Source organism: Corynebacterium tuberculostearicum (assembly GCF_032821615.1).
Taxonomy (GTDB): Bacteria; Actinomycetota; Actinomycetes; order Mycobacteriales; family Mycobacteriaceae; genus Corynebacterium; species Corynebacterium tuberculostearicum_H.
Map to the genome: position 1 here is coordinate 1 of NZ_JAVBIF010000015.1, position 46,821 is coordinate 46,821.

The 46,821-nt window shown below is 59.6% G+C and carries 39 protein-coding genes and 2 pseudogenes; 15 read left to right on the forward strand and 26 right to left on the reverse strand.

Translation table 11 applies throughout. From position 1 onward, the window contains the following. Positions 1–197: 197 nt before the first annotated feature. The 4 genes and pseudogenes from RAE09_RS09630 to RAE09_RS09645 form a co-directional block, all read right to left on the reverse strand. Positions 198–704 (reverse strand): annotated as a pseudogene (locus RAE09_RS09630) (YceI family protein); the annotation flags it as partial. Further along, a complete protein-coding gene (gene murJ, locus RAE09_RS09635) occupies positions 701–4,129 on the reverse strand; it encodes a murein biosynthesis integral membrane protein MurJ (protein ID WP_316981561.1) in 3,429 nt (1,142 codons plus the stop codon). The gene murJ and the pseudogene RAE09_RS09630, both read right to left, overlap by 4 nt. A gap of 18 nt (positions 4,130–4,147) precedes the next feature. Beyond that, the gene (locus RAE09_RS09640; protein ID WP_316981562.1) at positions 4,148–6,343 is read right to left on the reverse strand and encodes a DUF6049 family protein; all 2,196 of its coding nucleotides are present in this window, start codon (positions 6,341–6,343) and stop codon (positions 4,148–4,150) included. Beyond that, positions 6,343–6,846, reverse strand: a pseudogene (locus RAE09_RS09645) (NUDIX hydrolase); the annotation flags it as partial. The gene RAE09_RS09640 and the pseudogene RAE09_RS09645, both read right to left, overlap by 1 nt. Before the next feature lie 178 nt (positions 6,847–7,024). Here RAE09_RS09645 and RAE09_RS09650 point away from each other — a divergent pair. From RAE09_RS09650 to RAE09_RS09665, 4 genes are read left to right on the forward strand one after another with little or no spacing between them, the layout of a single operon-like run. Then, positions 7,025–8,461, forward strand: coding sequence for a CCA tRNA nucleotidyltransferase (locus RAE09_RS09650; RefSeq protein WP_005326917.1), 1,437 nt, complete (start codon positions 7,025–7,027; stop codon positions 8,459–8,461). Next, the gene (locus RAE09_RS09655) at positions 8,461–9,057 is read left to right on the forward strand and encodes a YqgE/AlgH family protein (protein ID WP_150850467.1); all 597 of its coding nucleotides are present in this window, start codon (positions 8,461–8,463) and stop codon (positions 9,055–9,057) included. The genes RAE09_RS09650 and RAE09_RS09655 overlap by 1 nt, the downstream gene beginning before the upstream one ends. Positions 9,058–9,096: 39 nt before the next feature. Further along, entirely contained in the window at positions 9,097–9,825 is a 729-nt protein-coding gene (locus RAE09_RS09660; RefSeq protein ID WP_316981563.1) for an AzlC family ABC transporter permease, read from the forward strand. Continuing rightward, positions 9,826–10,158: a branched-chain amino acid transporter permease gene (locus tag RAE09_RS09665; RefSeq protein WP_316981564.1), complete on the forward strand. Its 333-nt coding sequence runs from the start codon at positions 9,826–9,828 to the stop codon at positions 10,156–10,158. Positions 10,159–10,170: 12 nt separating this feature from the next. On the opposite strand, the gene RAE09_RS09670 is transcribed toward RAE09_RS09665, so the two are convergent. The 5 genes from RAE09_RS09670 to RAE09_RS09690 form a co-directional block, all read right to left on the reverse strand. Next, the gene (locus RAE09_RS09670) at positions 10,171–10,479 is read right to left on the reverse strand and encodes a hypothetical protein (RefSeq protein WP_316981565.1); all 309 of its coding nucleotides are present in this window, start codon (positions 10,477–10,479) and stop codon (positions 10,171–10,173) included. Positions 10,480–10,494: 15 nt separating this feature from the next. Next, entirely contained in the window at positions 10,495–11,460 is a 966-nt protein-coding gene (locus RAE09_RS09675; RefSeq protein WP_316981566.1) for a bile acid:sodium symporter family protein, read from the reverse strand. A 101-nt stretch (positions 11,461–11,561) separates the two neighbouring features. Next, a complete protein-coding gene (locus tag RAE09_RS09680) occupies positions 11,562–11,927 on the reverse strand; it encodes a Rieske (2Fe-2S) protein (protein ID WP_316981567.1) in 366 nt (121 codons plus the stop codon). Between the two features lie 85 nt (positions 11,928–12,012). Next, positions 12,013–12,234 carry a hypothetical protein gene (locus tag RAE09_RS09685; protein ID WP_316981568.1) on the reverse strand — a complete coding sequence of 74 codons (222 nt, stop codon included), beginning with the start codon at positions 12,232–12,234 and terminating at the stop codon, positions 12,013–12,015. 339 nt (positions 12,235–12,573) lie between these two features. Next, complete coding sequence (locus tag RAE09_RS09690) at positions 12,574–13,044, reverse strand: SdpI family protein (protein WP_005326927.1); 471 nt, start codon at positions 13,042–13,044, stop codon at positions 12,574–12,576. Positions 13,045–13,235: 191 nt separating this feature from the next. Between RAE09_RS09690 and RAE09_RS09695 the strand changes: the two genes are divergently transcribed. Further along, positions 13,236–14,447 carry a dicarboxylate/amino acid:cation symporter gene (locus tag RAE09_RS09695; RefSeq protein WP_005326930.1) on the forward strand — a complete coding sequence of 404 codons (1,212 nt, stop codon included), beginning with the start codon at positions 13,236–13,238 and terminating at the stop codon, positions 14,445–14,447. A 65-nt stretch (positions 14,448–14,512) separates the two neighbouring features. Here the strand turns inward: RAE09_RS09695 and trpA are convergent, their stop codons facing one another. From trpA to RAE09_RS09725, 6 genes are read right to left on the reverse strand one after another with little or no spacing between them, the layout of a single operon-like run. Beyond that, positions 14,513–15,379 carry a tryptophan synthase subunit alpha gene (gene trpA, locus RAE09_RS09700; protein ID WP_005326932.1) on the reverse strand — a complete coding sequence of 289 codons (867 nt, stop codon included), beginning with the start codon at positions 15,377–15,379 and terminating at the stop codon, positions 14,513–14,515. Beyond that, a complete protein-coding gene (trpB, locus tag RAE09_RS09705; protein WP_316981569.1) occupies positions 15,379–16,584 on the reverse strand; it encodes a tryptophan synthase subunit beta in 1,206 nt (401 codons plus the stop codon). The genes trpA and trpB overlap by 1 nt, the downstream gene beginning before the upstream one ends. A gap of 13 nt (positions 16,585–16,597) precedes the next feature. Further along, the gene (trpCF, locus tag RAE09_RS09710; protein ID WP_316981570.1) at positions 16,598–18,004 is read right to left on the reverse strand and encodes a bifunctional indole-3-glycerol-phosphate synthase TrpC/phosphoribosylanthranilate isomerase TrpF; all 1,407 of its coding nucleotides are present in this window, start codon (positions 18,002–18,004) and stop codon (positions 16,598–16,600) included. Beyond that, positions 18,004–19,038: an anthranilate phosphoribosyltransferase gene (gene trpD / locus RAE09_RS09715; protein ID WP_316981571.1), complete on the reverse strand. Its 1,035-nt coding sequence runs from the start codon at positions 19,036–19,038 to the stop codon at positions 18,004–18,006. Before trpD ends, trpCF begins: the two co-directional genes overlap by 1 nt. Positions 19,039–19,040: 2 nt before the next feature. Continuing rightward, positions 19,041–19,688 carry an anthranilate synthase component II gene (locus tag RAE09_RS09720; protein ID WP_316981572.1) on the reverse strand — a complete coding sequence of 216 codons (648 nt, stop codon included), beginning with the start codon at positions 19,686–19,688 and terminating at the stop codon, positions 19,041–19,043. Then, positions 19,685–21,202 (reverse strand): anthranilate synthase component 1, encoded by a 1,518-nt coding sequence (locus tag RAE09_RS09725; protein WP_250412813.1) that lies wholly within the window; start codon positions 21,200–21,202, stop codon positions 19,685–19,687. Before RAE09_RS09725 ends, RAE09_RS09720 begins: the two co-directional genes overlap by 4 nt. 322 nt (positions 21,203–21,524) lie before the next feature. Between RAE09_RS09725 and RAE09_RS09730 the strand changes: the two genes are divergently transcribed. Beyond that, complete coding sequence (locus RAE09_RS09730) at positions 21,525–23,006, forward strand: NAD-dependent succinate-semialdehyde dehydrogenase (protein ID WP_394372006.1); 1,482 nt, start codon at positions 21,525–21,527, stop codon at positions 23,004–23,006. Between the two features lie 272 nt (positions 23,007–23,278). After that, on the forward strand, positions 23,279–24,499 hold the full coding sequence (locus tag RAE09_RS09735) for an MFS transporter (protein ID WP_316981574.1): 1,221 nt from the start codon (positions 23,279–23,281) through the stop codon (positions 24,497–24,499). A 292-nt stretch (positions 24,500–24,791) separates the two neighbouring features. Here RAE09_RS09735 and RAE09_RS09740 read toward each other — a convergent pair whose 3' ends face one another. Together RAE09_RS09740 and RAE09_RS09745 are read right to left on the reverse strand one after the other, a co-directional pair. Further along, on the reverse strand, positions 24,792–25,424 hold the full coding sequence (locus tag RAE09_RS09740) for an MOSC domain-containing protein (RefSeq protein WP_316981575.1): 633 nt from the start codon (positions 25,422–25,424) through the stop codon (positions 24,792–24,794). A gap of 10 nt (positions 25,425–25,434) precedes the next feature. Further along, positions 25,435–28,008 carry a hypothetical protein gene (locus RAE09_RS09745; protein ID WP_316981576.1) on the reverse strand — a complete coding sequence of 858 codons (2,574 nt, stop codon included), beginning with the start codon at positions 28,006–28,008 and terminating at the stop codon, positions 25,435–25,437. 173 nt (positions 28,009–28,181) lie between these two features. Between RAE09_RS09745 and leuS the strand changes: the two genes are divergently transcribed. Beyond that, a complete protein-coding gene (leuS, locus tag RAE09_RS09750; RefSeq protein ID WP_316981577.1) occupies positions 28,182–31,028 on the forward strand; it encodes a leucine--tRNA ligase in 2,847 nt (948 codons plus the stop codon). On the opposite strand, the gene RAE09_RS09755 is transcribed toward leuS, so the two are convergent. Next, a complete protein-coding gene (locus tag RAE09_RS09755) occupies positions 31,029–31,670 on the reverse strand; it encodes a hypothetical protein (protein ID WP_316981578.1) in 642 nt (213 codons plus the stop codon). Positions 31,671–32,003: 333 nt separating this feature from the next. Between RAE09_RS09755 and RAE09_RS09760 the strand changes: the two genes are divergently transcribed. Next, positions 32,004–32,462, forward strand: coding sequence for a MarR family winged helix-turn-helix transcriptional regulator (locus tag RAE09_RS09760; protein ID WP_316981579.1), 459 nt, complete (start codon positions 32,004–32,006; stop codon positions 32,460–32,462). Positions 32,463–32,540: 78 nt separating this feature from the next. Here the strand turns inward: RAE09_RS09760 and RAE09_RS09765 are convergent, their stop codons facing one another. Further along, complete coding sequence (locus RAE09_RS09765) at positions 32,541–33,515, reverse strand: MDR family oxidoreductase (protein WP_005325912.1); 975 nt, start codon at positions 33,513–33,515, stop codon at positions 32,541–32,543. A 78-nt stretch (positions 33,516–33,593) separates the two neighbouring features. On the opposite strand from RAE09_RS09765, the gene RAE09_RS09770 reads away from it, so the two are divergent. Continuing rightward, positions 33,594–34,184, forward strand: a complete 591-nt coding sequence (locus RAE09_RS09770; RefSeq protein ID WP_244261943.1) for a VanZ family protein — start codon at positions 33,594–33,596, stop codon at positions 34,182–34,184. Positions 34,185–34,208: 24 nt separating this feature from the next. Here RAE09_RS09770 and RAE09_RS09775 read toward each other — a convergent pair whose 3' ends face one another. Then, on the reverse strand, positions 34,209–35,258 hold the full coding sequence (locus RAE09_RS09775; protein ID WP_005325914.1) for an ABC transporter permease: 1,050 nt from the start codon (positions 35,256–35,258) through the stop codon (positions 34,209–34,211). Positions 35,259–35,392: 134 nt separating this feature from the next. Between RAE09_RS09775 and RAE09_RS09780 the strand changes: the two genes are divergently transcribed. Further along, positions 35,393–35,983 (forward strand): TetR/AcrR family transcriptional regulator, encoded by a 591-nt coding sequence (locus tag RAE09_RS09780; protein ID WP_316981580.1) that lies wholly within the window; start codon positions 35,393–35,395, stop codon positions 35,981–35,983. Here RAE09_RS09780 and RAE09_RS09785 read toward each other — a convergent pair. The 4 genes from RAE09_RS09785 to RAE09_RS09800 form a co-directional block, all read right to left on the reverse strand. Next, entirely contained in the window at positions 35,980–36,732 is a 753-nt protein-coding gene (locus RAE09_RS09785; RefSeq protein WP_316981581.1) for a DUF364 domain-containing protein, read from the reverse strand. The genes RAE09_RS09780 and RAE09_RS09785 overlap by 4 nt on opposite strands. Before the next feature lie 82 nt (positions 36,733–36,814). Then, positions 36,815–37,789 (reverse strand): NAD(P)-binding domain-containing protein, encoded by a 975-nt coding sequence (locus tag RAE09_RS09790; protein WP_316981582.1) that lies wholly within the window; start codon positions 37,787–37,789, stop codon positions 36,815–36,817. After that, positions 37,789–38,406, reverse strand: coding sequence for a response regulator transcription factor (locus RAE09_RS09795; RefSeq protein ID WP_250412805.1), 618 nt, complete (start codon positions 38,404–38,406; stop codon positions 37,789–37,791). Before RAE09_RS09795 ends, RAE09_RS09790 begins: the two co-directional genes overlap by 1 nt. Next, the gene (locus tag RAE09_RS09800; RefSeq protein WP_316981583.1) at positions 38,399–39,499 is read right to left on the reverse strand and encodes a sensor histidine kinase; all 1,101 of its coding nucleotides are present in this window, start codon (positions 39,497–39,499) and stop codon (positions 38,399–38,401) included. Before RAE09_RS09800 ends, RAE09_RS09795 begins: the two co-directional genes overlap by 8 nt. Positions 39,500–39,652: 153 nt before the next feature. On the opposite strand from RAE09_RS09800, the gene RAE09_RS09805 reads away from it, so the two are divergent. Continuing rightward, positions 39,653–40,636 (forward strand): ABC transporter permease, encoded by a 984-nt coding sequence (locus tag RAE09_RS09805; protein ID WP_316981584.1) that lies wholly within the window; start codon positions 39,653–39,655, stop codon positions 40,634–40,636. 1 nt (position 40,637) lies between these two features. Then, positions 40,638–41,279 carry an ABC transporter ATP-binding protein gene (locus RAE09_RS09810; RefSeq protein ID WP_316981585.1) on the forward strand — a complete coding sequence of 214 codons (642 nt, stop codon included), beginning with the start codon at positions 40,638–40,640 and terminating at the stop codon, positions 41,277–41,279. Between the two features lie 6 nt (positions 41,280–41,285). Here the strand turns inward: RAE09_RS09810 and RAE09_RS09815 are convergent, their stop codons facing one another. After that, entirely contained in the window at positions 41,286–42,863 is a 1,578-nt protein-coding gene (locus RAE09_RS09815; RefSeq protein WP_316981586.1) for a bifunctional ADP-dependent NAD(P)H-hydrate dehydratase/NAD(P)H-hydrate epimerase, read from the reverse strand. A gap of 18 nt (positions 42,864–42,881) precedes the next feature. Continuing rightward, on the reverse strand, positions 42,882–43,697 hold the full coding sequence (locus RAE09_RS09820) for an Fpg/Nei family DNA glycosylase (RefSeq protein WP_316981587.1): 816 nt from the start codon (positions 43,695–43,697) through the stop codon (positions 42,882–42,884). Between the two features lie 127 nt (positions 43,698–43,824). Here RAE09_RS09820 and RAE09_RS09825 point away from each other — a divergent pair, with 127 nt between their 5' ends. Together RAE09_RS09825 and trhO are read left to right on the forward strand one after the other, a co-directional pair. After that, positions 43,825–45,321 (forward strand): DUF1846 domain-containing protein, encoded by a 1,497-nt coding sequence (locus tag RAE09_RS09825; RefSeq protein WP_316981588.1) that lies wholly within the window; start codon positions 43,825–43,827, stop codon positions 45,319–45,321. 112 nt (positions 45,322–45,433) lie between these two features. Then, positions 45,434–46,375 (forward strand): oxygen-dependent tRNA uridine(34) hydroxylase TrhO, encoded by a 942-nt coding sequence (gene trhO, locus RAE09_RS09830; RefSeq protein ID WP_086588352.1) that lies wholly within the window; start codon positions 45,434–45,436, stop codon positions 46,373–46,375. The last annotated feature ends 446 nt before the right edge of the window (positions 46,376–46,821 follow it).

Consider the following 46,821-nt stretch of genomic DNA (forward strand, 5'->3'; position numbering starts at 1 on the left):
TCCGGACGCGGTGATCGTCAACCGGGTCTTCGAGACGGCCTGAGAACGCCGGCACGCAGCGGCCATCAGGAAATGAGAAACTGGGTCGTCTCGGCTCTCCGCCCAACTTTGCAACAGCACCAAGAAAAAGCCCACAGCCAAAGGTGGCTGCGGGCTTGGGGAAGCTCAATGCTTCTAGTGTGTCTGGGGTTATGGGTCTACTGCTTGATAGCAGAAACCTCGAGCTCAATCTTGATCTCCTCGGAGACCAGCACGCCGCCGGTCTTCAGCGGAGCGTTGAAGTCGATGCCGAAGTCCTTGCGGTTGATCTTGGTGGTTGCCTCGAAGCCCAAGCGGGTATTGCCAAAGGGGTCCTCAGCGGTAGCAACGTCTTCAACGTCGAGGTCAACGGACTTGGTGGTGTCCTTAATGGTGAGGTCACCGGTGACGGTGCCGTTGCCATTCTCATCAACGTTGAGGTTGGTGGCCTTGAAGGTGATTTCCGGGTACTGCTCTACTGCGAAGAAGTCCTCGTTCTTTACGTGTGCATCGCGGTCATCGTTGCCGGTGGTGATGGAAGCGGTGCGGATAGTGGCCTTAGCAGCGGACTCAGCGATGTTCTCGGCCACGGTAATGGTGCCTTCGAAGTCTGCGAAGTTACCGCGAACCTTGGTGACCATTGCATGCTTGGCGACGAATCCGATAGCGGTGTGGGTTGTGCCTAGGGCTGCCCGACGAGACCAATGTCTGCGATGGTTGCCTTATCGGACTTGGGCAGCTCGGTGATCATGAGGAGGAGGCCGTCGAATTGCTCGGTGGTTTCCTCCAGCTCGATATCTTCCTTGCCGCTTTCGAACTTGCCCCTGGCCAGTTGGTGCAGGGAGCCAGCTTGTGGGTTTTCCGGATTGAAGCTGTCCTGATTTACGCCATAGACGGCGTACTTCGCCCCAGTGGAGTTGGACTGCACCACCGGCAGGACCGCAAGGTGCGTTGGCGTATCCAAGGTGACGAGGACGCCGGTGTCCTCCTCTTCGGTGGACCAAGTGGAGGCCGTTTTGCCGTCGATAAGCGCTGCATAGTCCTCGTTATCAGGGACGGTAACCGCAGAGGAAGGCTGGAGACGCACCGGCGGGGTATCCGGAATGTCCGTGCTGCCGTGGATGGTCTCGCTGACCGGGTTGGATGCCTCCACATTGCTGAGCAAGGACATGATCCAGGTGGTGAGCGCGGCCATTGCTACGACGAAGATGGTGGCGAAGATGCCGATGACGATGACGCCGGAACCGGAATAACCGCGGCCGCCAAAGCCGGGTTCTTGCGCCGGGTCATCCTCTTGGTCCGGTTCTACCTGTGCCTTCACCGGCAGGGCTTCAGGTGCTTCTTCTGGTTCCTCCGGTGCGAAGTCGCGCAGGCGCTGGGCGATGCCGGCCAAGGTCAGGGCCTTTGCCTCTTGCAGCTCCTCCATCTTTTCCTCGCGGCTGTCTTCGTCGGCACTATCGAGCGCGTAGTGCGCATCTTCGACGCGCTGGGCGGCCTCATCCGCAGGAAGGTTGGCGTCCTCAGAAATATCGCGCAGCTTCTTTGGCGAAGGCTCCGTGGACTCTACGAGCAGCTCCAGGGCGGAGCTTAGAGCCTCGCGGTCGGTAGCGGCGGAGGTGCCGTCCAGCACGGCGGGGAAGGCAACCTTGACCACTCCATCGGTAGAAACGCGGAAACGGTCGCGGTGCTCCACGCCGAGGGTGAGGCCGGCGTCATGGACAGCGGCGGCGTCAGCAAAAAGCGGCGCAGTAGCTCGTGCGACGGAATGGGGATCGAGGTTATCGGCCTCCGCTACCTGCTTGAGGGAGGTGCCCTCAAACCAATCCGCAACCACCAGGCAGCCGGTGCGGTAGGACAGAACTTGGATATTATCCGCCACGGTATCGAGCTCCAGCTCGGCAAGGCGGCGGGTATTGCGCGAAATCTCCGCGGAGCGACGGGCTGCAACTCCCGGCGTCGCCGGCGCAATTGGCGCCAGGCTATTGGTATCGACGAACGTCAAGGCGACCAGGCGACCGGTGGACTGTTCGCGCGCCTGCCAGAATTGTGCACCAGTGACCGCACCGTGATCTTGGAGCAGGCGGAAGCGACCATCCGATACCGGGGCACCCGGCACGAGGCGTGGTCCGCGGACGATACCGGCGGACATCGGCGGCGGCACCAGGGTGGCGTTGAAGGCGTCCTGGGAGAATACCGGCCGGATTTCCGGCACGTCGGGCTCTTCCAACTCGATGGCCTTGGAAGAATCGACCTTGATGAAGCGGGACATGCCCGGGATGCGCTGCAGGGCGCGGGCCAGGTTTTGGACCTCTGGCAAGGAGGACTTGGACAGCACCAGGCCGGTGGCGATGAGGAAGATGATGCCGAGCACCGCGACCTTGATCAGCGAGACGATGGACGGCAGATTCTCCGGGAGGAGGAAATTCACGCCCCAGTACAGCACCCAGGAGACGACCAAGCCCACTAGGCCGGAGCCGGAAGCCCACAGCACGGTCTGGGTAACGGCCTTGCCGCCGAGGCTGCCGAGCTTGCGTTTGAGCAGGAAGCCGCCAATGACCGCACCGGAGACGAAGCCAAAGCCATTGGCCGTACCGAGCAGAATCACCACGCGGTCCGGGTTGGAGGTCATCAATGGCGCCAAGAGCGTGAGGACGATCTTGGTCAGCGTGATGCCGGCGATGATGAAGGTAGGCGTCCAGGCTTCCTCGCGGGCATAGAATACGCGCAGGTGCAGCAGCACCAAGGCATACGGGATGAGTGTGAAGGCGGAGAAGCTGATGGTCAGGCCGAGCTGCTCGGCGCTCTCGGCGCCGTAGGCACCGTACTGGAAGAGGGCGCGGGCGATAGGAACGCCGAAGCCGGTCATGAAGATGACGATGGGGATAAGCGCGATGAAGGTCAGCTTGGAGCCCAAGGTGAGATCGCGGACCACGGCATCTACATCGCCGTCGGCGGCGTTGCGGGACAGGCGCGGCATAATCGCCGTCAGGAGCGTCACGCCGATAACGCCATAAGGCACCTGCAGCATGAGCCAGGCATTCTGATAGACCAGCGGTGCGCCCGCATCCGCGTATGCGGCCACGCGGGAGGTGACCACGTAGCCCAGCTGGGAGATGGCTACGTAGGTAATGATGGCCAGTGCCATGCCGCCGAATTGCTTGATGCGCGCATCCAAGCCCCACTTGGGGCGCAGGTTAATGCCGGCCTTCTTCAGGTATGGCAATAGGATGAGGCACTGCACCATCACCGCCGTGGTGGTGCCCAGGCCCAAGAGCATGACGTGCGGATCGGCCACCGGCGTGGGCTCATGCGGGTCTAGCTGGCCGGGCAGGAAGCGATAAGCCAGCAGCACACCAATGGAGATGAAGTTATTGATCACCGGCGCCCAGGCGCCCGGACCAAAGATATTCTTGGTATTGAGGACGGCCTGGAAAAGGGCGAAGAGGCCGTAGAAAAGAATCTGCGGCAGCAGCAAGAAGGCCAAGGAAGTTGCCTGCACGGCATTGGCCTTGGAATCCTCCGGCAGCATCATCCTGGTTAAGAAGGGCGCGAGCACCACGGAGGCGATGGTGACTATGCCCAGGATGGAAAAGGCCAGGGTAAATAGCCGCCGGACAAAGGTCTCGCCGCGGTCCGTGTCTTCCTTTTCGGCGCGCACGAGGACGGGGACGACCAGAGAGGTCAACACCGCACCCAAAACGATCTCGGTGACGAGGTTGGGGATCTGGTTGGCGCTACTAAACGCAGTTCCCACCGTGGCGCCGAGCGTGGCGCCGATGAGCATCTGGCGCAAGAAGCCGGTGATGCGGGACAGCAGCGTCGCGATGGCCATCGTGCCTGTTGCGCGGATGACATCCTGATTGGATGATTCATTGTCCGCGTTGCGTCCAGTGAGCGCGGACTTATCCTCCTCAGGAGGAACGGTGGTGTCCTTCACCGCTGGGGTGGGGCGCTTTTCTGGTACCGGAGCGGGAGGAGAGGCCTGGACGATGCGGCCGCGGGCACCCGCCGGGGCGGGGTGCTCTGCCGGCACGGCGGCATCCTTCGGGTCAACTACACCCGCAGGTGACTTCTCCACGTGTTCGGCCTCGCGGCCAGTCTTATCAGTCATAGAGGATACAACTTCAACTTACTTTTTAAGCCTTTGTGATTTTTTGCGCCGATGGCGGCCTAGCCGGAAGAGCGTGGCTAAGACCAGCGCAAGGGCGCCGGCTATGCCGACGCCATACACGCTTACGATACCGGCACGCGTTTGCACAGCGATATTGATGGGCTCGGAGATGGTTTGCTTTTCTGGGGTAGCAAGCCATAGGCCAATGTCCGTGCGATCGGCGTCCTTAGGCATATCGGCGGTCATGGATACAGTAATAGAGCCCTTGGCCGGAATACGGACGCTCTTGGGTGTGTTGAGGCGCGCGCCATCGGGGGCATCGTATTGCAGCTTGGCCTCCACCGGTAGTGGCAGGCCATTTTCTGCCACGATGAGCAGCGGCGATGACTCGGATACGCGGGTATAGACATTGCCCGGTGGGATAAGAGCCACAGAAGAACGCAGGTCCCGCAGCGTATCGGAATGCACATCCATCGTGTGAGTGAACCGGCGCCGTGCCTCTGCATTGCTTCCCAAGCTATCGCGGTTGGTCAGCGAGAGGGCGGCGAGCAGATCCCGGCGCAAAGGCAGGACGAATTCATAGCGAGTGAGCGCGATATCTGGATCATCGACCATGATATTCATCAGCTCATCGGTATAGCGGGCCTGCTGCTCCACGCGGACGATATCGGATTCGGCAAAGGCGGCGGGATCGCTAAAGGGGCTGCCGGGCAGTGAACCGGGCTCCGCGGTCTCCTGCTTTAGGCTGCCGACGGTGCGCGGATGGGACTTACCGGAAGCGATGAGTGCCTCGGCAGAGTCGAGTGCGTACTCGGCCGCGCTGGGATCCAAGTAATTGGGCAAGCGCGCCACGGTGTCATCGCTCGCGGCCAAGCTCAGTGCGGCGCCGCCGGTGATGGCACGAGAAAGATCGGAATCGAGCGAGTAATCGTAGCGCAGCTCCGGGTTGGAATAGCCCACCGTCTGTGGCTTGGAGCCGGTTTGGGCGAGGAGGGCGCCCAGGGAGGCGTCGAAAGTCACGGCGCGGCCGGGCCACGAAGTATTATCCGCCACCAACGCGGGCAGGGGCAGTTGCTGATCCACATAGCCGGAGCCGACCGCGAGCACGGTGGTGGCCGGCTTGGCACCGAGGATTCGCTCGATGGTGTGATTGCCGCGTTGTAGCCCCTCATAAGTAAGGAAGGGATTATTCGCCTTGGCCACGGAGGAAGCATTGGCGTTCGCCCACGGCATAGACATAAAGCAATCGAGCTCGCGCAGGCGCTTGAGCCAGCGGGCAGCATCCTCTTTCCCCGTGCCGGGTTCGAGGTGCACATCGTCCTCGTTAGTAAACCACGAATCGCGCAGGCGCTTAGGGCGCTCGGCTTGAGGTGGGCGGGCCGAACCTACCTTATAGCCCTCCGCCATGCGGTTGACCGTATCCAAAAGGGCGGGATCGATGGCTACGCAGCCTGCCCCGCGCAGATCATGGTTGGCATACGTGCTGACCAAGCGATCGAGCCGGCCACCCTCCGCCAGCTCACCGGCCAGCTCATCAGAGGAGAGGATAAGGTCCTCTCCCCCAGCGCCGCCTGGTACCGAGTCAATATCGGCGCTGATGGGATAGACCACGGTGAGATCGTGGGGTGTGGGATCCGAGGGGGCATCGCCAAGCGCCTGCTCCTTCCCCTTCACCTGGCCCACAAGGCGTTCCTCCGCAAAGCTGACCGCCTCGCCGCCTACAGTGCCGGTGAGGGTAAAGAGCAGCGGATAGGAGCCGGGCTCTTCGATGGCCAGGGTCTGCTCGCCGTGCAGGGAGGTGGGAACCTGGAAGGTGACCTCCCGGGATTCGCCCGGCTGCAGGGGTGCGGTGGTAGTGCTGGGGCCGTAATACGGGAATTCGCCGGTGGCCAGCTGCGTGCGGGCCTGCGCGGTGTCCTGCACGGCATCGCCGCGGCGGCTCGTGAGTTGGAGATCCTCCATGGTTTCGTCGGTGGGATTGTGCAGCCGGAAGGTCAGTTTCAGGTCCTTGCCCACGGTAAAGGGCTCGGCCGCAAGGAGATCAAGAGTGGCCCGCTCCGGCCCGCGCGCGCCCAACCATGCCTGGATATCCTGCTGCTTTTCGGCGGCCGAGTCCATCTGCGCGGCGGCCTCTGGTAGCGGCAGGCACGCGCCCCACCCCGCTACCGCCATGCAGCCGCCCACGACGGCCCAAGACTTCAGGCGCTGGCGCATTACCGTGGGGTCACTTTCCCCGCCGCGGCTTCCTTTCGTGCGAGATCGGGAAGGAGATCATGCGCGATGCGCGCCAGCTTGCGCTCATCGGCGTAGGCCAAGTGCTCGATGAGTTCAGAGACGGGGATCCACGAGACCTCAGTGACCTCTGGATCCTCATCGTTCATAATGCCGTCTACAAAACGCAGCAAGTGGTGGTGCACGGTCTTATGGATGCGCACCCCATCAGAGACGAACCAGTAATCAATCATGCCGAGGTCCGCAAAAACCTCACCAGAAATGCCGGTTTCTTCCCATACCTCGCGTTCAGCGGTAACCTCCTTGGCCTCGCCATTTTCCACGTGGCCCTTGGGCATGGACCACAGCAGGCGCCCGCGGCGGTCAAGGCGGCCAATGAGCGCCACATAGAGCCGGGAAAGGTCGACATTGCCATTGGCATCGACGCACTCCGCCAAGCCGGAGACAACGAGGCCGCCCGCGGAGGTTTCATCGCGGGTTTCCATGGCCGTGGATTGGCCATTGCCACCGCGGTAGGGCTTGCGCTGCTGAGTGGTGCGGCGCGCGCGATTATCCGGCCGGCGGCGCCGCCTGCGCCGAGACCGGTTGCGGTTGCGGCCGCCTCCCTTGGAGGGGCCCTGTTCTTGGTTAGTCATCCCTGCCAATCGTAGTAGACTCTCACCCGTGAATTTTCAGGACACTCAGCTAATCGGCGTTCTTGCCCGCGCGGAATCCACCGTCTCCTCCCTCAGCAGCCTGCTGGGCGGACTGGTGGAGAAATTTGCCGCGCGGGGCTACTCGCTCTACCTCGTGGGCGGCTCTGTGCGCGATGCGCTTTTGGGTCGCTTGGGAAATGACCTGGACTTTACTACCCCGGCCCGCCCCGAGGTGGTCAAGGAGATCCTCGATGAGTGGGCCGAAACCGTGTGGGATACCGGCATAGACTTCGGTACCGTCTCCGCGGCCTACAAGGGCCAGCAGATTGAGATCACTACCTTCCGTTCCGATTCTTATGACGGCCAGTCCCGCAATCCTGAGGTGGTTTACGGTGACACCTTGGAAGGCGATCTTGTCCGGCGCGACTTCAAGGCCAATGCGATGGCCATTGAGCTGCTTGCCGACGCCTCCTTTAAGTTCCACGATCCCCTCCACGGCCTCCACGACATAGCTGACCGGGTGCTCGATACCCCGGATAAGCCGGAGATCTCCTTCCATGATGATCCGCTCCGCATGCTGCGTGCGGCTCGGTTTGCCTCTCAGCTAGAATTTCGCGTGGCCGATCGCGTCGTGGAGGCCATGCGGGATATGGCTGGCGAGATCCAGCGCATCACCGTCGAGCGCGTGCAGGTGGAGCTGGATAAGCTCATCTGCGGCACGGCCCCGTGGGATGGCATTGATCTACTGGTATCTACGGGAATCGCGGACTATATCTTCCCGGAGATCCCCGCGCTACGCATGACCGCGGACGAACACGCGCAGCACAAGGACGTCTATGCCCACTCGCTCAAGGTGCTAAGCCAGGCCATGGATCAAGAGGAAGATGGTCCTGATCTTGTCCTGCGCTGGGCGGCGCTGCTGCACGATATTGGCAAGCCGGATACCTTTGATAACACCGATGGCAAGGTCTCCTTCCACCACCACGAGGTGGTGGGCGCCAAGCTCGCCCGCAAGCGCCTGCGGAAGTTGAAATACCCCAAGGCCACCACGGAGTCCATCGGCCAGTTGGTTTATTTGCACATGCGCTTCCATGGGTTTGGGGAAAATCAGTGGACTGATTCCGCCGTGCGCCGCTATGTCACCGACGCCGGCGATCTCCTTCCCCGATTGCACAAGCTGGTGCGCGCCGATTGCACCACCCGCAATGCCAAGAAGGCCCGTCGCCTCCAGCGCACCTACGATCAGCTGGAAGAGCGCATCGAAGAGATCGGCCGCAAGGAGGACCTGGCGCGCGTGCGTCCAGACCTCGACGGCAACGAGATCATGGAGATCTTAGGCCTCCAGCCCGGCCCTGAGGTGGGCCAGGCGTGGTCCTATCTCAAGGAGCTGCGCCTCGAGCATGGACCCCTCGAGCGCGAGGACGCGATTGCGAAGTTGCGCGAGTGGTGGGATTCTAAACAGTGATGTTTGCCGATAGATTATTCAACGCCCTCGAGCGCAATGACCCCGCCCCCGGCCAGCTGCTCATCGCCGCTCCGGGCATGCTTTCGCCGGAATTCGCCCGTTCCGTCATTCTCGTCATTGAGCACAATGACATGATGACCTTCGGCGTGGATCTGACCAAGCGCTCCGAGGTGGCGATTTTCAATGTGCTGCCAGAATGGCTTCCCGTTGTGGCCAAGCCGCAGGCGCTGTACATCGGCGGCCCGCTCAATCAGCAATCCGTCGTAGGGCTCGCGCAGACCAACCAGGGCGTCGATCCGGACAAGCACGACCGACTCACCCGCCTCGCCCCGCGCCTTGCGCATGTGGACCTGCGTGCCGACCCAGAAGAGATAGAACCCTTGGTCTCGGGCATGCGCATGTTTGCCGGCTACGCCGAGTGGGGCCCAGGCCAGCTGGAGGAGGAAATCGAGGCCGGCGAATGGTTCGTCTCCCCTGCCCTCGCCCAAGATGTTATTACGCCGGGCCCGGCCGACCTCTGGTCCGATGTTATGAAGCGCCAACCCATGCCATTGCCGCTGTATTCCACCTATCCTGTGAACGTGGAAGACAATTAATTCCTATCGCTCTGCAGGCAGTGGGCTACACTAGCCCGCATGCGTGAGGATATTGCACAAGGCGTGCGGGATACTAGGGTCGCCGCCATCGGCCTCATTCCCCTCGGCCTAGCCTTCGGCCTGCTCATGGTCCAATCCGGCTTCAGTTGGTGGTGGACGCCTATTTTCTCCACCGTCATCTACGCCGGCTCCATGGAGTTCCTCGCCATTTCCATGGTCACCGGCGGCGCCACAGCCGTGGCTTCTCTGGTCACCGGTTTCATGGTGAACTTCCGCCATATTTTCTATGGCCTCACCTTTCCCCGCCACCGCATTCACTCGCGCCTAGGCAGGGCTTATTCCACCTATGCGCTTACCGACGAAACCTATGCCATCGTCTCCTCCCTCCCCACCGATGACCGACCGACTGGGACTCGGATCCTCACCATCCAAATTTTTTGTCAAGCTCTGTGGGTAGGCGGTGGCATTGTCGGTGCTCTCGCCGGTCAGGTTATTCCCTCTTCCGTGCAGGGCATGGAATTCGCCCTAGTGGCGCTCTTTGTCGTGCTGGCGATGGACTCCTTCCGCAATAACCAGGATTTTTCTTTGCCCTTAAGCGCGGCGATGGTGGGAATCCTCGCGGCTGCCTTTGCTCCTGGACAACTCCTCATGGTGGCTCTCAGCGCCTACTTCATCTTGCTTATTATTCGGCACCTATCCCCACGCGTTGATGCCGGTTTTAGCTTGCGTAGGCGAGGCGACCTGAAGCGATTCCGGGAGGAGCGCTAAATGCCCGCTGGAGTTACCCTTGCTTCTATTGCGGCCGTCCTGGTTCCCGTCGGCCTAATTACCGCTGTACTACGCCAACTTCCTTTCTCCTTTGTGAAATGGATGAAGGAGAGTCAGTTCTTATCTTTGCTCGGCATGATGATGCCTGTCGGAGTGATGACTATTTTGGTGGTGTATACCGTCTACGGGCAGGCCGGCGCCCCCGGTGGTATCTGGGCGGCTCTCCTTGGCGTGGTGGTCACCTTCCTGTTTCACCTGTGGAAGCGGGACTCAGCGCTGTCCATCTTCGGCGGAACCGCCTTCTATATGCTCCTCGTCAACGTAGTCTTTTAGCCCTTGCGACTCTTATAGGCCGAACTTGGCGGTGGCTTCGGACCACAGGGCGTCGAACCGAGACTGGTCCACGTACTGCGCACTAATGTCCGGAAAATCATCATAGGTATCCGGGTGAGGGACAACCTCTTGCGGCTGATCTACGTTTCCCGTGGAACTAGTCGGTGTCGCTACCCCGACGATGGCATCCGAGGGATCCAGTGCAATCATGCGCGCCATGCGGCAGCTGCTTGCATCGCGCTCTTCCATTTCCGCCATGTGGATCGCTGAGCCTACGCCGGGCACGTTCAGTTCTGTTCGTACATACAGGTAGTTCGTCATGGCTTCTAAGTGTAGCTACGTGCTAGGACGCTGCGCGTAGCGGGCCGCTAGCCACGAGCACATCATCAGCTGAACCTGGTGATAAATCATCAACGGGAGGATTAGTAGGCCAAGGGATGCGCCGCCAGAAGCGAAGATTACCGACGCCATTGGCAGGCCCGTGGCTAAAGACTTTTTCGATCCACAGAACTCGATTGCAATGGTGTCGGCGCGATTGAATCCCATTTTTTGACTTGCTTTTCTGGTGAGCCACAGCATGAAGGCGACGAAGGCAGCAGCGAACACAAGTAGGAAAGCCAGATCCCACAGGGAAATAGAGGACCAAATTCCGTCCACCACCCCCTTAGAAAAAGCGGAATATACCACCATCGCGATTGAGCCGCGGTCCACGACTTTAGTGGCCTTGCTTTGCGCAACCTTCCCCACCCAGCGCCGAGTAAGCTGACCTAAAACAAATGGCGCCAACAACAGCAGGGCGATTTCGCCGAATACTGACGTATCGATGTGAACTCCTCCCCCCGTTCCCATCAGGAGCATGACGAGCAATGGAGTGATGATTACTCCCACCAAGTTTGAGGCGGAAGCCGATACGATTGCACCCGCCACGTTTCCTTTCGCGATTGAGGTGAAGGCAACCGAAGACTGCACCGTGGATGGAACCAGCGTGAGGAATAAGATACCTAAGTACATGTCGTGCGATATGACAGCGGTGAGTGGCCGCAGTGCTATGCCTATTAGCGGATAAACCACAAAGGTAAAGGCGAGAATTGTGAGGTGTAGCCGCCAGTGTTTTAGTCCGTTGAGGGCTTCTTGAGTGGAAAGCCTCGCGCCATACAAAAAGAAGAGTAGCGCGATGGCTACGTTTGTTAATTGGCCAAATATGTCGGCAAAGTTCCCACGGGCTGGTGCGATTATCGCAATGATGACCGCCAGGATAATGAGGACAATAAGCGGGTCGGGCTTCTTCAAACGCTGCAGCATGCTAAGAGTTTAAACCCGATTCGTCTTCACATGCTGCAGATACTCGGGCCAAGAAAACACAATCCGTGTAGTTTCACGTGAAACCACACGGGAAATGCACTTTAGGCCGTAGTGACGTTAGAGCCGTCTTGTTTAACTTCGTATTCTTCCAATGGATCGCGCCCCGGGCCGGAGATTACGCTTCCATCGCTGAGATTGTAGGAGGTGTTGTGTGCCGTGCAGGTTGCCGTCATGCCATCGATCTCGGTGATTGGATTGCGCTGGTGGGGACAGGTCTGGGAGTAGGCCTTAAACTCGCCTTCCTTGGGCTGGGTGAAGATCACGCCATCGACAATCTTCGCGGAGCCTATCGGAATCTCGGTCGCCGCAACTTCTGCGGACGGAGAGGAGCCACAGGCCGCGGCGTAGGCGCCTGCAAATGTGGTGGCGGTTCCAAGCAAGAACATTCGACGAGAGCACTTAATCATGTCTCTACTCTAGTCCGTTGATCTCGCGTAATGTGTTATTCCCGTTTGCCCGGTTGAAATTATAGTTTCACGTGAAACTCTGAACTTAGTCAGCCAGGAGTCCCTCCCACGTCTCCGGAGAGCCATCGGAGGTAGCGCTAAGTTCATAGGTGCCGGACTCAATTCCTAAATCATCAACGATGCTCTGTGCAGATTGCTGTTCGTGTGCTTCTGCTACGGACGTCGTTACCTTGTGGTCTTGCTCAGCGTAAGCGCCGATCACAAAAGTTGAAGCGGCGATGGCCGCCAGGGCGGTACTTTTCTTCATGCACTATATTCTGCCCTTCAGGGGGCTGGTTGCGCTTTTGCCTGCCAGGCTTCCATGGCACCTTTACGTAACCTCTATCCTCTCTCGCAGAAACAGGATAGCAAAGATAAATCAACTATTTGTTTGTGCAAGTATGGGGGCAATCAAGAAAACGGAAGATTGAGAAATTCGACAGTTACTAAAAACGCACAACGCCCGGCCCTCCTTAATACCGTCACGGTTACTAAACCTAAGTGCTTGCGGATGCTTCCTATGCACATGGGATAGCTACAAAAATTCCCCTTCTGGACGGAAGATGAATCTTTCTCCAGAAGGGGTTGGTTGCGCAGCAGTGCGTGCCTACCTGTCGGATTCGCGAGCGGCGTGACGGAGCGCGTCTACATCAACTTGGGGAGCGGATGCTGCGGTGACCTCTTCCCCACCGCAACCGTCGGAACCACAATTACAGGATTCTCCGCAACCCTCCTCATCCGCGTGTGCTTGTTCGTAGAGGAACGCGGCACGTGAGCCGAGGTTAGAACCGATGGAGAGGGCTAGAACAGCGGCCACAAAAGTAAGAACCGGGATGAGCCACATCCAGCCCTCAGCGCGGAGCGCGACGATGCCGCCAAAAACTAGGCAGACGCCGCTGAGTATCCAGAATGGGCCGGCGACGCGATGGGCATTGTCCCATGCTTCACGAGACTTGCGAATTTCCTGTAGGCGCAAGCCGATATAGCTGTTTCCAGGTAGGCGCTTGGTTGAGGCCAAGGCTCCCACGACGATAAGAAAGACGGCGAGGATTAAAAAGATGATTCCCACAGCGATCATGTACTTAGTTTAACCTTGTAGCGCCAAGATGAAAATCGTCGCTGGGGTGAGTGTTCTGACTATGCCTCCAGTCGGGTAGTATGCCTTTAAGGTCGATCGATAGATATTGAAGCGGCCGTTGCCTCTGTACCGCGCTGTTTCACTCTGGAACTTTTACCAAGGGGCGAAACACCCGATTTGATTGTAAGTACATGAATTTCAAGAAACTCTCGGAATCTCTGTTGTTCCGCATCATCGTCGCCATCATCCTTGGCGTGGTGGTGAGCCAATTCGCGCCAGAATGGTTTGGCCGCGTATTCGCCACCTTCAATGGACTCTTTAGTAACTTCCTCAATTTCTTTATTCCGGTCCTCATCTTCGCGCTTATCGCCCCGTCGATTGCTGGTCTGGGACGAGGGGCCGGAAAATGGTTGGGTATTACTGCAGGCATTGCCTACGGCTCAACGATTGTTGCGGGTCTTCTTGCCTACGTACTTGCGCACTGGCTCTACCCCACCATACTCAGTGGTCAGGATCTGATTACAAATGTCTCCGATATTGATGAGGGGGCACTCACTCCGTACTTCGAGGTGGAAATGGCGCCGCCTTTTGAGGTTATGACGGCTCTCTTGTTGTCATTCTGCATCGGTGTAGCGATGACTACAGTGAAGTCCGATACCTTGTATGCGGTCACAAAGGAATTGGAGAGCGTAGTAGTCAAGGTCATTTGGGGCTTTGTAGTGCCAATTCTGCCCTTCTATATCTTCGGCATGTTCTTGGGCTTGGGCATGAATGGCAATTTGGGCTCAGTACTCTCGGCCTTCGCGAAGGTCCTGATCCTGGCGGTTGTCATGACTCTGGTTTACCTGGTGCTCCAGTACATCATCGCTGGTGCCATCACCGGTAAGAATCCTTTCAAGGCATTGCGCAATATGGTGCCGGCATATTTCACCGCACTGGGAACCTCTTCTTCTGCCGCCACCATCCCGGTGTCTATGGAGTCCACCTTGAAGAATGGCATTTCGAAGCCGGTGGCAAGCTTCGTTATCCCACTGTGTGCGACCATTCACCTCTCTGGTTCCATGATTAAGCTGACGCTCTATGCCTTTGCGATTGTGTACATGGCGAACCTGGATATTAGTACGAGCACCGGCCTTGGTTTCATCTTCCTGTTGGGAATCATGATGATTGCGGCACCAGGTGTGCCTGGCGGCGCGGTTATGGTCGCAGCTGGACTACTGGCGGATATGATGGGCTTTGACGATGGCATGGTGGCGCTGATGATCGCGGCCTACATCGCCATTGACTCGGTCGGCACGGCTGCCAACGTTACTGGCGACGGCGCTATCGCGATGATCGTGGATAAGTTCGCGGGCTCCAAGAAGGACCACACCGAAGAGGAATCTGCAGAAGCAACCGCGTAGAGGCTTTTTATAGGGAACCCTCCTCAGCTGCCGAGAGCTGAGGAGGGTTCTTCGCGTCTTCAGGACTACTCTTGAGTCGCTGCCTTCATGCGAGTTACATACTCGGCGAGTTCCTTATGCAATGCTCTCTCGTCGGAAATGCGGCCTGGAGTTCCTTCCACTGGCCTGCCTTCCGCGTCTGTTTCACGTGAAACGTGGCGATCGATAATCTTGGTGATTGCGGATCCTGTAATGGCCCCCGCTGCCCCAGCGGCTACGGCATCGCGCACGTGTTCAGGCTCGGAAATGCCGAATCCGAGCAGTACCGGAGGTCCGTCAAACTTCTTGATGTTAGCGACGACTTCTTCGAGGCCAATTGTTTCTGATTGCTTTTCGGCACCGGTAACTCCATCTCTCGATACTGCGTAGATGTAGCCGCGTGAGCTTTGAGCGACGCCCTCGAGGGTGTGCGCAGTCGCGCGGGCCGGGGCGATAAAGATTGGGTCAATACCGGCTTTCTCTGCTGCGGTGATAAATGGAGCGCCTTCGCGCACAGGGACGTCGGGAAGCAAGATGCTGTCCGCACCCGCTTCTGCAAACTCGGCGTAGAACCGGTCGAAACCGCGAGTGAACGCCACATTGCCGTAGATGAGCATGCCGATGGGAAGCTCGGGAAATTCCGCGCGTATTGTTCGCACCTGTTCCAAGGCGGAATCTACGGTGGCGCCGCCATCGATCGCGCGAAGGTGGGAGGCCTGAATGGTGGGGCCGTCGGCCACTGGGTCAGAAAATGGAACACCGAGCTCCAATGCATCGGCTCCGGCCGCGACGACGGTTCGCACGATGGCCAGCGTGTGCTCTGGCGTGGGATCGCCCAACATGAGGAATGGGACGAAAGCACCCTCTCCCCTGTTGCGTAGTGAGCGGAATAGGTCTTCGTATCGGGTGCTCATTAGTTCTTCTCCTGGAGCTTAAATTCTGGGTGGTTCTCAAGGGTGTGGCGAACGTGGTCGATATCCTTATCGCCGCGGCCGGAAAGGGAGACCAAGATGTTGATGTCCTCATCCTTCCGCTTCAAGGCGTAGGCCAACGCGTGAGAGGATTCGAGAGCGGGAATGATGCCTTCCTTAGTGGAAAGAAGCTGGAATGCTTCCAGTGCTTCGACGTCAGTAATGCCGACATAGTGCGCGCGGCCACTGGCGTGTAAGTGCGCGTGCTGTGGTCCTACACCTGGGTAGTCGAGTCCGGCGGAAATAGAATAGGATTCTTCCACTTGGCCGTCCGCGTTGCGCATGAGGTAGCTGCGCGCGCCGTGGAGGATGCCAACCGTACCGTTGTTGATGGTGGCACCGTGCTTGCCGGAGTCTAGACCTTCGCCGCCAGGTTCGGCGCCGACGAGTTCCACTTCCTCTTCCTCAATGAAGTCTGCGAACATGCCGATTGCATTGGAGCCGCCTCCGACACACGCTACGACTACATCCGGTAGCCCACCGGTGCGCTCAAGCATTTGCGCTTTAGCCTCTTCGGAGATGACCTTGTGGAACTCTCGGACGATGGTTGGGAATGGATGAGGTCCGGCCGCGGTACCGAGGAGATAGTGGGATTCATGGAAAGTGGCGGTCCAATCACGGAGGGCTTCATTCACCGCGTCCTTAAGAGTTCCGGATCCGGTGTCGACGGCGACGACCTTCGCTCCCATCAGCTCCATACGGAATACGTTTGGCTGCTGTCGGGCCACATCTTTCGCACCCATGTAGATCACACACTCGAGATCCAGCAATGCGCACGCAAGTGCAGTAGCGGTGCCGTGCTGGCCCGCTCCGGTCTCCGCAATAATGCGTGTCTTCCCCATCCGCTTTGCTAGCAGTGCCTGACCAAGGACCTGGTTCGTCTTGTGTGCCCCACCGTGTACGAGGTCCTCACGCTTGAGGAAAATGCGCGCTTTACCCCCGAGGTTCTTCGCCTCTGTAATTGGTGTGGGACGGCCGAGATAATCACGCAATAGCGTGCTTAGCTCTTTGCGAAATGCGGGGTCGTTTTGTGCGTCGACAAAGGCCTCCTCAAGTTGGTCGAGCGCCGGGATGAGGGATTCGGGGACGAACTGTCCGCCGAATTCGCCAAAGTATGCCGGAAGGAGCGTTTCACGTGAAACTGTCATCGTTCTCTTCTTTCTATGGGTGTGTGTAGTTCCGGATGGTGCTAAAGGCTTGGGCGATCAGTGAGGAGTCCTTGCGCCCAGGTGCATATTCCAGACCTGAATTGAGGTCGAGTCCCGCCGTGCCGATTGACAGTGCCTCTTCGAGGTTGTCAAGCCGGAGCCCTCCGGCGAGGAGGGATTTCTCCTTCACTTCATCGGGGATCGTCCGCCATTCAAAAGTGGTTCCCGTCCCTCCACTGCCGGAGTCGAGGACGAGGGCCTCTACTTCTGGTACTAGGTCCGGCGTTAAGGCAGCGAATTCAGAGTTATTCATGTCGATGGCTCGCCAAAGGTGAAGACCGTCAGCGACGCCCCGAACATCGTGAAGGAATTCCAGCTCTGCTTCCCTACTCCCTTGGAATGGGGCGTGAAGCTGGAGAACTTTGAGGCCGGGGATCCTGGCTAGGCTTCCTAGCGTCTCCAAATCCGTAGACCGCGTCACGGCTACGTACTCCAACTCTGGTTCCGCGGAGATAATGCTTTGTGCGGTTTCACGTGAAACATTGCGGGGCGAATTCGGCGCGAAGATGAGTCCCCCGTATCGGGCTCCAGCAGCGCGCGCTGCTTGTGCGGAGGAGGCGGTGGTAAGGCCGCATACTTTGTTGGCACCATAGACGAGGTCGCGCGCCGCCCGATCGATGTCCTCCTGGGAGGTGAGCTGGGAGCCTACAAGGAAGGCGTGCGCGTGGGCTCCTAACCGGCGGACGGTGGCATTATCGCGGATTCCAGATTCGGAAACGATCACCTTTCCGTCTGGAACATGGCGGGCTAGGCGTTCGGTGCGGCCTAGATCAATGCTGAGATCGTGGAGATTGCGGTTGTTGATGCCGATGATATCCACGCCAAAATTCACCGCGCGATCCACCTCGTCCTCGGTGATGGCTTCGGTCAAGACGTCTAGGCCGAGTTTGTCTGCCAGTGCCTTGAGCTCACCGTAGGTGTCATCGTCCACGATAGACATCATGAGCAAGATGGCATCGGCGCCGTAGTAACGCGCGGCATAGACCTGGATGGGATCGACAATAAAGTCCTTGCACAGCACCGGCACATGCGTTGATAGCGCGACGGTCTGCAAGTGGTCGTAGTCGCCGCCAAACCGATCGGGCTCACACAACACCGAGATGGCGGAGGCGTAACGGGAGTAGATCCGGGCGATATCACCGGGCCGATAGTCTTCACGGATCATGCCGAGGGACGGCGAGGCGGACTTGCACTCCATGATGAAGCGGTTGGTGCCACGGAGGGCGTCGGCAAGCGAACGCTCCGAACGTGGCACGCTAGCTAAGTCCACGTGGGATAGCCGCTCCCGGAGTGCGGGCAGGTGAGTGCGGCGCGGGGCGACGATCTTCTCGAGCACCGTAGGCAAAGTATTCTCCGACATTAGCTCTCCTCCCCTACGGCATAGTTGGTGTTCTCGTGGAGTGCGAGCCAATCTTCAACAGTGCCGCTGCTAATCAGTTCCTTCGCGTGAGTGACTCCCGCCGCGATAGTTTCCGTGGTCCCGTTGAGGTAAAACATCGCGCCGGCGGTGGCGGCAATGGCGTCACAATGGGCGGGCTCGCCACGGCCGGCAAAGACAGCACGAAGGGCTTGGGCATTGGCGGCGCCGTCGCCGCCGGCTAGGTCCGCTAGTTCGTGGCGCTTGATGCCGAGGTCTTCTGGAGTAAGCTCATAAGAGACAATCTCGCCGTCGTTGAGCTCCCAGGCCTGTGTCGTGCCGTGGGTAGCGATCTCATCCGTGCCAGCGCCATGGACGACCAAGGCGCGCTTTCGGCCGAGTTCTCGGAAGACTTCCGCGATGAGTTGGCCTTGGGCTGGGTTGGCGATGCCCATGATTTGGAGAGAGGGGCGTCCTGGGGACAGGAGCGGTCCTAGCGTATTGAAGATGGTGGGGATACCTAGCGCCTTGCGCACTGGTTGTACGTGGGCGACTGCTGGGTTGTAGGCCGGGGCGAATAGGAAGGTGAAGTTGGAAGCGTTAAATTGGCGCACTGCTCGGGCGGTGTCTAGGTCCAGTGGGATATTCATGGCTTCGAGAACATCGGCCGATCCGGACTTGGAAGAGACCGAACGGTTGCCATGCTTGATCATCTTCACTCCCCCGGCGGCGGCAACGAGGGAGGCTCCCGTAGTGATATTGATGGTATTCGCGCCATCGCCACCAGTGCCGGCCGAATCCATGAGTCCTTCTCCGGTGATGGGGAATGGATAGCCCACCTTCAAAAATGCTTTGGCCGCGCCGGCAATGTCTGCGAAGGTCTCGCTGCGGGTGCGGATATGGGTAAGCAGCGCCGCGATATGAATATCGTCGTAGTCGCCCACGGCCAAGGGGGTAAATACCTCCATGGCTTCTTCGATGGTGGGCTGCGGGTTATTCAGGAAGGCTTGCAAGGTACGCAGGGGGTGGTGGTTCATTTTTAGTTCTCCGTATCCATAGTGGTGTGCGTATATAATTGATGAATGCAACGCTCGAGCATGAGGGGGCCGCGGGGCGTGAGGATGGACTCGGGGTGGAACTGGACGCCGAGGGCGCTACCGTCATCCGTTTCGGCCGCCATGGCTACCTCTCCGATGTCCGTGGACGTACGCGCGAGACAACGCATCCCCTGAGGGAGGTCCGCGCATCCAAGGGAGTGATAGCGCGCCACCGGAACTTGCGTACCGAGGTGACCCGGTTGGTCCGGCTCGGTATCAGTGGCAAGGTCCTGAAAGACGGGGTGCGTTACCCCGGCCTCGGTAAGAGTCATCGGGACGGATTTCCCGTGTACGGGCCCGCACGGTTCGACCGCGCCGCCGTGGTGCTCGAGTAGCGCTTGGAAGCCGAGGCACACGCCGAGGATGGGGATGGTGCCTAGGGTGGCGTCGATAAGCTCCATCATGCAGCCGGCGTCCCGTGGATGGCCGGGGCCCGGGGAAAGCACAATAATGTCGGGCTGCGCGCGCAGCACGTCGTGCACCGCTACGGTATTTCGAAAAACGGTGGTATCGAACCCAGCGAGGGCATCGACGAGGTTGTAGACAAAAGAATCGTGGTTATCCAGAAGGACAATATGCGGCGAGCTCATCGCTGTACCTCCAATTCGGCTCCGTGTGCCATGGCGATGGCATGGAGGACGGCGTAGGCCTTATGCACCGTTTCATCGGCCTCGGCTTGCGGCACTGAATCCTTGACCACGCCGGCGCCGGCCTGCACCACTGCGGTGCCGTCCTGGACGTAGGCCGAGCGGATGACGATGCAGTTATCCATGGCTCCATCGCCGCGCAGGTATCCCACCGCCCTGCCATAGGAGCCGCGGCGCTTTCCTTCCGTGCGGCGTATCAGTTCGGTGGCGCGAAGTTTGGGCGCTCCCGTAAGCGTTCCCATGTTCATGCACGCGCGGTAGGCATCGAGCGCATCGAAGTCCGGGTGGAGCGTCGCCGTGACGCGGGAGACTAGGTGCATGACCCGTGAGTAGCGGTCAACGTGCAGGAGTTCTGCCACTTGCCGGCTGCGGGGCACGGCCACGCGAGCGAGGTCATTGCGTGCTAAGTCCACCAGCATTGTGTGCTCCGCAATCTCTTTCTGGTCTGTACGCATTTCTAGCTCGTTGCGAATATCTAGTTCATGGTTGATGCTGCCATCCGGGTTGAGCCCGCGTGGCCGAGTTCCGGCGATGGGATAGAGCTGAATCTGCCTATCTTCTGGCGTGAATTTGAGATTTGATTCTGGCGAGGCGCCGAAGAGCTCATAGGCGGCACCGCGGACGTAGAACATATAGGGCGAGGGGTTAGTCTCGCGCAGCGCCCGGTAGGCAGCCAGGGCGTTGGGGCATTCCACGGTGAAGGCGCGCGCGGGCACTACTTGGTAGATATCGCCGGCGTGAATATTGCCTTTAAGCTTGTCGACGTCCGCCCGAAACCCCGCATCATTCACATCGGCCACCGCCCGGATCCTTTCCCTTTGCGGCGCCGTGGGACGAGCAGCCACCGGCAGTAAGGCAAGAGAATCCAACTCTTCCCGCAGGCGCTTGTCGTCGATGTCCCAGCCTTCTAGGTGTGCAGTTCCTTGTAGGTGGTCCACTGCGAGGACCGTTTGGGCTACCAAGAATTCAAAGTCCGGGTAGGTGTTGGCCCCGGGCTCAACCTCGGGCAGTTCTTCAAAAGTAGCGAGGTAGTCATAAGCGAATCCGCCCCCAAGGAACGGCAATAAAGGAGAGGAATAGTTGGCTTCTAATTGCAGGAACCGCAGAATATCAGCGGTAGATTCGGCAAGAAGCCGCTCCCGCTCGTCGGGGTGTGTGGACAGCGAGAACTCGAAAGCCGCGGTGGTAGTTTCACGTGAAACTAAGCGATGGTGGAACCGCTCCTCCAGGGAAGGAAGGAGCGACTCCCCCGCTTCCGTGAGAGCGCGTACCTCGACCCTCTGGCCGTGGCACGTTACTTTCAGGGCCGCCTTGAGTACGGCGAGGCAATTGAGATTCTTCTTCGTCTCAATGTCCGCGCTCTCGAGCAATAGAGAGTCGTGCGGTTGTGCGAGGGCGTCAAAGATTGCGGCCGCATCGCTGCCGTAGGAGATATCGCGAGTAGCGGTGTGTGGCATTGCAGTGCCCTTTCGGTGGGTGTGGGGAACGGGGAAACGGATAATGGGCTTCCGCGAGCAGAGGCACTAAAACGCCAAAAGGCCCGCAGAATGCGAGCCTAAAAATGGGAGGTGGAATAAGGCCCGCGGGTTACGCGCGCCACCACCAAGCAGTAGTCATCTTCTTCATGTCGGTCATACTAACCTATATTTCTATAGCTTGGAAGGTAATTGATAAAAATATTCGCCCACTCCCCTATGTTGCCGTGCCTGGCGCAGGACCAAGAAGACCGAATATCGATTCGCGGTACTGTGGGGTGCATTCACGCAATGGAGAAAGGTGATGAATATGAGCATCGATCAGAAGGAACTACTAGCGAAGGTCCCCACCCAGCTATTGATTGGCGGACAGTGGCGCGACGCGTCTTCCAGCGAGACCTTTGACGTAGAAAATCCGGCAACGGGCGCGACCATCGCCACGCTGTCGTCGGCGAATTCTGATGATGCGGTGGCTGCCCTCGATGCTGCCTGTGCGGTACAAGATGAGTGGGCGCGCACCACCCCGCGCGAGCGCGCCGATATTCTCCGCCGCGCCTTTGAGTTGTTACACGAGCGCGCCGATGAATTCGCCACCCTAATGACCCTTGAAATGGGAAAGCCTTTTGCTGAGTCCCAAGGTGAGGTCACCTATGGTGCGGAATATTTGCGGTGGTTTAGTGAGGAAGCCACGCGCGATTATGGCCGCTACTCCCCTGTCCCAGAAGGCACCTTGCGCATGGTTACCCGCCGCAAGCCCGTGGGTCCGTGCCTGTTGATTACTCCGTGGAACTTCCCCCTCGCCATGGCCACCCGAAAGGTTGCCCCAGCCGTTGCAGCGGGCTGCACCATGGTCCTGAAGCCGGCCAAGCTGACGCCGCTCACCGCGCAGTACTTCGCGCAAACCATGCTCGATGCCGGCCTGCCACAGGGTGTGCTCAATGTTGTCTCCGGCAGCTCCGCTTCGGCGATTTCGGAGCCCTTGCTTGCCGACGCCCGCTTGCGCAAGCTCTCCTTCACCGGTTCTACTCCAGTGGGCAAAACCCTTCTCAAGGGTGCCGCGGATAATGTCTTGCGCACCTCTATGGAGCTAGGCGGTAATGCACCGTTCATTGTTTTCGAGGATGCGGATATCGACCAAGCGGTTGCGGGAGCCATGGGCGCGAAGATGCGCAATATTGGCGAGGCTTGCACCGCGGCCAACCGCTTCGTGGTGCACGAGTCCGTGGCGGAAGAGTTTACGCAGAAGCTGGCAGCAGAGTTTGAGAAGCTCGTCGTCGGCAATGGCATGGACGAAGGCGTGACGTGTGGTCCGCTGATTGAGGCTAAGGCGCTCGACAATGTCGCCTCCCTGGTTGAGGATGCGGTGGACAAGGGTGCGACCGTTGTCACCGGTGGCACCCGCGGCGAGGGCGCGGGCCACTTCTATGCGCCCACAATCCTGAGCAATGTTTCACGTGAAACTCGCGTGGCTCAGGAAGAAATTTTTGGACCGGTCGCGCCCATCCTTACCTTCAAGGATGAATCGGAAGCGCTAGAGATTGCGAACGATACGGAGTACGGACTTGCCTCCTATGTATATACGGAGGATTCCGATCGCCTCTGGCGCGTTGCCGACGGCCTCGAGTTTGGCTTGATGGGATTCAATGCCGGTGTCATCTCCAATGCCGCTGCCCCATTCGGTGGCGTCAAGCAATCTGGTTTAGGACGCGAAGGCGGCGCCGAAGGTATTGAGGAATATACCTCGGTGCAGTACTTGGGCATCCGTGATCCTTATGCCGGCGCCTAGGATTCAAGAACTTTTCTTAAGCGTGAATAAGTCAACGCTACCTACCCAGTGCGGAGCATTTTTCCAGTTCAAGGGGTAGCGGTTGCCGATAGCCGCCCGTCTACGGGCGGCTTCGATAGGGGCCTGGAAAGTTTTTCAATTAACCTTTGTAGCCTGCGGGGCGTATAGTGCCTCTCCGTATAATCCAATTTCTATTTCCTTCGTCTGCGATGCGCGGCCTTATGGCCAGCGCGTGGAGAGGGAATTTTCTTTTTGTTATTTGGAGTGAGTAAATGACGCCTACAGAACCTACAGAACCTTCAGCGGCTAAGCCGCAGCTGATTACGCCTACGTTTGTCCTCGCGTGGGTGGCTAATTTTTGTCAGTTCTTGGTCTTTTACCTGTTCGTAACCACCATGGCCCTCTACGCGGTAGAGAGTTTCGGGGCATCGGATACCGTGGGCGGTTTCGCCTCCAGTGCCTTTGTTCTGGGCGCGACGTGCATGCGCGTGTTCTCCGGCTGGATCGTGGACCGCGTGGGCCACAAGAAGGCGGCCTTGACCTCCCTGGCCTTCGTCACACTTGTAGCTGTGGCGTACTTTTTTGCGCATAATGTTGCGGTCTTGATTATCGTGCGAATGGTGCACGGCGCGGCCTATGCCTTGACCTCCACCGCACTTATGGCGGTGGCGCAGTCCGTTATCCCACACGAACGCCGTGCGGAAGGCACCGGATACTTCGCCCTGGGTACTACCCTGGCAACCGCGTTTGGTCCAGCTATCGGCCTGCTATTGGCTAATAACATCGGCTACACCACGCTTTTTGCTGTCGCCCTTGGTGCAAATATTGTTTCCCTGATCCTGGCCTTGGTGCTGCGCTATCCGGCCGAGGTTTCCTCCGAAAAGCCGGCCTTTAGTCTGCGCAATGCCGTGCACCCCAACGTGGTTCCTATCGGTCTATTCATGCTCCTAGTCGGCATCGCCTACTCCGGCGTGGTGACCTACCTCAACGCCTACGCCCGCAAGGAAGACCTGGCCACCGGCGCAGGGCTCTTCTTTATCGGCTATGCGGTCACGATGCTCATCATGCGCTTCTTCTTGGGCCGTATCCAGGACCATAAGGGTGATAATGCCGTAATGTACCTCGGCTTGGCCGCCTTTGTCGTGGCCCTGCTGATCATGGGCTTCCCCACCAATGACGTCATGCTGGTGGTCGCGGGCGCCTGCACCGGCTTGGGTTTCGGCACCCTCAGCCCCGCCTGCCAAGCCATCTCCGTGCGCTCGGTGTCTGCCGCGCAGTTGGGCGCCGGTATCTCCACCATGTTCCTGCTCATGGACCTCGGCATTGGCCTGGCCCCGTTTGGCTTGGGCCCCATCGTTGCGGCAACTGGCTTTGACACGATGTATCTCATTCTCGCGGGTCTCGTGGTCATCGCCGCTATCTACTACTTCTTTGTGCACGGCCGCTTCCCTAAGGCGAAGGGGCACCATCTGAGCTTTGAAGCGGGCAAGTAACACAGCCACTTCCCCTCCTTCGCACTCAGCATGAAAAGCACGCCAGCGCTAAGCGCTGGCGTGCTTTTGTTTTGTCCGCACAACGGGCAAAAAGAGTGTGCTGGCCTCGCCGGTAAGCTAAAGGCGCTGACACAGCCTGCGGTTCCGGAAGTAGAGTATGCGTCGACATCCGCTGCGCATGGATGTGTTAATTAGCGGTCCCGTTGCCTACTGGATGTTTCGGCTTATCGAGTGCGGGCGGAACGACGGGCATTGATGAGCTCGACATAGCGGGCTAAGAGCGCTTGTGTAACTAGGTTCGAAGCGAGTTCTGTTGGTGTGCGGGCAGGCAGCCAGCATCGATAACGCGCCGGGCGAGGGCGCGGTCTCCCATCTTGGCGGCAAAGGCCATGCGCATGGTGATGCCGTGGCTGGGCGGGGTCTCCAGCTCAATGGCGTCGCCGGGGCGAATGCGGCCGGGGGAAATGATGCGCAGGTAGGTGCCGCAGCCGCCACGCGCGGTCCAGCGCTTGAGCCAGCCGCGCTCCCCTAGCCAGCCGGCGAAGGTGGCACACGGTTGGCGGGGCACGGATACCTCAAGCACGGCGGTGCCAATGCACACGCGCTGATTGATGAGCAGAGCAGACAGATCGATGCCCTGCGTGGTGAGATTTTCGCCAAAGCCGCCGGAGGCCAGCGGGCGGGAAAGTTCGGATTGCCAGTAATCCAGTTCCTCACGGGAGTAGGCATAGACGGCCTTATCGTTGCCGCCGTGATGTTGGGTGTCACCAATTATATCGCCGCGCACGCCGGACCCATCGCCATAATGGGGTCCGGGTGCTGCCAGATCGATAAAGTCTTGCGGCTTTTTGTCGATGCCCGAGAACTCATGCCGCCCGCTCGGGTCCGGCCGGCGGACGGCGACATTGGTGGAGACGACCTGCATGCCTGTCACCCTAGCTGAGCGTGAGCGCCTCCGCGGTGAGAATATCGCGGTAGAAAAGCTGCGGGGCGAGGGAGACGGCCTCGGCGAGCTGCGGGAGGGCGTCGTCAAGCGTGGCGGCGAAAGCAGGGTCCGCCAGCTTGCCATTGGCCACACCGCGCGCCGTGATGGCAAAGACATAGGAAATAAACGGCATCCACGCGGAATCACCGAGCTCCGAATTGCCATCGCCAAAGGCGTCCAGCGCGAGCAGGGTATGTAGGACGGACTTATCGACGCCCAGCTGTTGCAGCGTCACCCGCAGCTGCATTGCGGTGCTACGCAGATTGGAAATGGTGCCCAGGCGGGTGAGTGCAAGGTCATTGGCAAAGCACTCGCGCAGTGCGGCGATGCGGTGGGCATCATCGCAGAGCTGGTCGCTGTCCGTTGCCGGCGTAGGTGCCTCGCCCGTGGCGCTCATCAACAGCATGGGGCGGGTGACATCGTCGACTCCGGTGGACGGCACGCGCGCGAGGGAGGCGGAGCCGTGGGCTTCGACATAGTCATAGGCGGCGTCGGCAAGCGCGGCCAACAGCGAGGAAGGCTCGCCGGCCGGCTCCTCGCGGCGGAAGGTGCGGGAGACCAGGCCGGTGCGGACAAAGGCGCGCATGCGCTGCCCCGGCTCAAAGTCCGCGGCCATAAGGGCATCCATGCTGGCGCGCGGATCGGCCTCAATCTCCTTGATGATTCCCTCGAAGGTTTCCTTGGCCTTGGGCGCGAGGCGGCGCATGGCCGCGTAGGTAGGCCACAGGCCCTCGGTGTTTTCGGTTTCACCGTCGTGGAAGATGATGAGTGCGCTCGCCGGCGGGTACTGCGGCGCGGCCAAGTCGCTGGCCGGCTCATCCTCGCGGAAGTCCACGATGAGGTGGCCGGCGTCCAGCAGCTCCTCGGGCAGCTCAAAGCCTTCCTCAGTGGGCTCCAGCGGCAGCGGCTCACCTGCAGGATTGCCCAGCGGCCACGCCCAAGCCAATAGCTCTACCTCTTCCTCGTGTGCCTGCTCGGGGATGAGGATGCCGTCCTCAATGGTTGCGCGGGCGACCAACGGTGCCTTGCGCACGGTGGCGATGGCGGCATAAATGAGGTCGCTGGCCGCGGTGGCCTCATATTCCATGACGCGACGCTCAAAGCTGCGCTTTTGGTGCGCTGCGCGCTCCTTTTCCGGCAGTCCTTCGAGGTATTCCTCATAGGACAACGTGGACCACAGGAGGTAGAGCTCCAGCGAGGTCTTCTTCGTCAGCGCCGACTTCAGCGCGCGGTTTGGTACGGACAGGCTGGTGGCGGCCTCCGTAGAGCCATTGGCGGTGACCAGGTCCCTAATCTTCTGGTTCTTGTCAATGACCACGAACTTTGCCAGCGGCAGTGGCTCCGGTGAGTGGATGGTAAAAAGTGCATCCGCATCGAGCTGGTCCGCCAGGATGACCTGCTTATCCAGGTAATCCACGGGCTCGGCCGCGGTGCGCTTCACGCGAGTACGAATCGTCGCCGGTTCCACCTGGAAGGTCAGCTCATAGCCGGCCTCACTGCCGACGGTCTCCTCGCGCACGCTTTCGTCCTCGCCAAAGACGCGCTGGCCCTTTTCCATCTGGATAGCCTTGCCCGGCGCAGAAGCCAAGGCATAGCTAAACGGCGAAAGGTTGCCCAGGGCATCGATAAAGCGGAAGTTGGTGCCGCGCGGGCCCTCGTTCTTGGCACGCATGTGCAGCGACTCCGCAAAATTGAGGTACTGGATATCCACCAGTTCCTCGTCCTTGTACAGGGTGAAGCGGTAGCGGCCTACCCAGGGATCCTCGAAGGCGTCTGCGGGAAGCACCTCGTGAATACCCTCCGGCAGCTCGTCCTCCAGCACGGCCTCCTCTTCCCCACCAATGGGGACATAGGCCAGCTCCATGCTGAGTTCCGTATTGGCGATGACCCGCGGGGACTGGGTATAGACCAGTTCGCCATCGAGGCCATGGGCATTGGGTAGCGTCTTGACGGCCATGTCCCAGGCAAAATCAGGGCTGCCGGACACCTTGATGGTCGCGGATTCTTGGCGCGGAACCTCCACGGTGAAAGACTGGCTGACCTCTATTGGGGTGATGGTCCAGCCCTCCCATGCGCCGTGGGGACGGGACTCGCCGACCTTGGCCTTGGCCAGCTCCGTGCCGGCCGGGGCGATAAAGGTATAAGAACCCTTAGCCACCGCGGTGGTGGTATCGATTGGGCGATGGGTGGAATCGAGCAGCAATCCGCCATTGGCCACGCCGGCGAATTCCACGGTGTGCTCCTCAAAGGAGACGCTGAGGTGGCTAAAGGCACGCGGCATGCTGATCCACAAGCCGGGCTCTTCGCCCTCAACGTAGTAGAACTTGCGGGTGTCCTCGCTGCCGTCGAGCAGCTGTGCGGTCACGGTCCACTGGGGATCTTCTGGCTCATAACCTGCGGTTACGGCCGGTAGGTACAGCTCCAATGTGTCGGTAGCTGGAGAGAGGCGCAGGTGCGGGATCCCCTGAAATACCGCTGCGTCTGCAAAAGATGATAGCTGGCTGCGAAACTTCTCCTGGCTCATTTACTCCAGCCTAGAACATTTTCATGCAGATCTGCATTTTGGCTGCGAGCGGCGGAAATGACGCGAAAACCGGGGGCGATTACGGCGGGGATTTTGGGTGTGCGTGCCCTGCGGAACGCGGAAAGCGTAGTGAACTACCCCGCTCCGGGATGCGGCTATTACACTGTGTGATTATGACTACCCAGAGCGATTCCACTTCGTACCGCTATACCCCGGAGCTGGCGAACCAGATCGAGAAGACCTGGCAGCAGTACTGGAAAGACAATGGCACCTTTAATGCCCCGAACCCGGTAGGCGAGCTCGCCACCGATGCGGGCGAGTTGCCTAAGGAAAAGCTCAATGTGCAGGATATGTTCCCCTACCCTTCCGGTGCGGGCCTGCACGTGGGACACCCACTGGGATATATCGCCACCGATACTTACGCCCGCTATAACCGCATGCTGGGCAAGAACGTGCTGCACACCTTGGGCTACGACGCCTTCGGCCTGCCGGCCGAGCAGTACGCCATCCAGACCGGTACCCACCCGCGCACCACCACTGAGGCGAATATTGAAAACATGCGCCGCCAGCTGGGCATGTTGGGCCTGGGCCATGATCCGCGCCGCTCCGTGGAATCAACCGATCCGGAGTTCTTCAAGTGGACGCAGTGGATTTTCCTGCAGATTTATAACTCTTGGTTCGATGAGGAGCAGCAGAAGGCGCGCCCGATTGCAGAGCTCATCAAGGAGCTAGAGGCCAATAAGCGCACCACTAAGGACGGCCGCTACTACGAGGACCTCACCGAAGAGGAAAAGGCCGCGGCCATCGATGAATTCCGCCTAGTCTACCTGTCTAATTCCACGGTGAACTGGTGCCCGGGCTTGGGTACCGTGCTGGCAAACGAGGAGGTCACCGCTGAGGGTAAGTCCGAGCGCGGCAATTTCCCCGTCTTCCGCAAGAACCTCTCGCAGTGGATGATGCGCATTACCGCCTACTCCGATCGCTTGCTGGATGACCTGGAGCTTTTGGATTGGCCGGACAAGGTGAAGTCCATGCAGCGCAATTGGATCGGCCGTTCCCGCGGCGCAGAGGTTTCCTTCCCTGCCGAGGGCTACGAGATCGAGGTCTTTACCACCCGCCCGGATACCCTCTTCGGTGCCGAGTACGTGGTGCTGGCCCCAGAGCATGAGCTTGTCGACGCCCTCCTCTCCCCCATCCCTTATGACGATGACGTGGATGAGCGTTGGACCTATGGCCACGATGATCCGAAGGAGGCTGTGGAGTCCTACCGCACCGATATTGCCGCCAAGTCCGACTTGGAGCGCCAGGAGAACAAGGAAAAGACCGGCGTCTTCCTGGGTACTTATGCCACCAACCCGGTCTCTGGCAAGAAGGTCCCGATCTTCATCGCGGACTATGTGCTGACCGGCTACGGCACTGGCGCCATCATGGCAGTTCCGGCGCACGACACCCGTGACTACGAGTTCGCCCAGGCTTTCGGCCTACCAATTACGGAGGTTGTCTCTGGCGGAAACGTGGAGGAAGAAGCCTGGACCGAAGACGGCGCGCTGGTTAATTCCTCGAACGGCAAGGGCCTGGATCTCAACGGCCTGAACAAGGCCGAGGCCATTGCCGCGGCCATCGAATGGCTGGAAAAGGACGGCTCCGGCCGCGAAAAGGTGCAGTACAAACTGCGCGATTGGCTCTTCGCCCGCCAGCGTTACTGGGGCGAGCCCTTCCCCATCGTCTACGACAAGGACGGTTTTGCCCACGCTCTGCCGGAATCCATGCTGCCGGTAGAGCTGCCAGAGGTGGAAGACTATAAGCCCGTTTCCTTTGATCCAGAGGACAAGGATTCCGAGCCACAACCACCGCTGGCAAAGGTGCGCGATTGGGTCGAGGTAGAGCTCGATTTGGGCGATGGCCCACAGACCTATTTCCGCGATACCAACGTTATGCCGCAGTGGGCGGGTTCTTCTTGGTACCAGCTGCGCTATATCGATCCCCGCAATAATGAGGCATTCTGCGATATCGAGAACGAGCGCTACTGGACCGGCCCGCGTCCAGAGCAGCATGGCCCGCAGGACCCGGGCGGCGTGGACCTCTACGTCGGCGGCGTTGAGCACGCGGTGCTGCATCTGCTCTACTCCCGCTTCTGGCATAAGGTGCTCTTTGACTTGGGCTTTGTTAGCTCCCAAGAGCCTTACCGCCGCCTGTACAACCAGGGTTATATCCAGGCCTATGCCTACACGGATTCCCGCGGCGTGTACGTTCCGGCCGCTGAAGTAGAGGAAAAGGACGGCAAGTTCTACTACAACGGCGAAGAGGTCAATCAGGAGTACGGCAAGATGGGCAAGTCCCTCAAGAATGCCGTGGCTCCGGACGATATTTGCCGCGACTTCGGTGCCGATACCCTGCGCGTTTACGAGATGTCCATGGGTCCGCTGGATACGTCTCGCCCGTGGGCTACCAAGGATGTCGTAGGCTCCCAGCGCTTCTTGCAGCGCCTGTGGCGCCTAGCCGTCAACGAGGACACCGGTGAGCTGGCCACTACCGACGCCGCCTTGAGCGAGGATGACCTCAAGCAGCTCCACCGCACCATCGCAGGCGTGCGCGATGATTACGAGAACCTGCGGCTCAATACCGTGGTGGCCAAGCTCATCGAGTACGTCAACTACCTGACCAAGACCTACCGCACCGAGGCCCCGCGCGCCGCCGTGGAGCCGATCGCACAGTTGGTCTCCCCCATTGCCCCGCATATCGCGGAGGAACTGTGGCAGCGCTTTGGTCATGACGAGACCATCACCTATCAGCCCTTCCCCACTTTTGAGGAAAAGTACCTGGTAGACGACGAAATCGAGGTGCCGGTTCAGATCAATGGCAAGGTTAAGGCCCGGATCAACGTGGCCGCTGATGCGAACCAGGATGCGGTCTTCGATGTTGCCCTCGCCGACGCGAAGATTGCTGATTTGACCAGCGGAAAGGACGTGGTGAAGAAGATCTACGTTCCGGGCCGCATGGTCAACCTCGTGGTCAAGTAGTTACTCGTCCCAAAATTCCGTGGCGCACAGCGCAATGCCGTGTGCCCGGATCCCCTGGCCGACCTCCAGCTTCTCGTTCACGATGAGCGGGAGGCCGTCGAGGTCGCATACCCAAAACTCCCCCAAGCCCAGCTCATTGCTGTGCTTGGCGACGCCCCCGATAGTCCCCGCTACCTCTACCTGCGGGTTAAGCATGCTGGGCTTGAAGTTCCGGTAGAAGCGCTCGGTAGCGGGCGAAGTTAAGGAAAACTCTTCCGGTTCCCCTACCTGGTAATTCAAAGCCACAACCGCCGGCCGCACCTGTCCCTGGAGCTTTTCTCCTCCGACTGGGTTGCCTGCCGGCAGGGCAAAGGGCGCATCCGCCAGCGCCGCGAACTTAAGATCACCAGTTTCCACAATGCCGATATAGGGCGTTGCGCGATATATCGTGCCCGGTGCCTCTTCCCCACCCCGGTAGGAGGGAACTGCGGCCCACTCCCCTTCGTACTCCATACCTGTAACCGCCATGCCAGACGGGTCGGCGTGGAATAGCACTCGATCAAATCCGGGCGCCTCCCACATGTCGTGGTCGGTAGGCAGCTCCGCAATGAGTTCTTGCATATCCGCGAAGTCGAAACCGCACGTGCTAAATAGCTTATCCATGCTTGCCATTCTAAACGCTGCGGTCTTCTCTGCCGGAGCGGTCATTGCGTTCGCACTCGCATCCTTGTCGCGAGTATTTGCTTCACTATTTAATTTTCACGTCAAGAACATATCTACTCAAACAATGGTGAGTTTCAGCAGATAGGTATTCAAAAGGAAAATTAAAGTGCTTTTGGTGGAAAAGGTATTGGTTTGTGAAATTGTGGTTCTCGTAGACCCACATCTCTGTGCAGTAGTGGGAGTTGGTGTATCAACTCAACGCAGGCCAATGAGTTGCTAGATCAACTGTGCAGTATAGACTTGTGAAAGAAGGAGAACCAAAGGAGGAATGCGATGCGCGTGGAGCAGAGTGCAGCGTGGGGTGACTTTGTCGCCATGCAGGAAGCGCTCCACGCGCGGCTTTCTGGAGAGCTGCAGAGTGGCTCTAGTTTGAGCGAGGCGGACTACGCGGTCTTGGCGGTCCTGTATCGTCGGCGCCAGATTTCTACACGCCCGCATGAACTGGCGGCGGAACTCCGGTGGGAGAAGTCGCGGCTGCATCGGCAGTTAGTGCGCATGGAGTCCCGAAAGTTGGTTTCCAGGCGCGAGGCACCGGAGTTAGGAACCCGTGCAGTTGAAGTCACTGTGACGGAAAAGGGCAGCGCCGCTTTCAGTGCAGCGATTGCGCGACATACCGCCGCAGTCGAGGAAATCGTGGTGGGCACCCTTAGTGATGAAGACCTACAAACGTTGGGCAGGATTTCCCGCACGTTGCTACGCGGGGTAGTCCAAGAGGAGAAGTCGGAAAGCTAGCGCTCGGCTGGTAAACCGTGCATACAAAAAGGCACCCGCCGAAATGGCGGGTGCCGCGAAAGATTGTCTAGGAGTGGTCTAGGAAATCTTGAGGACGGTGCGTCCGTGGTGGGTGCCCTCGAGGAGGGACTTGGATTCCTCGACAACTTCCGACAGTGGAATCGTATTGGTCAGGGACTCAAGGATGGATCGGTCCAGCTTGCGTGCGAGCAACTGCCATGCGTTCTGGCGGTAGTGGAGCGGGGCGTCAACAGAGTTAACACCGGCCAGGTGTACGTTGCGCAGAATGAAAGGCAAGACGGTGGTGGGCAGGTCTGGGCCAGCGGCCATACCGGTGGAGGCGACGGTGCCGCCCCACACGGTGCGGGCCAATACATTGGCCAGGACGTGGGAGCCGGAGGTGTCGACGGCACCGGCATAGCTAGCCTTTTGTAGTGGCTTTCCGGACTCGGCGAACTCGGCGCGGTCCACAATGGTGTGGGCGCCTAGCTCGTGGAGGTACTGGGAGTAGTCATCCGGGCGGCCGGTCATCGCGTGAACCTCGTAGCCGGCATTGGAAAGGAGGTTCACGGCGATGGAGCCTACGCCACCGGTGGCGCCGGTGACCAGGACCGGACCATCGGGCAGCCCGCGCAGAGAATTAACACACAGTGCGGCAGTGTAGCCTGCGGTGCCAACAGCGGCCGCCTGCTCTGCGGTGAAGTCCGCGGGCAGGGCGACGGTTGCTTGGGAGTTAACGCGCTGCTTCGGAGTGTAGCCGCCGTGGCGGAATTCGCCGAGGCCATCGCCGAAGGAAGATACCAAGGTGCCAACTGGAAGGCGCTCGACGCTAGATTCAGAAACCGTGCCGACCACGTCGATGCCCGGAACCAGCGGGCTGGTACGCATGACGCCGCGGTCACCTGCGATAGCCATGGCGTCTTTGTAGTTCAGGGAAGAATAAGAAACATCGACGGTAAGGTCGCCCTCGCCGAGGAACTCTCCCTCTTCGAAGGAGGTCGTAACGGACTTATCTTCGTTGCGAGTTACTAGTAGCGTGCTCATGCTCACCATCGTACGTTAAATGTGATGCAGAGATTTAACAGCGAATCTCACGGGGATTTTTCAGGCTCGCTTGTTAACTTGAACAACATGACGATGATCACGACATCCACCCGCATCTCGCGTCAGGTTGGGGCGCGGGGCGTGCCTGCCCGGCCCACCCAGTGGCGCAATGCCGGTGTCGCCTGCGTGGTCGTTTTGATGGCGATTGCCGTAGCTACGGTGGGCAAGCCATTTATTGATATTCCCGGCGTGATCGATGCCAGTGCGCATGCCCGCCGCAGCCTCGATCTGCAAATGTTCAACGGCTTTAATAACCCTCATCCGTGGTGGGGTCCGTGGACCAATACCTTTGGCAATATCGCGCTGTTTATGCCGCTCGGGGCGTGTCTGGTGGTGCTGGGACAGAATTCGCGGCGCGTCCGCTTCGGCCGCGGTGGAACTATCCTTCTGGCGATGGCGCTCAGCCTGGGTATCGAAATTACCCAATACGTATTCTCGTTGGGATTTAGCGACGTCGATGACCTCGTTTTCAACACCCTCGGTGCGTCTGTGGGCGCGTTCTTGGTAAGCCGCAGCAGCGCCAAGGGACAGCTGCGGACCGTACGCGTCATCGGATGGCTTGCGGCATTGAGCTTGGGTGCATTACTTCTTGCCGTTATGGCCGGGGTAGTTCTCTAGAAACTAGGTCTCGAGCGGTGGGCCTTAGGCTGGTTGCGGCTGAGTGGACTCTTCTGCGGCGGGATTTTCGTGCTGTGATTGCTTGCGTTCTTTAACAATGCCCGCCGCCAGGGCGCACAGACCAACCGCTATCCAAGCCAGGAGCGTCCACACCTCAGTGCTAATGGAAGCCAGCGGGAAGTAATTTACCGAGCGGGTTAGGGAAGCGGTGGCTGCATTGGGGAATAGTTGGCCAAGGGCTCCCCACGGTGAGGCAATGAACTCCTTGGGGGCCATCGTTCCGGCTAGGGGGTTGCCAATCAGCATTATGGCAAGTGCGCCGAGCCCGAATCCTGGAGTTCCGAACAAGGCACGGAGTCCAACAATGAAGGATGAGGAGGCGGCGATGCCAAGGGTGAACACGCCCGCTGAAGTCCAGAAGCCAGCCGGCAGTAGATCGAATACCCCGCTGTAGACCCAGGAAACGAGGAGGCCTCCGAGTGGTGCGTATACAGCGAATGCGAGAAGACGCTGAGTGTTTTTCTGCAATACAAAGGAGATCAGTGCCGCACCGATCATGCCGCCGAAAGCTACGGGCAGGATAGAGAAGTTGATGCCCGCTCCTTGTGGATCACGGCTATCCAAGGGGGCTAAATCTCTTGCTTTGACATCGACGGAGGGAACTTTGTGTTCAGGAAGACCCCTAGCTTGAGCGGCGGCCTTGGCTTGGTGATTTGCCATCTCGCTCAATGGCTGTGACAGGTTTTTGATGATGTTTGCCTGGGGCAATCCCGCTGCCGAGGAGTAGAGAACCTCGGGCTCTTGGCCAAGGACGATTGCGCCTGAAACCTCACGTTGTTGAACCAGCCGTTCGGCTTCGGCCCGGTCCGAGGCGGGTTGCGTCTTGAATAGGCCGGGCTTCTTTTCATCGAGAGCCTTTTGAATCTGTGCAACTTGCTGAGGTTCACCGACCACGGCGGTGGAAATATCGCGGGGTTCCATCGTGGCCATCGGCCACAGGAAGGCTAGAAGGAAGAGTGTTAGCGCTAAGGGGGCGAGAGCCCCGACGACTAGCGCCTTCTTTACGTTGCGCATGGGGTACCTGCTTTCGGTTCGTGTGGGTAGTCCGTCAACCGCAATTCAACGAACGTTGAACATGCTAATTCAACAACCGTTGAAATTCAACAGGTGTTGAAAATCTTAGAGAGGGTAAAGGTAAAATACCCAGCATGGAGAACAAACATGCAGGACGACGGCCCGGCAATGAGGAGACTCGAGAAAAGATCCTGGCCGCAGCGTGTACGCGTTTTGGCGATGTAGGCTTTGAGGCCACCACAATTCGCAGCGTGGCAGCAGAGGCCGAGGTAGACCCTGCGCTGGTGATGCACTACTTCAAAAACAAGCAAGGCCTTTTTGACGCAGTTGTCTCAAGCCTGCAAGAACTCCCTGGGCGGTTGGAAGATGTAGCAGACGTAAAAGGCTTCATCGCCCAGTACTTGCAGCTTTGGGAAGCAGAAGACATGGGGTCGAGGTTGAAGGCGGTATTGCGCGCCGGGGTGGGCTCTTCCCATGCTTCCGGAGTATTGCGGCAATATATGGACGAGCAATTCTTGGAGCTAGTATCCCAATCTAAATTGAGTGCGACGGTATTCGATACGCCAGAAAAGCGGGAACGCATTCCCTTTATTGGCGCCATGCTGGTTGGCGTTGCGATTACGCGCAACGTGATTCTCGTTCCCTATGTGCGGGAGAAAACCATCGATGAGCTCGCAGAAATCTATGCAGCGGCCTGCGAGGCGATTTTGGGGGCGCGGCCTTAGGCGAATAATTCCACTCGGTGGCCCCATTCAAACATGGTGGTGCCGGCATCGGTGCCGCTTAAGCCCTCGAACATAGCGAGGGGAGAGGTGGGAACCATTCCGGTGACCTGCGATACGCCGTAGTTTTCAAGCAGTACCGGGGCTAAGGGAGTTGATGGGCCCAGGACGACATTGAAGGACTCGCGGGAGAGCTCGAGCAGGCGGGGAGCGGTTTTATTGACAAAGGCAGAGCCGGTAATAAAGACATAATCGCACTCGGGCAGGATGTATTCGGCGGCGGAATCGGGATAGTCGCCCTCATTGAGCGAGCGCTCCAACATATAAAAATCCGCAGCCTGGTTGAGTGCCTTGGGTGCAAAAGGGAAGTGGCCGATTACCGCTACCTTCTTCCCGGCGACGGCGTTGCGGAAGGGATCGAAGATGTGGGGCCAGGGGGCGTCGGCAAGCGCAAAGCCATGCTCACCGGCCACGGAAGGTGTGGCGTAGTAGGAATTTAGCGCGGCCATGCCGAAGGAAGCCTCCGAAAAATTCCAGCTCTTGGCCAGCTGGGCTATGGCGCGTAAAGGAACGCCGGAGTACTCGGCGCGCATCTGGGCCGGGCGAGAAGTTGCTGACATAGTCATGGCCATGCCGCAGCTAGGACTTTCGGTGTATACCCTGGTCCACCGCGGGCCTTGGGCGGCGCGGGAGACCACTATGTCACGGGGAATGGCATCGATGAGGTCATCGTAGAGATCCCAGGCAGACATGTATAAACCAGCTTTCCCAAATTGTGTCGCACTCTCTGCGTGAAGGCAGTGTAGTCGAATTAGCTGGGACTAACCTATAGCTTTAGTCACATATATTCGCTACATCGTTCGCGGTCTGCTTGGCAAAGGGGCTTACCCCGGTAATGGTTGCGGAGCCGGGGCCGGTCCACGTGCCGTAACCCACGAGGAAGAGGCCGTCGACGGTGGGGGAGGTGCCATCAAGGAGCCTGCGGATGGGCCGGAGGGCAGGCCGGAAACCGGTGCACCAGATGAGGTGGTCTGCGGTGACTTCTTCAAGCGAAGAAAACATGGGGGTGGCCTGCAAAAGCCCTGAATTCCGCGCGCGTAGGACTGGTGGGACCATCACAATATCGCCCAGGTTGGAATCCGCGCCGGGGTCTGGCTCGCCACGCAGCATAGCGTTGAGGCGGGCGCGATTGCGCTGAAAGAGCACGCGGCCGTCAACATCATCGGGCATCCACCGCGGGGAGTTGCGGGTATACCAGGTGGTCTCCACGCCGGAGAGCAGGAGCTCGGCCGCGATCTGGGCACCGGAATTGGCCGCGCCCACGACCGCCACGGTGGACCCGGCAAAGTCCTCCGGGCCCGGGTAGAAGGCCGAATGCCATTGCTTTCCGCTAAAGTCGCCGGGGTAGTAGGGGATAAAGGGCGCGGACCACGTGCCCGTGGCCGCCACGACCGTGCGCGCGGTCAGATGCTCTGTACCGGCAAAGACGTGGAAGCACGCGCCATCATGGGTCACCTCATCCACTTTGACTGGCCGGCGAATGGGCAGTTCATAGCGCTGCTCGTAGCGCGCAAAATAGTCGATGACGTGGCTGGCCGGCGGAAAGCCCTCGTGGTGGGGCATGGGCCATCCCGGCAGGTTAGAGGAGGCGGAATTGCTAAAGAGCGTCAGCGAAGGCCAGGTGTGGCGCCAGGCCGCGCCGGGGCCGGGTTCAGCGTCCAGAATGACAAAATCCAGCCCCTTCTTGCGCAGGTAGTAGCCCACCGCAAGACCCGCCTGACCGGCGCCAATGACTATGCAGTCCAGCATTAAATGAGCTTCCTCTCCCGCGCCACGGTCACCGCGGCGGTGCGAGTTTCCACACCCAACTTCTGAAAAATGTGGATGAGGTGGGTCTTGACCGTGGCCTCAGAGATGAAGAGTTGCTTGGCCAGCTCCTTATTGGAGGAACCAGTAGACAGCGCCCGGAGGATTTCTAGCTCGCGGGTGGATAGCGATTCCTGCGGCCGGCCCACGCGCTGGGCCAGGAGGTCCACTACCTCCGGTGCCAAGGTGCGGCGGTGCGCGGCGGTATTGAGCACGGCCTCGTGCAGCGCCTGCTCGGGGGAATCTTTAAGCAGATAGCCCATCGCGCCGGCCTCCACGGCGGCAAGGATATCGGCCTGCGTGTCATAGGTGGTCAGGATGAGCACGGGTGGGCCGTCGGCTTCTACTACCCGCTTGGTGGCGGCGATGCCATCCATGCCGGGCATCTGGATATCGCAGACCACGGCGTCTACCTGCGGGGCATCATCAGTAAAAAGCTTATCCACATCCGCGCCGGTGGAGCCTTCCATTACTACCTCGACATCGGAGAAGGTATTGAGGATGGCGCGCAGGCCGGCCCGGACCACTGGGTGATCATCAATCAGCATGACATTAACCATTGCTTTTCTCCTTCAGCGGGATACGGACGGCTAGGGCAGTGCCTTCGCCGGATTCCAGGTTCATGGTGCCGCCCACAGCTTCCACGCGGCCGCGCAGGCCGGTAAGCCCGAAACCATGATCCCCGCCATCGGGGCCAGGGGAGGCGGATAGTCCGCGTCCATTATCAACGACGTCCAAGGTCACCGCATCCTCGAAGAGGCCGAGCGTGACCACGGCGCGCGAGGCGTGGGCGTGTTTGATGACGTTATTCAGGCCCTCTTGGGCGGCGCGCACGATGACCTCTTTGATGCGTTCGGGCACCTTGCCGCTGCCGGAAACCACCAGCTCAAAGGTGGTCTCTTCCCCCAAGGCTTTCACGCGGCTGCGCATCTGGGACAGTAGGGAAGTGAGCTGGGTTTCCAGCCGCTCATCGGGGCCGGCAAGCTCGCGGACGAAGCGGCGGGCCTCAGCCAGGTTCTCGCTCGCGACATCCTCAATGACCGCCAACTGCTCCTCTTTGGTCGCTGGATCATCGGTGCCGCGGGCCGCGCGGGAGAGCAGCAAGATAGAGCTGAGGCCTTGCGCGACGGTGTCATGGATCTCGCGAGAGAGGCGCTCGCGCTCCTCCAGCCGGCCGGCTTGGTGCTCGCTGGCGGCCAGCTCGGCTTGGGTTTCGCGCAGCTGCTTGGCGATGTCCCTGTGGTGCGCCGCCTCTGCCTGCAGCCGCCGCTGGATGAAAAAGACCGTGGCCGCAAAGGCGGTACCGATAAGCGGTCCCACGGCCGCAGCGATGGACCAGCCCTCGGGGTGCAGCCAGGCGGGAATGAATGCCGCTGCTGCCCACAGCACGGCGATGGAAACCAACCCAGGCACGGTGGGCAAAGCACGCAGAAAGACAAAAATGAGCGGGAATTCCAGCCACATGAAATCCTGCGCATGCACCATCAGGCCCAGCCACAGGAGGCATAGTCCGCCCAGCCATAACCACGTGGGCAGCCAACGCTGTGCGGCATACACCACGGCGAGGGCGATGGCTAAGCCGATCACCCGGGCGTCAAGCCGGTCATCCACATAGGCGCGCGTCACGCCGAAGACCAGCAGAAACGCGAACATGGCGTGGAGGCCATAAACCCATAATTTTTGTCCTTTAAACACAACCACCCAGGATATCCGCGCACCGGTGGACCGTGAATCAACCACTTGGTTGACTCGAGGTTCAGCGAGCTGGCCGATTACTTCTGACCTGCATAAAGCGAACATAGAACTATGTTCCTAGCAATCAGAGAAATCACCACAGCGCGCGGTCGCTTCGCGCTCATCGGCGGCACGGTTGCGCTCATTACCCTTCTGCTCGTGATGCTCTCCGGCCTCACGGAGGGCCTGTCCAAGCAAAATACTTCCGCGTTGGAGTCCCTAGAAAAGGAATACCCATATATTTCCTTTTCCACCGAGGACCCTTCCTTTAGCGAATCCGAGATGCACGCCGGCGATGTCGCTAGCGATGGCATTCCCTTCGGTGCGGCCCAGACCAAGCTGGAGGGGCACGGCGGCGTTGCCGTCCTCAGCCTGCCGGCCGGAACTCAGGTTCCGGGTAGCGATAAGACCATCCCGGAGCAGGGCGTGCTCCTGCCAGAGTCCATCGACGCGGCCGGTACCGTCACCCTAGGCGGCGCCGACTTTTCGGTGGAGGGCACCGTCCCAGAGACCATGTACTCCCACTCCGAGGTGGTGTGGGCTTCCACCGAGTCCTGGCAGCAGATTAGCCACGCTCCGCAAGACGTTATCGGCACCGCAGCGCTGTATAAGTACGAGGTTCCAGGCTCCGTGAAGGTGTCCACGTCCTTTTCCGGCCTAGCGGCCTATCAGTCTGAGCGCGGCTCGCTGCTTACCATGCAGGGCTTCTTGTACGGCATCTCCGCGCTGGTCACCGTCGCTTTCTTGACCGTATGGACCATCCAGCGCACCCGCGACCTGTCCATCCTGCGCGCGCTCGGCGCCACCGTGCGCTATCTCCTGCGCGATGTCCTGGCGCAAGCGGCCATCATTTTGGCCGCCGGCACCATTGCGGGTGCCGTCGTTGGGTGGGTGCTCGGCGCGCTTGCTTCCGGCACCGTGCCCTTCGATGTTTCCCTGCGCACCATCGCCGTTCCCGCGGTTGGCATCTGGGCCCTCGGCATGGCCGGCGCCCTTATTGCTACCCGCCGCGTAGCTAAAGCCAACCCACTCGATGCCCTTGGAGGAAATGCTTAACATGTCCACCATTCTTGATATCCGCAACGCCACCGTGACCTACCAGGACGGTGAGACTACGACCACCGCGCTTGCCGACGCCTCCCTCATCGCCGAATCCACTACCCTTACCGCCATCGTGGGTGAGTCCGGGTCCGGCAAGTCCACGTTGCTGTCCGTAGCCGCAGGCCTCATCACCCCAGACTCCGGATCCGTGCACGTGGACGGTACCCGCTCCATCATCTTCCAGCAGGCCAACCTGCTGTCTTCGCTCAATGTGCGCGACCAGTTGGTGATCATGGACCATATCGCTGGCCGCAAGCTGCGCCCACAGCGCGCTGATGAGCTATTGGAGTTTGTTGGCCTAGCGGGGATGGGAAACCGCCGCATGGGTCAGTTATCCGGTGGCCAGCGCCAGCGCGTCAATATCGCCCGAGCGCTCATGGAGCAGCCGGACCTGCTCTTGGCCGATGAGCCCACCTCCGCGCTCGATTCCCACCTCTCGCAGGAAATCATCCGCCTCTTGCGCGATGTCACCCAGGAGATGAACACCGCCACCGTGCTGGTGACCCACGACCGCTCCCTGCTGAACTTCGTTGACCGCGTGGTGGAGGTCAAGGATGGCCACGTCTCTGAGCAGGAGAAGGTTTCTGCGCTCAGCTAGCCTCAGCTAGCGCTGCATGAGGAGTAGCCGTGCGATTGCCTGCGGCACGGATGCGGCAATCTGGGAGGCGGAGCAAATCCCAAAGCCGTCCGGGGTGTGGGCGGCAATGGCCGCCGCGTGTTGGTGGATGGCTGCCGCGTGCAGGATTTCCATAATTATCGCCTCCACATCCGCCTCGGCGGCATCCAGTTGCGCGAGCGTCGCTCCGAGGATGCCAGAGAGCACGTCACCAGAACCGGCGGTGGCCGCGTAGGAATGCCCTGCGTTCATGCCATAAATCTTCTGGCCTGGGGCCGTGACCGTGGTGATCCGGCCCTTGTGCAGGATGAAGCAGTCGAGGGCATCGGAAAGCTCTCGCAGGCGCACCCCGAGCCCCTCCGAAAGATCAAGTTCGCGGCCGAGAGTTGCCGCGTAGAGCCGCGCAAACTCCCCGGCATGCGGGGTCAGGACGGCGCAGGGATGATCGCGCACGAGTTCGCGTAGATCGCCGTCGGTCGAGAGCACGGTCAGCGCATCGGCGTCGATAATGGTGGGCAGCCCGCGTTCTAGCACGGCGCGCAATTCCGCGGCCGCCTCCGGTCCGGTGCCTCGCCCAGGGCCTACGACCCAGGCTTGGGCGTGGACTTTTTCTTGGGCACTGGCATGAGGCACTACCTCCGGCAGGCTCGTGACCACGGAGTCATTGCCCACGACGCGAACCATGGACGGCGTGGCGCGCACCGCTCCCGTGGCGGCGAGGATGCCCGCGCCGGGATAGGCGCTGCTGCCAGCACAGACCGCGGTCACCCCGCCGGTGTACTTGGTGTTTGTCGCCCCCGGAGTCGGATCCAGAATCGGCCCCGTGCAGCCCACCGGCTTCGGGGCGGTGACCAGGCCTTGTTCTCCCGAAAGCACCGGCTCAGTCGGCCACTGGTAGGGCAAGGTAATAGTGGGTTCATTGGCGATATAGCCCACCGGCTCCGCGGTAGCGGAAAGCTCTTCTGCAAAGGAGCGCGCGGCGCCGGGCAGTAGCAGATCGCAGAGCACCACCGCACCGCATGCCGGGGCAAAGATATGTCCGGCACGAGCCCAGCCAAAGCTAATGGTCACGTCTGCCTCTACGGCATCGGCTGCGGCTACGCCGGTATCGGCGCTAATTCCCGAAGGAATGTCCACCGCTAATACCGGCACCCCACGCTCCTTGGCCTCGGTATAGGCCCTCAATGGGGCACCGGAAAGGCCGCGGGTGGAGGCGAGGCCGGCGACGGCGTCGATAAGCAGATCGGCGTCTCCTAGGCCGTGCGCACTGGTTCCGCCGGCCGCGGCAAATGCGTCTAGCGCGGGTTCGTGTGCGGCATCCGCCGCGAGGATAGCCACTACTGAATAGCCTTCCTCCGCCAAGAAAGCGCCAGCATAGAGGCCATCGCCGCCGTTTCCGCCTGGCCCGACAAGGATAGTTACGCGCCGATAAGAGCCGAGCATGCTCGCGGCCGTGGCCGCCACGCCTCGTGCGGCCAAACGCATGAGCTCATCGTCAAAGTTCTGCTGGGCTAGAAGGGAACGCTCCGCCGCGCGGACGGCAGTAACGCTATAGGCATATCGCATGCCCGCCAGGATAGGCCTTTAAGGAGCCGGCTGGCAGGTCGGACACCAGAATAGGTTGCGTCCCTCCATGACTCTTTCCGCCACTGGGGTGCCGCACACATAGCAGGGCAAACCGGCGCGGCGATAGACATAAACCTCCCCGCCATGGTCGTCTTTACGCGGTTCGCGCCCCATGGCTTCGGGGGAATGCTCGGGCCGCACCGTATCAATGCGGCCGTGTTGCACCCCGTACTCCATCAGATCCACTAGGTCGGTCCACGTGGCGTCAAAGGTTTCACGGGAAACGTCGCGGCCAGGCAGGAAAGGGGAGAGGCCGTGGCGAAAGAGGGTCTCCGCCCGGTAGATATTGCCCACGCCGGCATAAAGGTGCTGATCCATCATGAGGGAGCCGATGCTGCGCCGCGATTTATGCACTTTGGCCCAGAGCGCCTCCACGTCAGCGTCCGTGCGCAGCGGGTCTTGGCCTACCTTGGCTAGCTGGGCGCGGAATTCCTCTTCAGTGAGCAGGCGGCAAAACTGCGGCCCGCGCAGGTTAGCGGCCTCGGCGCCATTATCAATGCGCACCCGGATCTGTCCGCCTACTTCCGCGCGGGGCTCGAAGCGCAGCTTGCCAATCAGGCCTAAGTGAATATAGAGGATATGGCGCGGATCCTGGGCGCTAAAGTGCACGAAAAGGTGCTTGCCGTAGGTCTCTGCCAGCTCGATGCGCTCGCCATCGAGAAGCTCCGCCTCCGCTGCGAAGCGACCCTGCGGACTGGTCACGCGCAGCGGCATGCCGCGAAAATCGGCGTTGAATTTATTAGCTAGGCGGTGAATGACGTGACCTTCAGGCATGGAATCCAGTCTAATCGGGAAGAATTTTCGGCAAAACCGGGCGCTAACCTGCTCACTTATTTACGGGGTGACAATAGCGTAAACTCGAAATGCGGAATGATTTAACTCAGGGGAAGGCTTTCAAATCATGACGCAAAAAATCGGCTTTGACCGCGAGAAATACATCGAGCTGCAGTCGAAGCACATCCACGCCCGCCGCGAGGAAATCGGCGGCAAACTCTACTTGGAGATGGGCGGCAAGCTTTTTGACGATATGCACGCCTCCCGCGTGCTGCCCGGATTCACTCCGGACAATAAAATCGCGATGCTGGAGCGCATCAAAGAGGACGTAGAGATCCTCATTTGCATCAATGCGAAGGACATCTCCCGCCAGAAGGTGCGCGCGGACCTGGGCATTCTTTATGAAGATGACCTGCTGCGCCTGGTGGACGTATTCCGCAGCCGCGGATTCTTGGTAGAAAACATCGTCATGACCCAGCTGGAGGAAGGCAACTCCCAGGCGGAAGCCTTCATCGACAAGGCAGAGCGCCTCGGCCTCAAGGTGGCGCGCCACCGCGTTATCCCTGGATACCCCACCAATACGGATCTTATCGTGTCCGAAGAGGGCTTTGGCCGCAATGAGTTTGCGGAAACCTCCCGCGACCTCGTCGTGGTCACCGCGCCGGGCCCTGGCTCCGGCAAGCTGGCTACTGCGCTTTCGCAGGTCTACCACGAGCACCAGCGCGGCAATAATGCCGGCTACGCCAAGTTTGAAACTTTCCCTATCTGGAATCTCCCCCTGGAACACCCCGTGAACTTGGCCTATGAGGCCGCCACGGTGGACCTCAACGATTCCAATATTATTGACCACTTCCACCTGTCCGCCCACGGCGAATCCACCGTGAACTACAACCGCGATGTGGAAGCATTCCCGCTGCTACGCACGCTTTTGGAAAAGCTCACCGGCACCACCCCATACCAGTCTCCAACGGACATGGGCGTGAACATGGCCGGATTCTGCATTACTGATGACGCCGTGTGCCGTGCCGCCGCCCAACAAGAAATCATCCGCCGCTACTTCAAGGCGCAGGTGGAAGAGGCGCGTGCCGGCTTGGGCACCGAGCAGTCCGAGCGAGCCGCCGTCATCATGGCCAAGGCCGGCATCAAGGTAGAAGATCGGCCCGTGGTGGCGCCTGCGCGCCAGCGCGCGGAAGAAACCGGTGAACCCGCCTCCGCTATGCAGCTGCACGACGGCACCATAATCACCGGCCGCACCGCGCCCCTGCTGGGCTGCTCGGCGGCGATGTTGCTCAACGCGCTGAAGCACCTGGCGGGCATCGATGACGATATCCACCTGCTGTCGCCCGAGTCCATCGAGCCGATTCAAACGCTCAAGACCAAGCACTTGGGTTCCAAGAATCCACGCCTGCATACCGACGAGGTGCTGATCGCCTTGTCCGTGTCTGCGGCGAAGGATGACAATGCCCGCAAGGCGCTGGAGCAGATCAAGGAACTTGCTGGTTGCGACGTCCACACCACCACCATCCTGGGTTCTGTGGATGAGGGAATCTTCCGCAACCTTGGCGTGCTCGTGACCTCTGACCCAGTCTTTGCCCGCAAGAAGGCGCTGTACCAGAAGCGCTAGGTTCTGCGTATTAGAGAGTCGGCCCTTTCAGCTTGTGCTGGAGGGGCCGCAGTCATATAAGGGAGAGCTACAAGATTGGGGATCTGCGCAGCTGCGGGCCTAAGATTAGGGCGTGACTATTGGCAAAGTTCTCCTATATTACTGCTTTACCCCCATCGAAGATCCCACCGCAATCATGCTGTGGCAGCGCACCCTGTGCGAGTCCCTGGGGCTCAAGGGGCGCATCCTCATTTCCGAGCACGGCATCAACGGCACCGTTGGCGGCGATATGGAAGCCTGCAAGCGCTATGTCCGCCAGACCAAGGAATACCCCGGCTTTAAGCGCATGCAGTTTAAGTGGTCCGAAGGCGGCGCGGATGACTTCCCGCGGCTTTCGGTCAAGGTGCGCGATGAAATCGTGGCCTTTGGCGCGCCGGGCGAGTTGAAGGTGGATGAAAACGGCGTCGTTGGCGGCGGCGTGCACCTCAAGCCAGAAGAGGTAAATAAGCTGGTAGAAGAACGTGGCGAGGAGGTCGTCTTCTTTGACGGCCGCAACGCCATGGAAGCGGAGATTGGCAAGTTCAAAAATGCCGTCGTGCCCGATGTGAAAACCACGCATGATTTCATCGAGGAAATCGAGTCCGGCAAGTATGACTGGATGAAGGATAAGCCGGTGGTGTCCTACTGCACCGGTGGCATTCGCTGCGAGATCCTGTCCTCGTTGATGAAGAACCGCGGCTTCAAAGAGGTCTACCAGATCGATGGCGGCATCGTGCGCTATGGCGAAAAGTACGGCAATGATGGCCTGTGGGAAGGCTCCATGTATGTCTTTGACAAGCGCATGCACCACGAGTTTGGCCAGGGACTGCAAGACCCAGGCTTCATTCAGCTGGGCCACTGCGTGCACTGCGGTAAGGGCACGAATACCTTCCACAATTGCATCAATGAAGATACCTGCCGCCAGCAGGTGCTCATCTGTGATGACTGCATCCAACATGTAGAAACGCAGCACTGCGGCCGGCCAGATTGCGCCGAGGTAGCAGCAAAATTCGCCGATCAAAATTCGAGGTCTTGATTAGAAACTGCCAAGTGCTGTCGAAACAGGCGTGAGATCGGGAGAGGCAACGCTCGGCAGATGCTTTGCTTCGCCGCAGGGTGGGCTGAGCGTTAACTAAAAAGTTAATAGAGTTTTACCGCCATTTTACTTGCTGCAAATTACTTTCAAGTATGTTGATTTTTATAGGTTCCGGCTTTGACCGCTGCGTTGCAGGATCGCACGTATCGGTGGCAGGCGGGCCGAAGGCTTTCACATTCGACTTGAGGAGTTTAATTTTATGCTCAGTTTTAAGATGAAGGGGGGTGTTCCTATATAGGTTGTCAACCTCGAGGGTGGAGAAATCGGGGGCGGATTCTCTCTGCGGGGTTGTTTGGTCGTGTTGTTTTCGGGCATGGCTGCTAGCCGACTGGGATTTTACCCGGTCGGCTATCTTTACTCTTAGTGTCTAGGCGGCTAGGTCTTCC

Bases quoted from the DNA above. Each gene is read 5' to 3' on its own strand.
- murJ (WP_316981561.1), bottom strand. From the start codon at position 4,129: ATGACTGATAAGACTGGCCGCGAGGCCGAACACGTGGAGAAGTCACCT.
- RAE09_RS09640 (WP_316981562.1), bottom strand. From the start codon at position 6,343: ATGCGCCAGCGCCTGAAGTCTTGGGCCGTCGTGGGCGGCTGCATGGCG.
- RAE09_RS09655 (WP_150850467.1), top strand. From the start codon at position 8,461: ATGTTTGCCGATAGATTATTCAACGCCCTCGAGCGCAATGACCCCGCC.
- RAE09_RS09660 (WP_316981563.1), top strand. From the start codon at position 9,097: ATGCGTGAGGATATTGCACAAGGCGTGCGGGATACTAGGGTCGCCGCC.
- RAE09_RS09665 (WP_316981564.1), top strand. From the start codon at position 9,826: ATGCCCGCTGGAGTTACCCTTGCTTCTATTGCGGCCGTCCTGGTTCCC.
- RAE09_RS09670 (WP_316981565.1), bottom strand. From the start codon at position 10,479: ATGACGAACTACCTGTATGTACGAACAGAACTGAACGTGCCCGGCGTA.
- RAE09_RS09675 (WP_316981566.1), bottom strand. From the start codon at position 11,460: ATGCTGCAGCGTTTGAAGAAGCCCGACCCGCTTATTGTCCTCATTATC.
- RAE09_RS09680 (WP_316981567.1), bottom strand. From the start codon at position 11,927: ATGATTAAGTGCTCTCGTCGAATGTTCTTGCTTGGAACCGCCACCACA.
- RAE09_RS09685 (WP_316981568.1), bottom strand. From the start codon at position 12,234: ATGAAGAAAAGTACCGCCCTGGCGGCCATCGCCGCTTCAACTTTTGTG.
- RAE09_RS09690 (WP_005326927.1), bottom strand. From the start codon at position 13,044: ATGATCGCTGTGGGAATCATCTTTTTAATCCTCGCCGTCTTTCTTATC.
- RAE09_RS09695 (WP_005326930.1), top strand. From the start codon at position 13,236: ATGAATTTCAAGAAACTCTCGGAATCTCTGTTGTTCCGCATCATCGTC.
- trpA (WP_005326932.1), bottom strand. From the start codon at position 15,379: ATGAGCACCCGATACGAAGACCTATTCCGCTCACTACGCAACAGGGGA.
- trpB (WP_316981569.1), bottom strand. From the start codon at position 16,584: ATGACAGTTTCACGTGAAACGCTCCTTCCGGCATACTTTGGCGAATTC.
- trpCF (WP_316981570.1), bottom strand. From the start codon at position 18,004: ATGTCGGAGAATACTTTGCCTACGGTGCTCGAGAAGATCGTCGCCCCG.
- trpD (WP_316981571.1), bottom strand. From the start codon at position 19,038: ATGAACCACCACCCCCTGCGTACCTTGCAAGCCTTCCTGAATAACCCG.
- RAE09_RS09720 (WP_316981572.1), bottom strand. From the start codon at position 19,688: ATGAGCTCGCCGCATATTGTCCTTCTGGATAACCACGATTCTTTTGTC.
- RAE09_RS09725 (WP_250412813.1), bottom strand. From the start codon at position 21,202: ATGCCACACACCGCTACTCGCGATATCTCCTACGGCAGCGATGCGGCC.
- RAE09_RS09730 (WP_394372006.1), top strand. From the start codon at position 21,525: ATGAATATGAGCATCGATCAGAAGGAACTACTAGCGAAGGTCCCCACC.
- RAE09_RS09735 (WP_316981574.1), top strand. From the start codon at position 23,279: ATGACGCCTACAGAACCTACAGAACCTTCAGCGGCTAAGCCGCAGCTG.
- RAE09_RS09740 (WP_316981575.1), bottom strand. From the start codon at position 25,424: ATGCAGGTCGTCTCCACCAATGTCGCCGTCCGCCGGCCGGACCCGAGC.
- RAE09_RS09745 (WP_316981576.1), bottom strand. From the start codon at position 28,008: ATGAGCCAGGAGAAGTTTCGCAGCCAGCTATCATCTTTTGCAGACGCA.
- leuS (WP_316981577.1), top strand. From the start codon at position 28,182: ATGACTACCCAGAGCGATTCCACTTCGTACCGCTATACCCCGGAGCTG.
- RAE09_RS09755 (WP_316981578.1), bottom strand. From the start codon at position 31,670: ATGGATAAGCTATTTAGCACGTGCGGTTTCGACTTCGCGGATATGCAA.
- RAE09_RS09760 (WP_316981579.1), top strand. From the start codon at position 32,004: ATGCGCGTGGAGCAGAGTGCAGCGTGGGGTGACTTTGTCGCCATGCAG.
- RAE09_RS09765 (WP_005325912.1), bottom strand. From the start codon at position 33,515: ATGGTGAGCATGAGCACGCTACTAGTAACTCGCAACGAAGATAAGTCC.
- RAE09_RS09770 (WP_244261943.1), top strand. From the start codon at position 33,594: ATGACGATGATCACGACATCCACCCGCATCTCGCGTCAGGTTGGGGCG.
- RAE09_RS09775 (WP_005325914.1), bottom strand. From the start codon at position 35,258: ATGCGCAACGTAAAGAAGGCGCTAGTCGTCGGGGCTCTCGCCCCCTTA.
- RAE09_RS09780 (WP_316981580.1), top strand. From the start codon at position 35,393: ATGGAGAACAAACATGCAGGACGACGGCCCGGCAATGAGGAGACTCGA.
- RAE09_RS09785 (WP_316981581.1), bottom strand. From the start codon at position 36,732: ATGTCTGCCTGGGATCTCTACGATGACCTCATCGATGCCATTCCCCGT.
- RAE09_RS09790 (WP_316981582.1), bottom strand. From the start codon at position 37,789: ATGCTGGACTGCATAGTCATTGGCGCCGGTCAGGCGGGTCTTGCGGTG.
- RAE09_RS09795 (WP_250412805.1), bottom strand. From the start codon at position 38,406: ATGGTTAATGTCATGCTGATTGATGATCACCCAGTGGTCCGGGCCGGC.
- RAE09_RS09800 (WP_316981583.1), bottom strand. From the start codon at position 39,499: ATGTTCGCGTTTCTGCTGGTCTTCGGCGTGACGCGCGCCTATGTGGAT.
- RAE09_RS09805 (WP_316981584.1), top strand. From the start codon at position 39,653: ATGTTCCTAGCAATCAGAGAAATCACCACAGCGCGCGGTCGCTTCGCG.
- RAE09_RS09810 (WP_316981585.1), top strand. From the start codon at position 40,638: ATGTCCACCATTCTTGATATCCGCAACGCCACCGTGACCTACCAGGAC.
- RAE09_RS09815 (WP_316981586.1), bottom strand. From the start codon at position 42,863: ATGCGATATGCCTATAGCGTTACTGCCGTCCGCGCGGCGGAGCGTTCC.
- RAE09_RS09820 (WP_316981587.1), bottom strand. From the start codon at position 43,697: ATGCCTGAAGGTCACGTCATTCACCGCCTAGCTAATAAATTCAACGCC.
- RAE09_RS09825 (WP_316981588.1), top strand. From the start codon at position 43,825: ATGACGCAAAAAATCGGCTTTGACCGCGAGAAATACATCGAGCTGCAG.